Source organism: Paenibacillus amylolyticus (assembly GCF_051136285.1).
Lineage (GTDB): Bacteria > Bacillota > Bacilli > Paenibacillales > Paenibacillaceae > Paenibacillus > Paenibacillus amylolyticus_F.
The window spans coordinates 576,716-634,386 of sequence record NZ_CP194938.1 but is presented as its reverse complement, the minus strand read 5'-3'; the positions used below and the strand labels follow the sequence as shown (position 1 = coordinate 634,386).

40 protein-coding genes and 2 pseudogenes (2 of these 42 running past the window's edge) are annotated in these 57,671 nt (G+C 44.9%); 33 read left to right on the top strand and 9 right to left on the bottom strand.

Translation table 11 applies throughout. From position 1 onward, the window contains the following. Window positions 1–1,075: the 5' portion of a PLP-dependent aminotransferase family protein gene (locus ACR8BL_RS02820; protein ID WP_434752994.1), read on the bottom strand. Its footprint begins 356 nt before the window's first position; the window shows 1,075 of its 1,431 coding nt (coding positions 1–1,075); it begins with the start codon at window positions 1,073–1,075; the stop codon falls past the left edge of the window. 252 nt (window positions 1,076–1,327) lie between these two features. On the opposite strand from ACR8BL_RS02820, the gene ACR8BL_RS02815 reads away from it, so the two are divergent. The 4 genes from ACR8BL_RS02815 to ACR8BL_RS02800 all read left to right on the top strand — a co-directional run bounded on the left by ACR8BL_RS02815 (window position 1,328) and on the right by ACR8BL_RS02800 (window position 6,472). Then, on the top strand, window positions 1,328–3,409 hold the full coding sequence (locus ACR8BL_RS02815; protein ID WP_434751203.1) for a serine hydrolase domain-containing protein: 2,082 nt from the start codon (window positions 1,328–1,330) through the stop codon (window positions 3,407–3,409). 347 nt (window positions 3,410–3,756) lie between these two features. Next, window positions 3,757–5,205 carry an amino acid ABC transporter substrate-binding protein/permease gene (locus ACR8BL_RS02810; protein ID WP_434751202.1) on the top strand — a complete coding sequence of 483 codons (1,449 nt, stop codon included), beginning with the start codon at window positions 3,757–3,759 and terminating at the stop codon, window positions 5,203–5,205. Next, the gene (locus tag ACR8BL_RS02805) at window positions 5,198–5,926 is read left to right on the top strand and encodes an amino acid ABC transporter ATP-binding protein (RefSeq protein WP_434751201.1); all 729 of its coding nucleotides are present in this window, start codon (window positions 5,198–5,200) and stop codon (window positions 5,924–5,926) included. Before ACR8BL_RS02810 ends, ACR8BL_RS02805 begins: the two co-directional genes overlap by 8 nt. Window positions 5,927–6,094: 168 nt before the next feature. Next, complete coding sequence (locus tag ACR8BL_RS02800) at window positions 6,095–6,472, top strand: hypothetical protein (protein ID WP_434752993.1); 378 nt, start codon at window positions 6,095–6,097, stop codon at window positions 6,470–6,472. Window positions 6,473–6,519: 47 nt separating this feature from the next. Here the strand turns inward: ACR8BL_RS02800 and ACR8BL_RS02795 are convergent, their stop codons facing one another. Then, complete coding sequence (locus ACR8BL_RS02795; protein WP_434751200.1) at window positions 6,520–7,809, bottom strand: glycoside hydrolase family 27 protein; 1,290 nt, start codon at window positions 7,807–7,809, stop codon at window positions 6,520–6,522. 117 nt (window positions 7,810–7,926) lie between these two features. Next, window positions 7,927–8,808, bottom strand: coding sequence for a helix-turn-helix domain-containing protein (locus ACR8BL_RS02790; protein ID WP_434751199.1), 882 nt, complete (start codon window positions 8,806–8,808; stop codon window positions 7,927–7,929). 297 nt (window positions 8,809–9,105) lie between these two features. Between ACR8BL_RS02790 and ACR8BL_RS02785 the strand changes: the two genes are divergently transcribed. Then, entirely contained in the window at window positions 9,106–11,418 is a 2,313-nt protein-coding gene (locus ACR8BL_RS02785; protein WP_434751198.1) for a glycoside hydrolase family 95 protein, read from the top strand. Between the two features lie 220 nt (window positions 11,419–11,638). Here ACR8BL_RS02785 and ACR8BL_RS02780 read toward each other — a convergent pair whose 3' ends face one another. After that, entirely contained in the window at window positions 11,639–12,880 is a 1,242-nt protein-coding gene (locus tag ACR8BL_RS02780) for a hypothetical protein (RefSeq protein ID WP_434751197.1), read from the bottom strand. Window positions 12,881–13,081: 201 nt separating this feature from the next. Between ACR8BL_RS02780 and ACR8BL_RS02775 the strand changes: the two genes are divergently transcribed. The 8 genes and pseudogenes from ACR8BL_RS02775 to ACR8BL_RS02740 all read left to right on the top strand — a co-directional run. After that, window positions 13,082–14,641 (top strand): IS1182 family transposase, encoded by a 1,560-nt coding sequence (locus ACR8BL_RS02775; protein ID WP_434751196.1) that lies wholly within the window; start codon window positions 13,082–13,084, stop codon window positions 14,639–14,641. A 574-nt stretch (window positions 14,642–15,215) separates the two neighbouring features. After that, window positions 15,216–16,784, top strand: a complete 1,569-nt coding sequence (locus ACR8BL_RS02770; protein WP_434751195.1) for a response regulator — start codon at window positions 15,216–15,218, stop codon at window positions 16,782–16,784. Next, window positions 16,781–18,520: a sensor histidine kinase gene (locus tag ACR8BL_RS02765; RefSeq protein WP_434751194.1), complete on the top strand. Its 1,740-nt coding sequence runs from the start codon at window positions 16,781–16,783 to the stop codon at window positions 18,518–18,520. Before ACR8BL_RS02770 ends, ACR8BL_RS02765 begins: the two co-directional genes overlap by 4 nt. Window positions 18,521–18,639: 119 nt before the next feature. After that, a complete protein-coding gene (locus tag ACR8BL_RS02760; RefSeq protein WP_434751193.1) occupies window positions 18,640–20,319 on the top strand; it encodes an ABC transporter substrate-binding protein in 1,680 nt (559 codons plus the stop codon). A 118-nt stretch (window positions 20,320–20,437) separates the two neighbouring features. Further along, on the top strand, window positions 20,438–21,409 hold the full coding sequence (locus tag ACR8BL_RS02755; protein ID WP_434751192.1) for an ABC transporter permease: 972 nt from the start codon (window positions 20,438–20,440) through the stop codon (window positions 21,407–21,409). Window positions 21,410–21,424: 15 nt separating this feature from the next. Further along, a complete protein-coding gene (locus tag ACR8BL_RS02750) occupies window positions 21,425–22,345 on the top strand; it encodes a carbohydrate ABC transporter permease (RefSeq protein ID WP_434751191.1) in 921 nt (306 codons plus the stop codon). A 74-nt stretch (window positions 22,346–22,419) separates the two neighbouring features. Further along, window positions 22,420–23,151 (top strand): annotated as a pseudogene (locus tag ACR8BL_RS02745) (carbohydrate-binding protein); the annotation flags it as partial. 30 nt (window positions 23,152–23,181) lie between these two features. Beyond that, window positions 23,182–24,060 (top strand): annotated as a pseudogene (locus ACR8BL_RS02740) (glycoside hydrolase family 30 beta sandwich domain-containing protein); the annotation flags it as partial. 91 nt (window positions 24,061–24,151) lie between these two features. Here ACR8BL_RS02740 and ACR8BL_RS02735 read toward each other — a convergent pair. The 3 genes from ACR8BL_RS02735 to ACR8BL_RS02725 are packed head-to-tail and all read right to left on the bottom strand — an operon-like array spanning window position 24,152 to window position 25,793. Next, the gene (locus ACR8BL_RS02735; protein WP_434751190.1) at window positions 24,152–24,427 is read right to left on the bottom strand and encodes a barstar family protein; all 276 of its coding nucleotides are present in this window, start codon (window positions 24,425–24,427) and stop codon (window positions 24,152–24,154) included. Between the two features lie 11 nt (window positions 24,428–24,438). Then, on the bottom strand, window positions 24,439–24,879 hold the full coding sequence (locus ACR8BL_RS02730) for a ribonuclease domain-containing protein (protein ID WP_434751189.1): 441 nt from the start codon (window positions 24,877–24,879) through the stop codon (window positions 24,439–24,441). 32 nt (window positions 24,880–24,911) lie between these two features. Continuing rightward, window positions 24,912–25,793, bottom strand: a complete 882-nt coding sequence (locus tag ACR8BL_RS02725) for a helix-turn-helix domain-containing protein (RefSeq protein ID WP_434751188.1) — start codon at window positions 25,791–25,793, stop codon at window positions 24,912–24,914. Between the two features lie 208 nt (window positions 25,794–26,001). Between ACR8BL_RS02725 and ACR8BL_RS02720 the strand changes: the two genes are divergently transcribed. The 5 genes from ACR8BL_RS02720 (at window position 26,002) to ACR8BL_RS02700 (ending at window position 34,406) form a co-directional block, all read left to right on the top strand. After that, entirely contained in the window at window positions 26,002–27,531 is a 1,530-nt protein-coding gene (locus ACR8BL_RS02720; protein ID WP_434751187.1) for a glycoside hydrolase family 43 protein, read from the top strand. An 89-nt stretch (window positions 27,532–27,620) separates the two neighbouring features. Next, window positions 27,621–29,156, top strand: a complete 1,536-nt coding sequence (locus tag ACR8BL_RS02715; RefSeq protein ID WP_434751186.1) for a glycoside hydrolase family 43 protein — start codon at window positions 27,621–27,623, stop codon at window positions 29,154–29,156. Window positions 29,157–29,296: 140 nt separating this feature from the next. Further along, window positions 29,297–30,988 carry an extracellular solute-binding protein gene (locus ACR8BL_RS02710; protein WP_434751185.1) on the top strand — a complete coding sequence of 564 codons (1,692 nt, stop codon included), beginning with the start codon at window positions 29,297–29,299 and terminating at the stop codon, window positions 30,986–30,988. 38 nt (window positions 30,989–31,026) lie between these two features. Next, window positions 31,027–32,784: a sensor histidine kinase gene (locus tag ACR8BL_RS02705; RefSeq protein WP_434751184.1), complete on the top strand. Its 1,758-nt coding sequence runs from the start codon at window positions 31,027–31,029 to the stop codon at window positions 32,782–32,784. Next, entirely contained in the window at window positions 32,769–34,406 is a 1,638-nt protein-coding gene (locus ACR8BL_RS02700) for a response regulator transcription factor (RefSeq protein WP_434751183.1), read from the top strand. The genes ACR8BL_RS02705 and ACR8BL_RS02700 overlap by 16 nt, the downstream gene beginning before the upstream one ends. Window positions 34,407–34,831: 425 nt before the next feature. On the opposite strand, the gene ACR8BL_RS02695 is transcribed toward ACR8BL_RS02700, so the two are convergent. Beyond that, complete coding sequence (locus ACR8BL_RS02695) at window positions 34,832–35,596, bottom strand: helix-turn-helix domain-containing protein (protein ID WP_434751182.1); 765 nt, start codon at window positions 35,594–35,596, stop codon at window positions 34,832–34,834. Between the two features lie 274 nt (window positions 35,597–35,870). Between ACR8BL_RS02695 and ACR8BL_RS02690 the strand changes: the two genes are divergently transcribed. From ACR8BL_RS02690 to ACR8BL_RS02620, 15 genes are all read left to right on the top strand, one after another. After that, window positions 35,871–37,226, top strand: coding sequence for an ABC transporter substrate-binding protein (locus ACR8BL_RS02690; protein WP_434751181.1), 1,356 nt, complete (start codon window positions 35,871–35,873; stop codon window positions 37,224–37,226). A 267-nt stretch (window positions 37,227–37,493) separates the two neighbouring features. Beyond that, the gene (locus ACR8BL_RS02685; protein ID WP_434751180.1) at window positions 37,494–40,391 is read left to right on the top strand and encodes an extracellular solute-binding protein; all 2,898 of its coding nucleotides are present in this window, start codon (window positions 37,494–37,496) and stop codon (window positions 40,389–40,391) included. A gap of 58 nt (window positions 40,392–40,449) precedes the next feature. Continuing rightward, window positions 40,450–41,367 carry a carbohydrate ABC transporter permease gene (locus ACR8BL_RS02680; RefSeq protein ID WP_434752992.1) on the top strand — a complete coding sequence of 306 codons (918 nt, stop codon included), beginning with the start codon at window positions 40,450–40,452 and terminating at the stop codon, window positions 41,365–41,367. Continuing rightward, window positions 41,364–42,245, top strand: a complete 882-nt coding sequence (locus tag ACR8BL_RS02675; RefSeq protein WP_397351719.1) for a carbohydrate ABC transporter permease — start codon at window positions 41,364–41,366, stop codon at window positions 42,243–42,245. The genes ACR8BL_RS02680 and ACR8BL_RS02675 overlap by 4 nt, the downstream gene beginning before the upstream one ends. 66 nt (window positions 42,246–42,311) lie before the next feature. Then, entirely contained in the window at window positions 42,312–43,736 is a 1,425-nt protein-coding gene (locus ACR8BL_RS02670; protein ID WP_434752991.1) for a hypothetical protein, read from the top strand. Beyond that, window positions 43,720–44,355 carry a YIP1 family protein gene (locus tag ACR8BL_RS02665; RefSeq protein WP_434751179.1) on the top strand — a complete coding sequence of 212 codons (636 nt, stop codon included), beginning with the start codon at window positions 43,720–43,722 and terminating at the stop codon, window positions 44,353–44,355. Before ACR8BL_RS02670 ends, ACR8BL_RS02665 begins: the two co-directional genes overlap by 17 nt. A gap of 16 nt (window positions 44,356–44,371) precedes the next feature. Then, window positions 44,372–46,942, top strand: a complete 2,571-nt coding sequence (locus tag ACR8BL_RS02660; protein WP_434751178.1) for a DUF5696 domain-containing protein — start codon at window positions 44,372–44,374, stop codon at window positions 46,940–46,942. A 53-nt stretch (window positions 46,943–46,995) separates the two neighbouring features. Beyond that, window positions 46,996–47,841: a carbohydrate ABC transporter permease gene (locus ACR8BL_RS02655; RefSeq protein ID WP_434751177.1), complete on the top strand. Its 846-nt coding sequence runs from the start codon at window positions 46,996–46,998 to the stop codon at window positions 47,839–47,841. 17 nt (window positions 47,842–47,858) lie between these two features. Next, window positions 47,859–48,806 (top strand): carbohydrate ABC transporter permease, encoded by a 948-nt coding sequence (locus ACR8BL_RS02650; RefSeq protein WP_434751176.1) that lies wholly within the window; start codon window positions 47,859–47,861, stop codon window positions 48,804–48,806. 61 nt (window positions 48,807–48,867) lie between these two features. Beyond that, the gene (locus tag ACR8BL_RS02645) at window positions 48,868–49,017 is read left to right on the top strand and encodes a hypothetical protein (protein WP_434751175.1); all 150 of its coding nucleotides are present in this window, start codon (window positions 48,868–48,870) and stop codon (window positions 49,015–49,017) included. A 91-nt stretch (window positions 49,018–49,108) separates the two neighbouring features. Further along, window positions 49,109–50,824 carry an RICIN domain-containing protein gene (locus ACR8BL_RS02640; protein WP_434751174.1) on the top strand — a complete coding sequence of 572 codons (1,716 nt, stop codon included), beginning with the start codon at window positions 49,109–49,111 and terminating at the stop codon, window positions 50,822–50,824. A 319-nt stretch (window positions 50,825–51,143) separates the two neighbouring features. Next, complete coding sequence (locus tag ACR8BL_RS02635) at window positions 51,144–53,468, top strand: helix-turn-helix domain-containing protein (protein WP_434751173.1); 2,325 nt, start codon at window positions 51,144–51,146, stop codon at window positions 53,466–53,468. Window positions 53,469–53,746: 278 nt separating this feature from the next. After that, complete coding sequence (locus ACR8BL_RS02630; protein WP_434752990.1) at window positions 53,747–54,601, top strand: ABC transporter permease; 855 nt, start codon at window positions 53,747–53,749, stop codon at window positions 54,599–54,601. Window positions 54,602–54,627: 26 nt separating this feature from the next. Beyond that, a complete protein-coding gene (locus tag ACR8BL_RS02625; protein WP_434751172.1) occupies window positions 54,628–55,554 on the top strand; it encodes a carbohydrate ABC transporter permease in 927 nt (308 codons plus the stop codon). Between the two features lie 17 nt (window positions 55,555–55,571). Continuing rightward, complete coding sequence (locus ACR8BL_RS02620; protein ID WP_434751171.1) at window positions 55,572–57,230, top strand: ABC transporter substrate-binding protein; 1,659 nt, start codon at window positions 55,572–55,574, stop codon at window positions 57,228–57,230. 122 nt (window positions 57,231–57,352) lie between these two features. Here the strand turns inward: ACR8BL_RS02620 and ACR8BL_RS02615 are convergent, their stop codons facing one another. Further along, window positions 57,353–57,671, bottom strand: partial view of a glycosyl hydrolase family 8 gene (locus ACR8BL_RS02615; protein WP_434751170.1) — the 3' end only. 824 nt of this gene lie beyond the right edge of the window; only the last 319 of its 1,143 coding nucleotides appear in the window; the start codon falls outside the window, past its right edge — the gene reads right to left on this strand; it ends in the stop codon at window positions 57,353–57,355.

Sequence of the window (57,671 nt, the reverse complement as noted above, 5' to 3'; positions counted from 1 at the left end):
GCTCCATTATGGGAAGATGGCGATAAGTCAGTTCATGAATCTGGGTAAGCCGCTCAACCGCTGCTTGAGGTCCTATAATTGCGGATAAACGTATACCGGGCGCGATCATTTTGGAGAAGCTCATCATATATAGCGTATTCTGAGGCAGTTGACTGAACAGGGTTGGAAGCGGATCTCCACGGTATCTGAATTCACTATCGTAATCGTCCTCAATGATCCACATTCCTCGTTGTCCTGCCAAGTGTATTAATTGTTGCCTGCGAGGCTCTGACATAATAACACCAGCGGCACATTGATGCGAAGGTGTGACAAAAACGAGCCTGGATTCTGGATGGATGTGATCTACACATAATCCCTGCTCATCAACAGGCACGGCATCGATCTGCATACTGCGGTATTTCATGGTGGTCCAGGCAGCAGGAAAACCAGGATCCTCTACGGTTACTCTGTCTCCTTCAGTCAAAAGTGCCTGAGCAATCAAATCAATGCTGTGCTGTGCACCAGAAGTTAACAAAATCTGATCAACTTCAATATGAATTCCTCGTTCTAGTGATAAATAACGTTGAATCTGCTCCCGTAATGGCAGATAGCCTCTGGCATCACCATACGACCAGATATCAAGGTTGGGTTCAGCCGACACTTGTAAGAATGATTTTCTCCAGGATTGCGTGAACGTTTCATCTATAAAAGGCTCGTGGGGGTTAAAATCAATGTCCACCTGCGTTGCATCTCGATCCCCAAACCAGCTCTGCAGCTTGGTAATAGATTCGTGTACTACGGGCAGTACGGGAGGTACAGGCCCGGACGGTGGCTCCTCTTCTAAAGAACGGAGCACCTGGATCGAATGGCTGACTCTTGTTCCACCGCGACGTGAGGTTACCGTATAACCCCGGCTGAATAATTCTTCGTAAACGATCTGAATTGTAGACCGTGAAACACCGATCCGCCCGGCTAACTCACGTGACGGAAGCAGCAGTTCACCTGGAGGCCAGTTCCCGGTTGTAATGTTATGAATAGCCTGGTCAAGCAGCTGCTGCCAGATCGGACGGTCATCATTTCGGTTCACTTTTAACATCATAACAACTCCGTTGTTGTTGAAATTATGGATTGCATAATACTTGAAGATGATCAGATTTCAAGCATTCCATTGTAGGAAATATTATCATGATAACGGTTCAAGCTGCAACATGAATCACTATGAATATATTTAATTGACTGTTCATCTTGAGTTCATATTCAGGACGCGGACAGTTCATTTTCATCACTTATACTGCGTTAGGTAACAGCTCAAACACTACGACTACAGGGCAGAGCAGAATAGGAGAAGATGAATTTGACACGAAAAAAGAGAACGTCCCTCGTCGCCATGACCTTGGTACTTGCGATGTTAACTCCCACAGTTGCATATGCAGCCGAGGTTCCAGGTAAACTAGAATATGGGTTGACTCAAAAAGCAGTCACCGCGAAAACCAAAACACTAACCGAAACCTACGGTGTTGCAAGTGTACAGTACGCACTTATGGATGGAGGAGAGATCGTTCTCTCAGGACAAACAGGGATCAACGATCCTGCCAAGAGTATACCACTTACGTCAGAAACGATGTATGGCATAGGATCAACAAGTAAAATGTTCCTCACAACCGCGGTAATGAAGCTGGTGGACGAGGGTAAAGTGAAACTGGATGATCCAGTGGTTAACTATATTCCTGATTTTAAAATGAAGGACAAACGTTATAGTCAAATTACAGTTCGTATGTTGTTAAATCATTCAGCGGGATTGCTAGGCACATCGAGTAACAGTGCTATTCTGTTCGAAGATCCGGATACGCACGCACATGATACATTACTGAATCAGTTAGCCACACAGCATTTGAAGGCAGATCCTGGAGCCTATTCGGTTTATAGTAACGATGGGTTTTCATTAGCTGAGATTCTGGTGGAGCGAGTCAGCGGTTTGAGTTTTACGGAATTCATGCATCGTAATATCACAACACCTCTTGGCATGAATCATACCAAAACACCGCAAGATCCGTTGAATCTGAAACAAATGGCAACGACATACTCTGCCAAAAAAGAACATCAGCCTTTGGAGACAACCAACATGATTGCTTCAGGTGGCATCTATTCCACAGCCGAAGATTTGGTGAAGATGTCACAAGTATTTACAAATGAGAAGAATGGTGTTCTATCCAAAGAATCAGCGAAAGCTACCGGACAGGAAGAGTACAAACGGGGAATGTGGCCAGAGGACGGCGACTCGTCAATTGCTTACGGTTTGGGATGGGATAGTGTGAACTTGTTTCCATTTAATCAATACGGCATCAAGGCATGGACTAAAGGCGGTAATACGATAGCCTATCATGCTTCTCTGATTGTGTTGCCTGAGTATAACATGGCTGCAGCCGTTACATCTTCAGGAGGTTCAAGTTCAACGAATCAATTGATTGCAACAGAGCTGTTGCTAAGTAGCCTGGAAGAAAAGAATCTGATTCCGGAGCGTAAAGCGGAGAAGTCGCATGGAGTACCTGTAAAAGCGGATATGCCGGAGGAAGAAATGAATCATTCGGGAATCTATGGTGGCGGAGCCAACATGTTGATGAAACTGGATGTGCAGAAGAATGGGCAACTCACCATCTCGATGTTAGCGGCACCAAATAGCCCGAAACAGACATACACCTATATTGCTGATGGTTCTTTTGTGAATGAAACAGGTACGGAGAAAGTGAAGTTTGTTAAGGAAGATAACGGAAATACGTATTTTTGGACACGTTCGTACCAATCGGCACCTGGACTCGGCCAGATTGCTTCTTCGGAGTATAAGGCTGAAAAGCTTCAAGCCAATCCATTGCCTTACGAAGCCAAAGCTGCGTGGCAGGCGCGTGTGGGTAAAGCATATGTGCTTGTGAATGAGAAACACACCTCGACCCTGTATAATACAGCAATGCCGCTTATCCCTATTCAGTTGCCCAGTGAGTTACCAGGTTATATTTATACGAATGCCATTACGGATGGGGATCATGCTGTGAATCAATTGCAGATTCCGGGCGTAGCGGGTCGTGATACAATGGAATTCACTTTTTTCAAGCAAGACGGTGTAGAATATGTCTCACAAGGAGGCAATGTATATGCCAGCCAGGATATCGTAAAACCGATCTATGCAGGTCAGCAATCAAAAACGACGATCCAGTCGAATGGTTACGCCAAATGGTTCTCGATTCCGGCTACGGCTGGAGGGAAAGAAATGAAAGTGAACTTACCTTCCGATGGTTCATTTGTTGTGTATGATGCATCTGGTGTCAGCCTGAATCATAGCGTAGTCAGTGGTGAGACGGCAATGGTACTGCCCGAGAAAGGCTACATAGTCTTTGCAGGTGAAGCCGGATCCGTTTTTGAGATTACACTAAAATAAAGCTTGTTACTTGATATATACAAAATGATACTGTTTTTAAAACATAGCTGAGCGATCTTAAGAATTAAAGTTTATCGATTGAGAATTAATGCTTATCCATAAAATAGCTAAAAAGTCGCATTTTGCGGCTTTTTTTTGTGTTTAATGTTTCAAATTTAAAGTTTAGGTTTCGCTAACCTGACCTCCAGGGTAAGAATAAGAGGACTTTTAAAAGTATATTGGAGAAATGCCATGGAAACAAAAATGAAGGTGGGTAGAAAGAGCATTGATTGGTCAAGAGCTGAGAATAATAACCTTAGCATGATTCGGGACATACGTATGGCATGACGTCAAGACGAGGAGGACATATGAAGAATAACAGGATTACATTACTTATACTTACCATGGTGCTGCTTCTGGTGTCCGGCTTTACAGGTTGGACGGGAAGTGTGCAGGCACAGTCGGATTCGGGCAAAACCTATATTATCGGTACCGACATTACCTTTGCACCGTTTGAATTTCAGGAAATTAACGGCGACTTTGTCGGCATCGATATGGATATCATGGCAGCGATCGCCAAAGATCAGAATTTTAAATATGAGATCAAAGCTTTAGGATTTAATGCTGCCGTTCAGGCACTGGAATCGAACCAGGTGGATGGCGTCATTGCAGGTATGAGTATTACGGATGAACGCAAAACCAAATTTGATTTTTCCAATATGTATTTTGAATCAGGCGTTGTTATGGGCGTTAAAGCTAGCAATGATACGATAAAAAGTTATGAAGATCTCCGTGGTAAAAAGGTAGCTGTAAAAACGGGGACGGAAGGATATCGTTTTGCTGAAGCGAACGCATCAAAGTATGGGTTTACCATTGTACCTTTTGATGATTCAGCGCAGATGTATGATGATGTGAAAACGGGGAATTCTGCAGCATGTTTTGATGATTTCCCTGTGTTGAAATATGGGGAGAATCAGAAAAACGGACTGAAAGTTGTTACAGAACCAGAAAAAGGAGCGCCTTACGGCTTTGCTGTAAGTAAAGGTAAAAACCAGGAGCTGCTGCAAAAGTTTAACGCTGGCCTTGCAAACATCAAGGAAAGTGGTGAATACAAGCGTATTGTAGATAAGTATATAGGTGACAATGCGGAGTCAGTTGCACAATTGGGGCGTATGGAACTTATATACAAATCCTTTCCAGCCTTGTTGAAAGGTTTGGGGAATACACTTTTATACACAATCATGTCTCTATTCTTCGCGTTTATTATTGGTTTGATCTTCGCCTTTATGAAAGTAGGGCGTAACAGAGTTTTGCGCGGCATTGCCACCGTCTTCGTTGATATTTTCCGTGGTATTCCGTTGCTTGTACTCGCGTTCTTCATTTACTTCGGTATTCCTCAGGCATTTGGCTTTACGATGCCGCTGTTCCTTGCAGCGATTCTGACGCTGAGCTTAAATGCTGGAGCGTACGTTACTGAGATCATCCGTGGGGGGATTCAATCGATTGATCGTGGACAGATGGAGGCCGCTCGTTCCTTAGGTCTTCCATATCGCAAAGCGATGATGAAAATTGTTATTCCTCAGGCCATTCGTGTGATGATTCCTTCGTTTATTAACCAGATGGTCATTACGCTGAAGGATACGTCCATCTTGTCCGTTATCGGGCTGGTTGAGCTTACACAGTCGGGTAAAATCATTATTGCCAGAACCTTATCCTCGTTTGACATATGGTTAACGGTAGCGGTAATGTACTTGATTGTTATCATTACACTGACTAGACTTGCCGATTATCTGGAGGTGAAGATTCGCCGTGACTAAAATTAAAGTAGAAGGTCTGAAGAAAAGTTTTGGTTCCAATCAGGTGTTGAAAGGAATCGACATTGCTGTAAATGAAGGCGAGGTTGTATGTGTCATCGGCCCATCCGGTTCGGGAAAAAGTACATTTCTTCGCTGTATCAATTGTCTGGAAGACATTACTGCAGGCCGTGTGATCGTTGATGATCAGGACTTGAACAGTCGTGACACCGATCTTAACAAAGCTCGTGAGAACATTGGCATGGTATTCCAGCACTTTAATCTGTTTCCACACTTCAGTGTGCTCAAAAATATTATGTTTGCGCCAATGGAACTTGGAAAATTAAATCAAGCACAGGCTAGGGACACCGCGCTTCGCTTGCTTGACCGTGTCGGGCTGGCAGACAAAGCGGAGAGCTTTCCAAGCCAGCTCTCGGGCGGACAGAAGCAGCGCGTAGCTATTGCTCGTGCATTAGCGATGAACCCGGATGTTATGTTGTTCGATGAACCTACATCGGCACTTGATCCAGAGATGGTTGGAGAAGTGCTTGGTGTCATGAAGGATCTGGCAAGAGAAGGCATGACTATGATGATTGTTACGCATGAGATGGGCTTTGCCCGCGAAGTTGCGGATCGGGTTATTTTTATGGATGGCGGATACATTGTTGAGGAAGGAAATCCTGAACAGATTTTCGGCAAACCTCAGAACGAACGCACAATCAGCTTTTTGGAAAAGGTGCTCTAATCACATTTAATAGTGGATGAACAAAGAAGTCGCATATGCGGCTTTTTTTGTTTTGTACATTTATTCCTTATAGGACTATAATAGGATACCTGAAAACAGTGAATATATTGTATCTAACATCCAGATAGCACCCGTTATAAATCCCCTGTAAAGGAGTATTTGCCTATGATCGAATCCGTGTCTGAGATTGTACAAAGACAATCGATTGAAGCCTTTCAGTCAGTGATTCGCAAGTCGGAGAAGGCTCTGAAGAATATGACGGAGAAAGGGGCTAACACGTCCCTTCTGGAAAAGCGGCTTCAAGGGTTATGTGTTGGTTTGGAAGCTTTGGAACAATTCTGGAATAGCAGCACGGAGCAGCCGAAGATGACTGAAGAGCTCTTGGCTAAAATAGATTTTACGGAAGCACGTCATGTAGTGAATGATCTGTTGATATCCCTGGAGCGAATGAAAGAGAAAGCGGCAGCGGGAACACCTCAGCATACCTTGCTTGAGAGGCGAATTCTTGCCTTTCATTTGGCTGTACAAGCGATGGATCAGGGCTAGAAAAAAGAGGTCTATCATTAATGATAGACCTCTCTTCATGGAATAGCTCAGGAGAAACGGTACAAATGCACACCATGCGAAGGCACATCCGCACGTAAAATATTTCCGTCAACTTGTGCCACATGGCCGCTCCATAGTTCAGTACCTTGGCTTACAGTAGAAGGAGATAAACCAACAGTCTCCATTTTAAGTTCTACAGGGAGTGCCTGCTGCTCTCCGACATTAAACAGTGCTACATAAGTGGACCCATCGTCATGTGCAGCGGTCCATACGATCAGATCTTCCTGGCGTAGCGCTTCTTTAGCATTATAACTCTCACGATGCATACGCAGAACCTCGCGGTTCGTTAGCAAAGACAGCGTCCATTCGTCGTTATCTCGTAGCTCGCCGCCAAAGATTAGAGGAGAGCGGAAAATACTCCACAATGACATCATTGTCAATTGCTCGTCCTTGGTGAATCTTGTCCACCGATCGGCTCCACCTCCATCCACAGAGCGAATACCAATATGCCCCAGAGGCAGCATATCACAATCCGGCCAGCATCCTTCCCTGGGAAGACCCTGCCATGTGCGACAGCGGTTAAACATATCCAGTAAAAGCGGCCATTGGTCCCAGAAATCATCGGTGACACGCCACATGTTGGCATGTTCCGCAAAGAATTCAGCGTATGCTACAGGGGCAGGACCAGGAGACAGACTTAATACCATAGGGCGCCCGGAACGTTTGATTGCTGTAGAAATCATTTCAATTTCAGGCTGATGTGTGTCATATAATCTGGAGGCGGCAATATCATCTACTTTTACCAGATCAACGCCCCATGAAGCGTATAGTTCAAACAATGAATCATAATAGGCTTGCGAGCCTTCTTGGTTGTGATCCACCCCATACATATCCGTATTCCATGGGCAGATAGAGTTGGTGTGAGCGATATCACGGGCAGTAGCTGTTGTGCCCAACAGAGCTGTACCAGCGTGTGCCGCCTGCCGCGGAATACCACGCATAATATGAATGCCGAATTTCAGACCCAGACTGTGTACGTAATCAGCAAGAGGTTTGAATCCCTGACCCTCCGCCGCTGAAGGAAAGCGGTTCTCGGCAGGCATCAGACGAGAGTACTCATCCATGATGAGTGGAACGAAAGGGCGGTATTGTGATGAGTTTGCCAGAGGTTCGTACCACTGAATATCAACGGTGATGTAGCTCCAACCGTACTCTTTCAAGTGTGCAGCCATATATTCCGCATTGCCGCGAATTTCTTTTTCGGTGACGGCAGCGCCGTAGCAGTCCCAGCTATTCCAGCCAAGAGGGGGTGTTGGTGCCGCAAGGGTGTGATCCATTTGAAGGCTCCTTTACATGTACGTAATTTAAATTATTGCTCCAGTCATATTGATCATAATGAAGTAAAATACAATTATCTACAGTAATGTTAAGTCTTCGATAGCAATATATTGCGGTTAATCAAAGAACAATCTGCGATACACGAGGCTCTCGCCGCCGCTACGGAACTCTCCCGGAGTAAGGCCGGTTAAGCTGCGAAAAGCTTTAATAAAATAACTGCCACTGGAGTATCCAACCTGCGCTGCAATCTGTTCAATGCTTCGTGTCGTTCCACGCAGCAATTCCATCGCTTTCTCGATCCGTACTCGAGCAAGATAAGCACCTGGAGTGAGACCCGTACTAGCCGAGAATCTGCGAATGAAGTGATATTTGGACAGAGAGACATGCTCTGCAAGCTGATCCATGCTGATCATATGGGCGTAATTGTTCTCGAGGTATGCTGCCGATTGACGAATAGGTTCAGACCAGTTCTCGCGATTATGCTGTGTTGTCGTCTGTAAACGCACAAGCTCTGTCATGAACTGATACACACTGGAGGCTGCTATTAACGGATCTGCAATTCGTCCAGCAGCAGCATCCGTTACAATCATTCGCAGCAGGCGAACGGGGGCAGCGTCTAAGGGAAGAGAAACAACCTCGCTTGCTTCTCGCACAAACTTTTGCCAATGAGGCAGAATGAGATCGGGCCGGAATAACAGGAAAATGAAGTGCCACGGTTCAGTAGCATCCGGAGGATAATAATATCGATGGAGACTCGGGATCTCTGCCAGAAAAGCCTGTCCAGAGGCAACACGATATGTACGATCCTTACTTTCATATATGCCTTCTCCTGAAAGGGTGTATTGAAATAAAAGGAGAGGGCCATCGGTGCGCTCCAGCCCATCCCAGTAATATGACGAATCATTGATGACGTCGCACCCGGTTGCATACAATTTGCACAGATTCAGTTCACGATCTTCGGCAAATCGAAAACCGTACGTTCCTGTTGCAATATCCATGATGGGGTATCCTCCTGTTCTTTGATAATGCTTGGAATGTCTCATGAGGTAGATTCGGACATAAAATGGTATTATCCTAGCATTTAATGAAGAAGAATGCAAGCGTTCTCGAAGCGGAAGAACAATCTAGCAAATCGCGTTAACATTGTGAAGTTTTAAGTTAGTTTTCTTCATTTAGCCAAACTGGTAAACAGGTTAAACTTAACGTATGGCCCATTCTGTTGGTTATATTCTTTGCTGTTCATCATGTTGCGGTTGTAGCAGCGAACTGAAAGTATTTCTCATTGGAGGTGCAGGATGAATTCAAGATCAATTTGGTTTGATCACGCTGCGGAGCAGTGGGAAGAGGCATTTCCGATTGGAAACGGAACCCTCGGAGGTATGGTTTTTGGAAGAACACATCTGGAGAGAGTGCAGTTAAATGAAGATAGCCTGTGGTACGGCGGACCGATGGAGCGGAACAATTCGCAGGCACTTCAATCGCTGGATAACATAAGGGAACTTCTGTTTCGTGGACAGATTCGGCAGGCAGAGGAGCTTGCACTTACTTCTCTGGTTGGGGTGCCTGATGGGCAACGTCATTACGAGCCGCTTGGTGATTTCTATGTTGCTATGCATCATGCAGATGAAGAGACGGAAGAGTATGAGAGATATCTTGATCTGGAACATGGAACGGTTGGCGTGCGGTATACATCTGGAAGGACAACATACAAGCGAGAATATTTTTCAAGTTATCCTGATCAAATGATGGCTGTTCATCTGTCTAGCAGCGTTCCAGGCGAATTGTCATTCTCGGTGTTGTTTGGCAGAGGTTCCGTGTTACAATGGTCGCCGTTAGCGGGAGCGCTAAGACATCCGGTCGGGTTTCAATCTTTGATCGATCGAATCGAACAGAGCAGCAATGGCGATATGATCATCCGGGGCAGAAGCGGAGGAGAAGGGGGAATCCGCTTTTGCTGTGCAATTCGGGTTATGCATGAAGCAGGTGAGCTTCAGTATTCGAGTGGTCAAATATCACTGTTAAACGCTGATTCGGCCACCGTGCTAATAGCAGCATGCACCGATTTTCGTTATGCTAAGGAAGAGCTGGAAGCGGAATGTTTACGAAGAATAGATGCGGCTTCTGCCAAGTCCTATGAACAGTTGCTTCACGACCATATAACGGACTATCAGGCGCTTTTCAAACGAATGGACTTACATCTGGAGGGTGAACACGCAGATACAAGTTATATGCATCTGCCGATGAATCAGCGGCTCGCGCGACTTAAAGCTGGTCAACATGATCCTGAACTGGTCAGTCTGTATTTCCAGTTTGGACGATATCTGCTGATCTCCAGTAGCCGCCCCGGTTCGTTACCTGCCAATCTCCAGGGCATATGGAACAAAGATATGCTTCCGGTATGGGACAGTAAATACACCATTAATATCAATACAGAGATGAACTATTGGCCTGCGGAGAGCTGTAATCTGCCGGAGTGTCACATCCCGTTATTTGATTTTATTGAGCGATTACAAGTACGAGGGCGGGAAACGGCCAGCAAGATGTATGGGTGTAGAGGATTTGTGGCCCATCATAATTCAGATATATGGGCAGATTCTGCTCCTCAGGATGTCTGTTTGACGTCCACCTTCTGGACGATGGGAGGCGCGTGGTTGTCCCTGCATCTGTGGGATCACTATGAATACGGCAGAGACAAGAACTTTTTGAAAAAAATATACGAAACAATGAAAGAGGCAGCGTTGTTTATTCTGGATTTTCTTGTGGAAGACCCCGAGGGGAACCTCGCCATTTGTCCTTCTTCCTCACCAGAGAATATTTACATATTGGATAACGGGGAGTCCGGTGCGCTCTGTTATGGAGCATCGATGGATAACCAGATTATTCGCGAGTTGTTTACACGGTGTATCAAAAGTGCACACATCCTGCAACAGGATCAGACATTCGCATCACAGCTGCGTGCAGCACTAGCTCGCATTCCAGACATCACTGTGGGAAAATACGGACAGATTCAAGAGTGGAGCAAGGACTATGAGGAGCTTGAGCCAGGTCATAGACACATATCACACTTGTTTGCGCTTCATCCGGGATCACAGATTACCCCGCAAACGACTCCTGATCTGGCAGAGGCAGCTCGTATTACGCTTGATCGCAGACTTCAGCATGGTGGGGGGCATACGGGCTGGAGCCGAGCCTGGATTCTAAATATGTGGGCCAGACTGGAACAAGCCGAACTCGCACATGATAATGTTGTAGAGCTGTTGCGCTCATCAACATTACCGAATATGTTCTGCGATCATCCTCCGTTTCAGATCGATGGCAACTTTGGGGGTACCGCAGGTATTGCCGAAATGTTGCTCCAGAGTCACGGCGGCGAGATTCGTTTGCTTCCCGCATTACCAAAGGCATGGCCGAAAGGTTCCGTTCGCGGGCTGCGGGCGCGCGGCGGATTTGAGGTAGATATGGAATGGTCGGCAGGGCAACTGATTCAGGCCAACATACGTGCAAGTGAAGCAAGTAAAGTCAACGTTTCTTATCTGGATCAACATATGGAACTGGAATTCAAGAGTGAGCATGAGCGAATTATTCTACAAGGAAAGAGTGCATGGTGACATTCAGTTTGGCAAAAGGAACGTTATTAAACAATAAGACAGAGATTTAGCTCAAATCATAAAAAATGAAGCGACTTAATCAGAAAAACTGGCGCTGGTATTCACCAGCGCCAGTCCGTATTCTAGTTGACTCAGGAAGGATTCTCTTGAAGTACACTCTTGATAGTCTAGCTATAAAGCAAGCAAATGAAGTTCTCCTTTTAGTTAGCTCTCTTAAGAATTATCTGTGAAAAAATAATATAATATCTTGAGTAATTTGTTTTATTATCTGTTCATTATCGAATTTGGCTTTAGTGTAATATTCAATTCCTTTATTCAGATCATAAGAAAATGATGTTTCACTAAAAGAACTGAGGGAAACAGAATAAACGATGGATTCAAATTTTCCAATATTTATTTTTAACTCTGTCGGAATAACATTAACAAGATATTTCTGAGTATCATTCATGTTAGTACTGTATTTCCCAATGTAATTGGTGTTTAAGTTTTTAATAGTACTGATTAGATTAGAATTTTTCTGTAATGAACTGAAATCTTGTAGCATATCCATTTCAACTTGTTCTACCGGATTGGAAAGTCCTAACTTTGTGTAAAAGAATTTTCCAATATTCAGTGCCTTGTCAATGTAAAAACTCTGATTAATTGCCTGTTTTCCTCCAGTAAGGGCTAGATTATAGGCATTTATAAGATAGATATCATCATTGTTTAAGTTGTAGATGCCATTCGAAATTAAAATTTGACTAATGTAAGATTGTGGGTCATAACTACCTTCAATATTGAAGGTTGCAAGTCCTTTGCCCAGTTCAGGACTTATCCCCATGCTCTGGTAATAAAATATGCCGTGATTTATAATACTATCTCTATCTTCTCTACCTTCATCATAATAGTTTAAGTGAATTGCATAGTCTTTGAGATTGTTCAGTTGATCGGACGTAAGAGTTTGATTCACAGTTTGATATCCAAGATACTTTTCAATCAGACTAATCGTTGGGGTAACATTGTATTGGAAATCGCTATTGTTTATGAAAGGTTTTTGTAGAGGTTCCAAAGTAGAGAGACCAAGATAACTAAAATTATCTGCAAGGAAATCATTTGGGGTAGTTCTGTAATGTGGTCTTACATAAGTTCCATCTTTGCGATAATATCCTTGAACAAAAACTAAATTACCAGTCGATATACTTCTTTCATATGTAGTACCTTTGTAAAGATTAACTATCAACATTTGATTAAAACTAGTACCTGTAACTGGCTCTGTATTTCTTCCTGGACTTGTAGAGTAACTTGAACTCGAACTCGAAGAACCGCCTCCACGCCAATAACCACTTACATAAGTTCCGTCTTTACGGTAGTATCCTTTTACATATTTCTTTGCATCCACATGGTCTGAGCAATAGAGTAGTGCAGGGGACAAGAGCACTAATACTAATAGCACAGGTAGAATTTTCTTCAAATATTTCAACATGCTAAACCTCCTATTATTTTGTCAGAATCATTCTAACAAATAATATTAAGGTTGAATATTAATTTATTTCAATTTAATGGGGCTGTCCCATAAGTCATAAAAAGACTCGGGATAGCCCCAGTTTTCAAATTTACACAACAAAAAGAAGCCTTTCCTTGGTAAAATGGAAGTGTCGAGCAACCACTTTAAGGAGGGCTTCTTTTGTACATTCAATATACCATGGATCAACTGTTCTTGCCAATGGATTTGGAGACAGATATCCCCGAAAATCATCTTGTGCGTGTCGTGAATGACGCAGTTAACCGCCTGAGCGACTCCATTTTCAACGCCGCATATCCTGGTGGTGGCCGCCACAGCTATCATCCCAAAATGCTCACTAAAATCATCATCTACGCCTACACCCAGCGCATCTATTCTTCCCGGCAAATCGCCAAGGCAGTTCGCGAAAATATCATGTTCATGTGGCTCGCCGCACGCCAAAAACCAGATTTCCGTACCATCAATCGCTTTCGTTCCGAGCGGATGAAAGCAGTGCTCGAAACCGTGTTTGCCCATGTGCTGGAGCTGTTGGTTCAGGAGCAATACGTATCCTTGGATCACTATTTTTTGGACGGAACCAAGCTCGAAGCGAATGCGAATCGCTATACCTTTGTGTGGAAAAAAGCCGTCGTCAAGCACCAGGCCAAGCTGCAAGAAAAAGTACATACCTTGTTTCAAGCCATCGAAGAGGCAGAAAACGAAGAGGATGCCGTCCATACCGGGGCCGACCTGCCTGAACTTGGTGAAACCTCGGCGCTCACGGCGGAAAAGCTGGAGCAAGCCGTGAAGCACTTAGAAGAAAAACTCAGCGAAAAACCCAAGGACAAAACCCTCAAAAAAGCGGTGCGCCAGTTGCGGAAGGACTTGCTGCCCCGGTTGCAAAAATATGAGCATCAGCTTCAAACTGTTGGCGAGCGAAACAGCTACAGCAAAACCGACTCGGATGCGACGTTTATGCGAATGAAAGAAGATCACATGCGAAATGGTCAATTGAAGCCTGGATACAATGTACAGATCGGAACAGAAAATCAGTTTGTTTTAGGCTACAGCGTCCACCAGCGGCCTACGGATACCAAATGTCTGAAGCCCCATCTGGATCATCTGGAAAAAATGCTAGGCCAGAAACCCAAGACCGTCATTGCCGATGCGGGGTATGGTAGTGAGGAAAATTACAGTTATCTGGAGGAAAAAAACATTCAGGGTATCGTGAAGTACGGGACATACCATAAGGAAAAAACAAGGACTTTTCAGCGAGCTATGGGTAAAGTAGACAACTGGAGTTACAACGAAACGTCAGATACGTGGACCTGTGCGGCTGGACAAACATTACATTTTCGCGTGGAACGTCAGACAGTGACAGAGAGCGGCTACCCGATTCGCACCCGTCATTACCTGAGCGAAGATTGTAGCCAGTGCCCCATGAAATCGATATGCACCAGGGCCCAAGGAGATCGGGAAATTGCCATAAGCCTGACCTACCTGCGGCAAAAAAACGAGATGCGAGAACGCCTGCGCAGCGAGGAAGGATATCGTCTTTCCGTTCGGCGCATGATCGAGCCTGAAAGTGTGTTTGGACAAATGAAAAACAATCGGGGATTCCGAAGATTCCTGCTTCGCGGCTTGCAAAAAGTAAGCCTGGAGGTCGGGTGGCTTTGCCTTGCCCATAATCTGCTCAAAAAAGCGACAATGGCGGAAAAACGTAAACGAGACCAATCAGGATGAACCTCTGCTTGGTCTCGTTTGGACGTATCGATGTTCCTTCTCTTCACCGATGTTCTTTTTTAAAGGCTTTTGAGACAGCCCCATTAATAACGGTACAACACGAAGGAATCTACATAAGTTGAACTACTCTTTTACACTTGAACGGAGAGGACAGAAAAAACTGGAAAAGCGAAGTGTTCGCCTTTATCACCGGATTTTTCCTTTTGGGAAAGGGAATCAAAAAATCTGGGGATAACAGTGATTGGAAGGTTATTCTGTTATCGGAGTGCACAGTGTAAAATCTTTAATTCAACTTATATAGTAGAGTTCTCCATTAATTTCTAGAGCGTAACGTCCGGGTTCAGACTCGGTTCGTTTCGCTTTTCTTTTTTTTCTAAACTGCTTGCTATGTTTCGCGCAATAAATTTGACGATTCATGCAATGAATTTGCTAACCGCAAACTATAGAATGAAAACAATTGTTCAAATTGCTGCAGAAATGTAAACGGTTTCTAACTATAATTAGAGCATACCGTTTTTTTTGTTGATTAGCGGTAGGTGATTTATTTTTCGTATGAAGGAAAGGGGAAGTTTAGATGTTAAAAGTATTGCTCGTCGACGATGAGATGTACATCCGTAAAGGAATGCATGAACTGATTGATTGGCACAGTCTCGGCATGGAGATTGCAGGAGAAGCAGAGAATGGACTGGAAGCGCTGGAAAAGGCGGAGTGTCTGCAGCCCGATGTAATTATTACGGATATCCGAATGCCTATTCTGGATGGATTGGAGCTAATCCGTGCTGTAGAAAAGTCACCCACGCTGGAGCCCGTGTTTATCATCATTAGCGGTTACCATGATTTCAAGTATGCACAGCAAGCGATACGATACGGTGTTCAGGATTACATCCTCAAGCCGATTGATGATGAAGAAATGACAGCAACGCTACAGAAGGCGTCTAACCTGATTCGAAGCAGGCGTAAACACGTGTTTTTGGCAGAAGATCAGGCCAGCCGCATTATGCTTAAAGACATGATCAAAGGTCAGATTCGGGAAGAAGATGAAATCCGGTATGCGGAAATGTTAGGTATCACCCGTCAGACGTCATTGATGATTGTGCTGTTTGAACTACAGACAGGCTCGGAGAATAAAAAAGTTACACTTCATCAGGTTAGTAATCTTCTTCATGCTTTGGCAGACGCTGACTTCGATCTATATGTCATTGAGGAGCAACTGGGCAGATTAGCGTTGATTTTTCTATGGAAAGAACCATATGCGCAGCGGCAACCGGAAGATAAAATTCAATCTGCTCAAAAAATATTGAGTGAGCAGCTGGGTGCAGATGTAGGACTTTATGCGGGTACAGTCGTAAAAAACATGCTCGAAGCGCCGCGGTCTTATGCCGAAGCAGAGGAAGCATCCAAACATAAATTTGCAGAAGCTGGAAGTGTCGTGCGTTATACAGAAGTGAAGGACAAACCGTTATACGTATTCAATCTAAATCAAGAAGAGGTTGACCCGTTAATCCTGAGTCTGGAAGAGCGAAATCGCGTGGCATGTCATGCCATTGTGCACGATATGTTCAATATGTTTCATTCCCGGCGGTTTTCTCCTCAGGCCGTTACAGGTTCTCTGTTGCGCTGCATTACGGGCATACTCGCTGTTGTGCATGAAATGGGAGGTACGGATGCAGGATTGCCGAAACTCAGGTTGTTAGCCGAGCATGGTCAGGATGGGTGGAATTTGCGCCTCTTGAAAGAAGCTTTCTTGAATGCACTGGAGGAAGCTGAAGAATATATTGCGCAGCTGCGTACGGAACAGTCCAAAGGAGATATCAACAAGATCAAACGATATATTGATTCCCATTACACGGAGAATATCAGTCTCAAAAGTATTGCGGCCCGGTTTTATATGAATCCGGTCTACCTTGGTAGGCTCTTTCGTAAAAGTTACAATCAGTATTTCAATGAATATCTGCTCAATCTCCGCATTCAGGAGGCACAGAAGTTGCTCCGTCAGACGGATCTGCGGATGTATGAGGTAGCTGCTCGAATCGGATTTCAGAATGCGGATTATTTTGTGACTCAATTTGAGAAAATCGTTAATATGACTCCAACAGCCTACCGTAATCTTCTGAAAGAGGATGGACAGCGGGGTGCCCAATGAAAAGGTGGAACCTGAATTACATGAAGCTTCGGGACAAACTGCTGCTGATGTACGTGTTATCGGTGTTCATTCCGATTGTAGTGACCAATGTCGTGTTTTATCAAGTGACCACCGCTAATATCCGTAGCCAGAAAACTCGTGATGCCGGCGTTGCTTTAAACAATCTGAAAAATGAGCTGCGAGTGACCATTGATCAGGGGGTAGGCTTGTCTTATTCAATGTATGCCGATCCCGTATTTAATGAGACGTTATCCCGTCCGTTCGAAAGTAACGCGGATTACATTCGGGCATATAACTCATATCTCAGAGGAGAGTTTTCCGGTCAACTGAGTCAGGGGATTCGCTGGTACCAGGTGTATACCGATAATCCAACGATTTTGTCCTCAGGTTACATTGAACATTTAACCGAAGCCGTTCGTACCTCCCACTGGTATAAACAGATACAGGATAATGTGGTGCCTTATCCTACTTTGATTGCAGCCGATCAGATGTTGAGCCTCGTTCAACGGTTAAACAATGTGGACACGGGCGGAATCGAACAGTTACTCAAAATAGACTTTAATATGGATCTGCTCAAAGAACAGTTCCGCAACAGCGGTTTTGATGGCAAAGTATATTTGGTTGATCCGGGAGGCCACATCCGTTTTTCGAATGATGCAAAATCTGAGGATACTCCGATCGGAGAGAATTACAGCGAGATCGAGTTTCCCAACAAAACGATTCGGTTTGATCGTGTCTATTCTGGGATTAACTATCTGGAAGGATGGTCTTTGCAAGGCGTGATGGATGAGGAAATCGTGTTGCAGGAGGTCCGTAAATCAAGATCCTTCGTCGTCTGGCTGGCATGTATTAATTTTGTGTTGCCTACGATTATTATCGCGGCGATGTCCCGATCCATTCATGTCAGATTGGTACGCATTCTCAAACACATGAAAAAAGTAAAAACGCAAAATTTTCAGACCATTCCTCCCGAAGACGCAAGGGACGAAATTGGTCAGTTGACAACTGAATTTAACCGGATGACGGAGACGATTCGGAACCTGATTGATGAAGTATACCTTGCAGACATTCAGAAAAAAGACCTGGAGCTGAAACAGCAACAGGCTCAGTTGCATGCATTACATAGTCAGATTAATCCGCATTTCCTGTTTAACACACTTGAATCTGTACGGATGAGAAGCCTGATTAAAGGGGAGAAAGAGACCGCCAAGGTCGTGCATCATATGGCGAAAATGTTCCGAAAGTCCATTAGCTGGAACCAGCATGAAGTGACTGTGAAGGAAGAACTGGAGTTAATCGACAGCTTTTTGCAAATCCAGAAATATCGCTTTGGTGAAAAGTTACAGGTTCACATCGAGGCAGACCCGGCTGCTTTGACGTATCGCATTCCGAAAATGGTCATCTTGCCATTTGTAGAAAACGCCAGTATTCATGGCATTGAATCTACACCAGGTGAGGGGATGATCCGGTTGTTCGTTACATTGGAAGGACAGGAGCTTTGTATTCAGCTGGAGGATAACGGTATTGGCATGTCTGCAGTTCGATTGGAAGAATTGCTAGGGTATCTGGAGCAAAATATGGATATAGGCGAGCATGTTGGCATGAAAAATGCCTATAGCCGGTTGAAACTCAGTTACGGAGATCGATTCTCTTTTTCCATTCAATCCGAAGAAAACAAAGGCACGAACATTCGAATCAGGCTCCCGCTGGATGAAGAGATATCTCAAGGAAAATGATGGCGCGATATACTTTTTGAAGAACAATGTACAGTTTCATGGGTAACTATGAAAGCGTTATCTTGATATATTGAGAATGCTTACAGAAACCGTTCAACTAAAAAGGGGGAACAAAACACATGTTAAAACCGCTTTTGAAAACGACAGGATTAGCTGTAATACTGGCATCTCTTTTGGCTGGATGCTCTTCAGGAAACACCTCTCCAGGGTCTTCATCTACAGCAAAAGAAGATGATAATAGCCCGGTTACGTTCTCGTATTACATGTTTTCTTCAGGTAAGAAAGATACTTTGGCGAGTGAAACCACGATTGGTAAAGAGTTGCAGAAGCAGACGGGCGTAGACTTTAAATTGGAATATCTGGTTGGTGACAGCGCGACCAAAGCCGGCGTTATGATTGCGTCTGGAGACTATCCCGATGTCATCGCCTCAAGCGGAGAGATGTCCAAGTTGTTAGATGCTGGTGCTTACATACCGCTCGATGATCTGATTGAAAAATATGGTCCGAATATTAAAAAAGTGTATGGTCCGTACTTTGACAAAATGAGAAGTCCGGAAGACGGTAAAATTTACGCGTTGCCATATACAGCCAACCAAGGTGAATATTCGGGTAGCCCTAACATTGGTGGAGGAGCTTTCTGGATTCAACGTTCTGTATTGAAGGAATTTAATTATCCTAAAATTACAACGCTGGATGAATATTTTGACCTGATTGAGGATTACAAGGAAAAACATCCAACGGTTGATGGGGCTGAAACCATCGGTTTTGTATCACTTGCTGGCGTAGCTAATAACTTTTTCACCCTGCAGAATCCAGCGATGCACCTTGCAGGATATCCTAATGACGGCGGCGTTATGGTGGATATGAAAACCCATGTAGCAAGGACCGTTTCGGGTACGGAAGAACAGAAAAAGTGGATTAAGAAGTTGAATGAAATTAATGCAAAAGGCCTGCTTGATCCGGAGTCTTTCACGATGAACAAGGATCAGTATCTTGCGAAACTGACTTCGGGTCGTGTACTCGGTTACTTTAACTACGCATGGCAGGTAGGAGATGCAACGAAAAACCTGCTCGCAGCAGGTATCGATGAGAAACGTTATGCACCGCTTCCGATCGTCTTCGACAAAAGCATCAAGGACCAATACATTGATCCTCCTGGCTTTGTAAACAACTATGCAACCGGCATTAGTGTGAAAGCGAAAGACCCGGAACGTATTATCAAGTATTTTGATAATTTGCTAAAAGAAGAGAATCAGATCCTGATCCAGTGGGGGATCAAGGACCAGACATACAGTGTAGATGAAAAGGGACGCTTCTATTATGCTAACGATGAACAGCGGAAAATTCATGACGATGTCGAGCTTGGCCGTAAATTCGGCTTTACTTATTTCAGCAATGACTGGCCGCGTTATGGCGGAGAATCTACCTTGTCTGATGGGAACGCATTCAATCCAGGCAATCAGCCAGAAGTTGTTGCAGGAACATACACCGATGGAGATAAAAAATTCCTCGATGCCTATGGTGTAAAAACATTCAGTGAAATGTTCAACAAGCCGGAAGAGCGTCCATGGTTTCCAGCTTGGTCTATAGCACTCGAACAAGGTTCGCCTGAACAAATTTTCACCACCAAATCGGATGATGTACAGCGCAAATATTTACCTGAGATGATTCTGAGCGCACCGTCCAACTTCGATAATATCTGGAATGCCTACATTGCCGAATTTAGCAAGCTGGATAAAGCAGGTTACGAGAAAAAGATGACCGAAATCATTCAAAATCGAGTGGCAGGTAAATGGTAATTTAAACAAGACTATATAAAATAAACTGTTACGTGCGCTGGAGAGAAGAGAGGACTAGCTTCCGAGTATATACTCTCTTCGCGCACGAATAACAGATAGGGAAAGGAGTATCTACATCGTGGAGGAACCTAATGTAACTCTTCAATCGATCCCGCCGAATTCTCGTCGCAAAGGGAATCGGGAAACCAGTTTTTACAAACGACTGCTGCAACAACGAAGCTTGGCATTTATGTGTATTCCCTTTGTGATATGGGCGTTTGTATTCAAATATTTGCCGTTATGGGGCTGGACGATGGCTTTCCAGAACTTTAAACCGGCAAGAGCCTTCGCAGATCAAAATTGGGTAGGGATGAAACATTTCCAAACTCTGTTTGAAGACAATACGTTCTATCGGGTGTTGCGGAATACGCTGGTGATGAGTTCGATCAAGCTGATTCTTGGATTTGTAACAGCGATTACCCTTGCACTCCTGTTAAATGAACTAAAAAATATCATTTTCAAACGATTTGTACAGACTGTCAGCTATTTGCCTCACTTCATTTCCTGGGTTGTTGCTTCAAGTATTGTGCTCACAATACTCTCTCCTGATGGAATCATTAACCTGATTCTCATGAAGCTTCATCTGATCGACAGTCCGGTGTTGTGGATGGGGAAAGGGGAGTATTTCTGGGGAATACTGGGAGCCACCGAAGTATGGAAGGATGTCGGCTGGAACACAATCATCTATCTGGCAGCGATCACAGCTATCGATCCGGCTCAGTACGAAGCGGCGGAGATCGATGGGGCCAGTCGGTTCAAACGTATGTTATACATTACATTGCCAGGCTTGAAACCGGTTATCGTTATTTTGCTCATCATGAATATGGGTAGCATCCTGGAATCCGGATTTGAACCTCAATATTTGCTGGGCAACGGAATGAATATGGACTATTCAGAGAACCTGGATATCTTTGTCTTGAAGTATGGTTTGGGAATGGGGAACTTCTCCTTGGGTACAGCGGCAGGGATTTTCAAAACTGTGGTCAGCTTCATCTTCCTCTTCACCGCCAATTACATCGCCAAAAAAATGGGAGAGAGCAGACTATTCTAAGAGGAGGCCTAGGCCATGCCAAAAGCAAAATCATCCCGCTTGCGTAACAGCAGCGCCGGGGATCGGGCGTTTGATGCTATTAATATTACTTTTATGCTCTGTTTGATGATCGTTACGATCTATCCATTCATTAATATGATTGCTGTATCTTTGAATGATGCCAATGATGCCATACGCGGAGGTATCTATCTATGGCCTCGGGAGTGGACACTGGATAACTACAAATATATCTTTGGAGAATCCGACATTTATCATGCCACGCTGATCTCGGCACTTCGTACGATTATCGGAACAATTGTCTCCGTTTTCTGTACAGCGATGCTTGCTTATACACTCAGTCGGCAGGAATTTGTACTTCGCAAGTTCGTGACGATGTTTTTTGTCTTCACCATGTATTTCAGCGGAGGATTGATTCCGGGATATCTGTTGATTCGTGATCTTGGTCTGATTGGCTCTTTCTGGGTCTATATCATTCCGGGTGTCATCGGTGTGTTCAATATGATCGTCATTCGTTCCTTCATTGAAGGATTGCCTGAGGGCATTCTGGAGTCGGCTCGTATTGACGGGGCCGGGGAATTCACGACGTTTATTCGAGTGGTGTTGCCGTTAACGATTCCGGCCATGGCAACGGTTTCTCTTTTTGTGGCTGTGGGTCAATGGAACTCCTGGTTTGATGTCTTTCTCTATAACTCATCTAACAAGGAGTTAAGTACACTCCAATATGAACTGATGAAGATTCTTCAAACCTCCACAACGGCGGCGACTTCATCGGCAAGTGATGTGTATCAATCTGCCGAGAATACCGGTGTCGCTGTGACGCCAACTTCCATTCGGGCAACGATGACCATTATAGCCAGTGTTCCAATCTTGATGGTGTACCCGTTCCTGCAGAAATATTTCGTACAAGGTATGACCATTGGAGGCGTGAAGGGTTAAGGATGTGCCTTCGAATTTTAATTGATGGGAGATGAGCAAACGTGAATTCTTTGATCAAAAAATCACTCTGTACAATGCTTGCAGCTATGACAGCTCTGCCCTTGTTTTATGTACCTGCTTCCTCCAAAGTGATGGCGGCAAACGATGCTGTAATTAATGTAACTTCATCTAAACAAGTGATTCGTGGTTTTGGCGGCATGACGCATTCCGGCTGGATTGGTGATCTTACTGCGACTGAGCGGGAGACCGCTTTTGGCAATGGACCTAACCAGCTAGGCTTCTCCGTGCTAAGAATTCCGATTGACGATAATAAGAACAACTGGCAACGGGAAGTGGAAACAGCTAAAAAAGCCATTGAACATGGAGCGATTGTGTTTGCATCTCCTTGGAATCCACCTAGTGATATGACGGAACTCGTCACCCTGGGCACTACTTCGGGCGGTGGTTCAACGTATGAAGCTGAATCCACGACAACGTTGACTGGTGCAGCGACGGGCAGTGCTTTTACAGGTTATACGGGATCGGGTTATGTTGCATTCCAAAATGCGAGTGGCTCGGCTGTTCAGTGGAATACGATCCTAATTGGCAGCACAGGCACTAAAAATATTAAGATTCGATATTCACTTCCATCAGGAACGAGTAATCTGGACGTTTACGTGAACGGCACATTAACACTCAGTAACGTACCATTTGAAGCTACAGGCAGTGGGAACACGTGGAAAGACAAATCAATTCAGGTGCCGATGGTGAATGGAACAAGTACGTTAAAGCTGGTTACTACGGGGACGGGTGGACCGAACATCGACAATATTAATGTAACTGCATATACGCAGATTACACAGGCTAAACGTCTCAAGTACGACAAGTATGCAGCTTACGCTCAATATCTGAATGAATTTGATACATTTATGAAAAATAATGGCGTTAACTTGTACGCTATTTCCGTACAAAACGAGCCGGACTATGCGCATGACTGGACATGGTGGTCTCCGGAAGAGATGCTACGTTTTATGAAGGAAAATGCGGGCTCTATCAACAATCGAGTCATTGCTCCAGAATCCTTCTCTTATGTGAAAAACATGTCGGACCCACTTCTAAATGATCCTCAAGCGCTTGTGAATCTCGATATTCTCGGTGCACATACCTATGGAACACAATACAGCGACTTTCCTTATCCGTTATTTGAACAAAAAGGAGCAGGGAAAGAGCTCTGGATGACAGAAGTGTACTATCCAAACAGTGAAACCAATTCAGCAGATCGCTGGCCTGAAGCTCTCGGGGTAGCAGAGCATATGTACAATGCGATGGTCGAGGGTAATTTTCAGACGTATGTATGGTGGTATATCCGCAGAAATTATGGGCCGATCAAAGAGGATGGAACGATAAGTAAACGAGGCTATAGTATGGCTCATTACTCCAAATTCGTGCGTCCGGGTGATGTCAGAGTAGATGCAACTAAAAATCCGGCAAACGGAGTGTATGTGTCAGCATACAAGGGAGAGAACAACAAGATTGTTATTGTGGCGATTAACAAGAATACATCAGGTGTAAACCAGCGATTCACCGTGCAAAATGGAACAGCCTCTGCTGTATCCTCTTGGATAACGGACAGCACACGTAATCTGACGGCTGGCTCTGCATTGCAGATATCCGGTAACGGCTTCACGGCAAACTTGCCAGCTCAAAGTGTAACAACGTTTGTTGTGCAGCCGTAATGTAAATGTTTATGAAGAGAATAAGGCACGGAGAAGAAGACGAACAGCAAAAGAGAATAATAAAACAGGCAGCCCGTGGGCTGCCTGTTTGTCATGTCCCTAACTCTAATGTGAATCCGTCAATCTCTTGCTCCGCTTCGCGCATCAAATCAAGCACCTGATCTGCATAATCCCCGAGCATTTCTCTGCTGGATTCAAAAAAAATCCAGTGAATAGTCAGCGGCATATGGACTTCACCTGTTAAAGCATCCCATAGGGCATCCAGATTATGTCCGTAGTATTCGCCCAGTTGAAGTTTGTCTTGCAACAACTGATGTAATGTTTCTCGATTAATAAGGTGACGACCATCAATCTGAATGTTATTCATGTGTTCCTCCATTATTTGATCTGTTGAAAGGACTTGTAATGGTCGGTGGTTTGATAGATTAAACCGTCACTCGAATACAATATCCGATCACTTCCGCGTCTTCCGCCCGTGTAATGGATATCCGCTTCATACCAGATTCGGCCTTTTTTATTAGGAAGCAATCCTTCGCGATTTCGGAATATATCACCGCCGATGCTCTTGCCTGGAGCCACCTGTTGCAGATTACCTTCACTTGGTTCCCAGCCCAGCGCCCGAGCCTCTTTCTTGGTAATGTAGTTGGGTGGAAGTTCGTGGTGCTCTTTAATGTAATCGGCGACCTCTTGAAATCCCATTTCCTTCGAGACTTGACCAGCGTTAGAGCTGGAATCGGTAATAATCTGTGAGGTACAACCTGCAAACACCAGTGCGGAAAGCAGGATGAACAGGGGGTACAACCATTTTCTTAAAAACATGTTCTGATCTCCTTTTGATGATGACAATGCTTTTAATGGTAATCTGTTTTTGGCAACAAATCAATTCTAACTTCGGCTTGTCGGTGCTTCATATATTTTCCCGGTGAGATCCCAACGATTTTGGTAAAGCTGCGAATAAAATTCGCATAGTCACTAAATCCTGACTGGTAGCAAACATCGGTGATGCTCATTCCATCTGTCAGAAGTAGTTTAGCTAATTCAATGCGCCGGCCCAGAATATAGGAACGAAGCGTAAGTCCGGTATGTTTTTTGAACAATCGGCTGACGGAAGTACTATTCATATAGAACTCTTCGGCCAGTTTGCCAAGTGTAATATTTTGAGTAATGTGTGTCTCGATATATTCCATCGTTTTGCGTACCAGTTCAGGCATGATGTCGTGAGGTACAAAGGAATTATGCTGAAACCACTGATTGATCAGAACGAGCAGCTGTGCCATAGCTGCATTGGTTTGCACGTCTGCACCGTACAAATTAGAATCAGCGAATTCCTCAATCTGATGGGTCCAATATAGCAGTTGGTTTAACTGATCGTCTTGCAGATGAATAATGTTACCACTTCCGTCAGGGCGGTGGTCAAAACAGGATAGTAGATTAGTCATAACCGTAGATAGTTGGTACACATATGTTTTCTTGAGATTGATCGTGATACGTTCATATTCAGTCTCATCGAGAATGAGTGTCCGATGCATCTCTTCAGGAGAAATGACAAGCAAGTCCCCACGCTGCATGGGATAACAACGATGATTGATATAGAAATGCACATGGCCTTGTAGAAACAGGTAGATTTCATACGCATTATGGCGGTGATAACTGGATTCATATTGGTAGGTTGTTAGAGGGTGGCGGTACAGAAGCTCTGGCTGGATCGGATCATAAAAATATTCAGAAGACATATTGTAGAGGTACCTCCTGTCATTTCGCGCAATAAATCAAGCAAATAACGCAATGAAATTGGACTCAGTTTCACTTAAAATGTAATTATATTATCATGAAAACGTTTGTTTTGCAAACGCTTTCTATTTGCTGTGCCCAAATTGTTCTGATATCCATGTAGATTTGAAGATAACGGAAAGATCAACTCTATTTGCGGGAGGAAATGAGATGAATAACGAAACAATGCCACAGGCTGAGGATCAAAAGGATAACAATGGTTTAAGTGTTCATTTGGAGAATATCCAACAGGAGATTGGCAAGCTTCGTCCTAACGCTAATCCCTTAATGTCTCACAAATTCGGAGCAGACCCTTATGCGCTGGTGTTTAATAACCGGGTCTACCTGTATATGACCAGTGATAAACTGGAGTATGACACAAATGAGGTTCCTCAGAAAAACAGTTATCAGTCGATCAACAAAATTACGGTTATTTCTTCGGATGATTTGATCAATTGGACAGATCACGGGGAGATCAAGGTAGCAGGTCCTGAAGGTGCAGCCACATGGGCTTCTCAAGCCTGGGCTCCAGCAGCTGCGCATCGCAACTTCGACGGAGCGGATCGTTTTTATTTGTATTTTGCCAATAATGCTAGCGGTATTGGTGTCTTGAGCGCTCCAACACCGATAGGGCCTTGGACAGATCCGATCGGAAAAGCGCTGGTGACAAGAGAAACACCGGGTGTAGAAGATGTGACCTGGTTATTTGATCCGGCCGTGCTTGTGGATGACGATGATCAGGCTTATCTCTATTTTGGTGGTGGCGTGCCTGAAGGGAAACCTGAAAGACCGGATACGGCGCGAGTGATGAGACTGGGTGAGGATATGGTCAGTGTTGAGGGCAAGGCCAAAGTCATACCTGCTCCCTTTATGTTTGAAAATTCTGGGATACATAAGTATGACAACATCTACTACTATACTTATTGCTCCAACTTCTTCCAGGTGGAACGCGACGAGAACAGCCCTCCGCCAGGAGAGATTGCATACATGACAAGTGCGCAGCCTATGGGGCCGTGGACGTATCAGGGAACGATCCTTAAAAATCCGGGAAGCTTCTTTGGTATTGGCGGTAACAATCATCATGCCATCTTCCCGTTAGAGAATCAGTGGTATATTGCCTATCATGCGCAGACACTGTGCCAGGCGATGGATATTCCGGAAGGATATCGTTCTACACATTTGAACCGCGTAGAGTATGAGGAGACAAGTGGACGAATTAAAGCGATTCATGCAGACTACGCAGGTGTAGAACAGTTGAAATCTTTTAATCCGTACCAAAGAATTAACGGTTCAACGATGGGCTGGAACGCAGGCGTAAACACACGTCAATTAAGAAGCTCGGGTTCGGAGCAAGTAGAACAAGGTGAGTCTTCAGAACAAAATGAAGTAGTCAGTCTGATGCACGGCGGAAGCTGGATTGCGATCTCACGTGTGGATTTTGGGGAAAAAGGGGCGGCAAGCTTTACTGCATCGTTATGTAGTCAAGGCGCAGGGTGTACACTTGAACTTCGACTAGGTCGTGAAGATGGAGATTTAATCGGAAAGGTGCACATTCCGGCATTAGCGGAAGGTCAGGAATGGATTGAGGCAACAACTTCAGTAACGGGTGCTCGGCTTGAACATGACCTTTACCTTGTACTCAAGCCATCAGCACAAAACTCGTGTATCCTTCTAAGCCACTGGATGTTTGAAGAGGCCTAACATCGTAGAGGGATTCATCCCTTTGATGTAGAAATGGAGCAGGACTGAACAGATATAATGCAGAACTCCCAAAAGAGGTGTTTTAAAAGATGTATTCAAATCCGATTATATGGGCCGATTATCCGGATGTGGACGTCATTCGGGTAGAAGATACGTATTACATGGTGAGTACGACTATGCATATGATGCCTGGATGTGTGATACTGCGTTCGTATGACTTGATCCAATGGGAAACAGCTACGTATGTGTATGATAAATTGGATGATACGCCTGCCCAGCGGCTGGAGAACGGTGAACAGATCTATGGCAAAGGAATGTGGGCTGCTTCACTCCGTTATCATCAAGGAACGTTTTACGTCATTTTTGTAGCCAATGACACGCGCAAGACGTATCTGTATACTTCTGAGACGATAACAGGACCTTGGACTAAACAGATTGTAGAGGGATTCTATCACGACTGCTCTCTATTTTTTGATGATGACGAACGGGTATATTTGGTGCATGGTAATCGAGAGATTCATTTAACCGAATTAAAAAGCGATCTTTCCGGTCCCAAGCCGGAGGGCAGGCATCGGGTTATTGTGACAGACCATCAACCACACTATCTGGGGTATGAAGGTGCACATTTATACAAGATTGAAGGCATCTATTACGTATTCCTGATCCACATGACAAAGACAGCAGGACGTAGAACACAAGCTTGTTACAGGGCAGAAACGCTGGATGGCACATTTGTCGGTGGAGAAGTATTCAATGATGATATGGGATATTTTAATTCTGGAGTGGCTCAGGGCGGCATCGTGGATACACCAGATGGTAGCTGGTACGCGATGTTATTCCAGGATCATGGCGCTGTAGGGCGGATACCGGTTCTTGTACCGATGAGTTTCAAGGAAGGCATACCCGTATTTGCAAAAGAAGCACCTAAACAAATCCATATTGCCAGTACAAAACCGGACTATCGTTATCAACCGCTTGTTGCAAGCGACCGTTTCGAATATAAGCTCGATGCTCAAGGCAAAGTGCAATTACAAGACGTCTGGCAGTGGAATCATACACCCCATGATGACCTGTGGTCCGTGACAGAAAAACCGGGAGTGTACCGAATTCGAACAGGTAAACTTATTTCTAACCTGACATTTGCAGTGAACACTCTCACCCAAAGAGCGATGGGACCGGCTTGTTCAGCTTCGGTAACACTGGACGGCAGCGGCATGAACGATGGTGATTACGCAGGGTTATGTTTCCTGATTGGCACTTATGGCCTAATCGCACTGACCAAGGAAGCTGGCCAATATTACCTTGTCATGCAGGGAAGAGCGAGTCAAGACACTAGCATATTTGGTAATCTGATTGATCAGGAGCCTGCTACCGAGTATGCACGAATACCTGTCACAGGGCCGATAGTGACACTGCAGGCCTCAGCCAATTTTGTAGATAATCAAGATGAATGCCGCTTTGCCTATCGGGATGGCTCTGAATGGAGAAGCCTCGGCGTTCCCCATAGAATGGTCTACAAGCTGGATCATTTCATGGGCTGTAGAATTGGATTGTTTCTGTTCTCTACAAAAGAGATTGGAGGCATGGCTGACTTTTCGAATTTTGAATATCACATCGTTTCATAAATCCATGCTGAGAGTTGTAAATAAAAGTCGCCCACCGGCGGCTTTTTCGTACTCATGACAGGTCAAATGTTGTACAATGATAACAATTCTGGAAAAATAAAAAGGATATGTTCATTCAATCAAACTGGGGGCATGTCACCATGCATAAGAGATGGATGTACAAAACAAGGTGGACCATTATTATCTTCCTAACGGTGTGTATACCCGCTGGACATACACAGGGGGACTATGGACATATCAACAGCTCATCTACAGATCAGCAGGCCTTGTCTTCAGCAGCGTATTCCCCGCCCATTCAGGTTTCTTTTGTCAGGGAAACGGGAGAAGATCTGCAGCGGATGATCGAGCAACTTCCAGGTGAAACACTGGTTGATAATCGCTGGACACGTCTGTATGAACAGGAACTTGGTATTCAGATTAGGTATGACTGGATTGCAATGGGTGACGTTTATAATCAAAAACTTGGAGTCTCTCTTGCTGCTGGGCGCTTCCCGGATGTCGTGAGAGTCAATCCATATCAGCTAAGGCAACTAAGCAATGCCAATTTAATTGAAGATTTGACGGATATATATCGTGATTTTGCCACGCCACTTACGAAAAAAATTTTGGAGGCCGAAGGTAAAGGAGCATTTGATGCAGCTACCATTGACGGCAAACTGATGGCGATCCCGGAATCCTCATCTTCGATTGAAACAGCACAGTACTTGTGGATCAGAACTGATTGGCTGGATAAATTGGGCTTGCAAGCACCTGAAACAATAGAAGACGTATTGAAAATATCGGAAGCGTTTACATTACGCGACCCCGACGGTAATGGGAAACGGGATACTTACGGACTCGCATTAACGAGTTATCTTTGGGACCCGGTTATGGGCGTTTCGGGATTTATGGCCGGTTATGGTGCTTTTCCGAATATTTGGATCAAAGACCAGGAGGGTGGCCTGATCTATGGTGGCATCCAGCCTGAGGTGCGTAAGGCATTGAAAGTGTTACAGACGATGTACCTTGAGGGTCAACTCGATCCAGACTTTGCGTATAAAAATGGAAGCAAGGCACACCGTCTTATTCAACAGGGGAAAATTGGTATGCTTTATGGGGAGCAGTGGACTCCTTTTGTTGTTCAGTCTACCCGTGAAGAAGATCCGGAAGCAGACTGGCAAGCATACCCGATCGTGGCCGAGGCAGGTCGAAACAAGGTTGTGCCGCTTCGTTCCAACACAGGAAATTATTTTGCCGTTAGAAAAGGCTTTGCTCATCCTGAAGTTGTTGTTAAGCTGATGAATCTGCACCTGGACAAAAACTGGGGACAGAATGCGGAATATGAGACGTATTATAATGATGATTCTCGTGCTGTGTGGATGCTGTCACCTGTAACTCCTTTCCCTGGAACCAAAAATTTAGATGCATATAGAGATATTCGGGATGCACGAATGACAGGCGACTTCTCTGTTCTTGAGAACGAAGCGCTTGCAATCCACAAACGAATTGATGCTTATGAATCAGAAGGCTTGAAGAGCGGGTGGGGATGGAAGCAGACCTATGGACCAGAAGGTGCGTTTAGCATCGCAGACGATTACGAGGCGAATGGACAGCTTCTTTATGATCAATTCACTGGTGGGATCACGGAAACGATGGTAGATCGGCAGATCATCCTTCGGGATCTGCAGCTCGAAGTATTTATGAATATTATTTACGGATCCCCTATTGAAGAATTCGATCAATTTGTAGAAGATTGGCTTGAACTGGGCGGTAAAGAAATTACATCGGAGGTGAACGCATGGTATAGAACCGATACCGCGAGGGATCACCAGGCGTTCGCTTTATCTTATTGAGGCAGGTGTCTTTGAGCTGAAATCAGGAGGGGAGTGCGTTGATCAAGATACCGGCACAGTCGTGGTTTAACAGTATATTTGCACGGCTGATTATGACCTACCTGGTTTTTGTTATACCTTTGATTCTTCTGGGCGTGTACCTGTACCACTGGAGCTATGATACAGCAAGCCAGGAAATTTCCTTATCGACTGAGAGGCGGTTAAGTCAATATGCGACAGAACTTAGCCGGGAGATCGAGTGGATGGAGCTGCAGCAGTTTGACATTGCTGAGGATCGCAAGCTGAATCGGCTAGCGATCCTCTGGAACAACATGGATCAAGTTGAGAAACGTGAAATCTTAAATTATTTATCCGAACGGCTCGCTTCCTTCAAGAACAGTAGTGCTTATATCAAGAACGTTCATGTACATATCCCTACAGTCAACAAGAGTATTTCTGCAGTGCAGGGCATTGATGAATACAATAAAGCCTCGTACGATTATTTTAATTCATCGAACCAGGAAGAGAGCATTCGATTTACAGTAAAAGACGATGCTTTAAATCTGAGTGCTGTACGTTTAACCGGTAAGATGGGAGACGCACCGCTGTTTGTTGTTCAGGTGGAATTGGATAATGCCGCATTTCAGAATGAACTATCACAGCTTAATCTCTATCCTGAAAGTGCCTCACTTCTCATTGAAAAAAGCACAGGCTTTGCTATTCTCGATCGGCAAGAACGCGAAATCATTCTTGCCAACTACCGTGAATATAGTCAAAAGAACTCACTTGAGAGCTTTCAGATAAACGTAGAGGATACGGTGTACCATGTGAACCAACATCATATGGAAGCACTTGGTTTGTCGATCGCGACGTACCTGCCTGAAAAAATGGTTACCAAACCTCTGAGCAAGTTTTATAAATGGGCATGGATTTTTGCTATCACATCGTTTATTGCGATTTCAGCATACCTCTACTCTACGTATAAGCTGATTCACATTCCTTTACTGTTGCTGGTCAAAAGGTTTAAAAAGATGGAGGGCGGGGTGCTGGATATCCCGATCGTGCATCATCGCAAAGATGAGTTCGGATTCCTGTATTCCCGCTTTAACCATATGATTGAAAATCTGCAACTGCTGATTGACCGTGATTTCAAAAAAACAATGATGATGCAGCGAGCTGAATTAAAGCAGCTCCAGTCGCAGATTAATCCGCATTTTCTGTACAACAGTTTTTTTATTCTGAACTCGCTTGCGAGAACAGGAGAGACGGATCGGATCGAGCAATTTACAAATATGCTCGGAGAATATTTTCGATTCATTACACGCAATGGAACAGATCATGTGCCGCTGAAGGAAGAAGTGCACCATTCTAGGATCTATACAGATATCCAGCAGCTGCGATTTTCCAGACGGATCAAGGTTGAATTCGCGGAAGTTCCACCAAACATGCAACAGATTCAGGTTCCCCGACTTGTGATCCAGCCCATTATTGAAAATGCATATGAGCATAGTCTTGAAAAAAATACGACCGAAGGCCTGTTACGTATTCAATTCCATATGGAGTCAACTTGTGCAGAGATCACCGTGGAAGATAACGGGCATAATCTTCAGCCAGAAGATATAGAGAATCTTCAACAACTCCTGCACAGCGAGACCACGACGGACGACATAACAGGGTTAATGAATATCCATCGACGATTGGTTCTGACATTTGGCGAAGGAAGCGGACTTTTTCTATCACGAAGTGAGCTGCAAGGGTTAAAGGTTGTCATTCGAATCCAATGGAAAGAAGGGGAAGACAAATGTATCGACTTCTAATTGTTGATGATGAGGAGATCATTACGGATAGTTTGTATGAGACATTTGCCAGGCACATGCCGGATCGACTGGATGTATGCAAAGCATACTCCGCCACAGAGGCGCTCTCCTGGATGCGGCGATCCAGAATTGATATCGTGTTGACAGACATTCGCATGCCGGGGATAAGTGGACTGGAGTTGACTGAAGAGATTCAGAGACGCTGGCCTCAGTGCCGTGTTATTTTCTTGACCGGACATAGTGATTTTGAATATGCATACCAAGCCTTTCAGATGAATAACGTACGATATCTGCTCAAGACGGAAGGGTACGACAAAGTCATGCACATGGTGGAGCAGGTCATGGAAGAGATCAGCGAGAGTCATGATATGCATAATCTCCTGAAACAGCAACGCGAGATTACATCCCGACTCACCGCATTTAGACAGGATGAATATGTCCGAAAGCTTCTTCAGGAAGGTGCTTCTGCTGCTGTATCGGTTCAACTTCAAGCTGAACTACTGGAGAGGGAGATTCATCTGAAAGCTGATTCTCCGGTATATCTGGTGCTCGGACGATTGAACAAGCTACATGATCTGGCAGAAACGGAACAAGGGTGTACTCAAGCATCAATTCGTATTATTGGAACATCATTGATGGGGGAATATACGGAATGCGCCAGTGTTACAGATCACTATGGTGATGTGGTGTGGCTGCTACAGCCAAAAGATGAGCAGGGTGATGCAGATCAACACTTCACCAGATACATGGAAGGTACGTTAGAGCTTGTGCAGGAATCATGTCTTGCTTCACTTGGCGTATCGATAGCATTTACACTTAGTGGACGAGGCTGTGAATGGTTCCAGATTCCACAGCAATACGAGCGTCTGCGCTTGTTGCAGTGGATGAAAGTCGGAGATGGCATGTCGATGGTTCTAACGGACAATTACGAGGAACCTCAAGTGGGTACTCCAAAGGAATCACTACGGATCTCCAGCCGGGTAGAGGCCATGTCTGGATTTCTGGAGACAGGACGTTTTCAATCCTTTTATGATATCTTTGAAGAGCTTGTGGGGGAGCTGCTTCAACAGGACATGACGATGGAGCGGGCAATGGAGACTTATTATCACCTGGCACTGACCTTTTACGCTGCATTTAATCGCTGGGGGTTGAAGCAGAAAACCCCGGATCAGCGAAGTTTGCTTCATTTGGACCATTTTCCAAGTATGAAAGACGCCGTTCAATATCTATATCTGGCAGCGGATGAGCTGGTCCATTTCAAACGTTCAAACGAAGAACAACGTGCCAACCTGGTCGTGCAGAGTTTATGTAATTATATCAAGGGTAATCTGGAAAAAGATCTTACGTTAGTTCGCTTGGCAGAACTGCATCATTTCAATCCTTCTTATCTGTCCAGATTTTTCAAACAGGAAATGGGTATTAATTTGTCCGAATTTATTGATGATAGCCGAATTCGCAAGGCAAAGGAGCTACTCATGAATCAGGAGCTTATGGTACGGGAAGTCGCGCTTCAGGTTGGATATGAATCTGCTCATTCGTTCACCCGGCTGTTCAAAAAACAAATGGGCATGACACCCCAGGAGTATCGAGAAACTCTACTTACCCGTTCGTCTCAGCAGTAAAAATCAATCTTTTAATATCCGAACTTTATAAAATGTTGCTTACGGCATCGCACTACTAGCTGAATTATTTGTAGAAGGGGATAATTGAGTGGATATCGGAAAACTAGTATATACTTTTTTGATTATTTTGGTTTTATATACATTAATTTATTTTATTGCTCGTAATATTGTGAAAAAGAAATCAGTCAGTAGAAAGATTAATTGGATACTATTAGTTCTTTGTATAGCGAGTTTAGTTTCCAGTTATATTGATTATTACATTCCAACCTCTTGAAAAAAATTAAAATCATATGATATGTCTTATTCATTAGACAGAATAAAAAATCAAAAGTGCATGCTAGAATTTACTGGCATGCACTTTTGATTTTTTAACATGTGAAGTTCTGTTTTGTTGTAATACTTACAATTAGCTTTAGAATACCTATTTAAGCCGAATGGGCCTTTTGCCTGCGGTAGGCATTGGGACTTGAGCCGGCGTAAGCTTTGAATTTTTTGTAAAACCAATCGATATCGCGATACCCTACCTCCAGAGCGATTTCGTAAATTCGCAGATCGGTGGACAGGAGAAGCTGTTTGGCTTTTTTCATTCGCTCCTTCAGCATGTAGTCATTAAAGGAAATCTTTTCTTCCGTTTTGAATTTTTGTCCGAGATAGGCACAATTAAAATGGAGCATATCGGCGATTTTTTTTAACGTAATCTCTTCATTCAGATGATCTCTTACATAAGATTTCACAATCCGAATCACATGGCTGGAATCCATCGCTTTGCCATTAAGCTGAATCTTAGGTTTGATGGCAGGACTTTTTGTCAAAGGTACAGGCCCGAGTCTGTTCAGAAGTCCGTGTAAACTATGCAAAAGCGCAGAAGGTTTAACCGGAGAAGGCAAATAATCATTCACTTGATAGGTCAATGCTTTGCGAACCAGTCTGAATTGATCCCTTCCCCCGAGTAGGAGGATCGGGATATCACTTGTTTGGCGAATGTGATGACACAACCATAGCCCGGCGGTATCGTAACGATCTGTATGGACGACGACAACACTGAAGTCCCGATCAGACAATGCAGCGAGAGCGGTACTTGAAGAACAGACCGAATCCGTAATTGTAAATGGAAATTGGTTGTCTTGCAGAAGCTGTCCAAACTCTTTATTCAAACGGTAACTATAATCAACAAGTAAAATACTGTACATGAAGCATGACCTCACCTTCTCCTGATATTCCGATCAACTGTTCAACTGAAATAAGGCTTAGTTTTATTATGGGAAGAAAAGAAAGCGCATACAATGTGCATTATTTTGCAGATAGTGCATTTCTTTACCAATTACAGATGAAATACCGTGAATCATTACTCAAATGACTCTGATCTATAATCTGTCCGGGTAAACACCTGCATTTAAGCAGGTTGTTTGCGCTTACATTTGAAGGCTACACTGTGGTAGCACACGACAATCAGGGGGGAAGACAATGAAGAAAAACAAGTTTATGTTGCTGAGTCTTTTGGTTGCAATCATGTTGATGATCAGCGCTTGTAGTTCTGCACCTGCTGCAGATCCGGCACCTGAAAAACCGGCACCACAGGAAGAGCAAGCACCTGCCGAAACGGAGAAAAAAAATGAAAATTCTACACCCGAAATGGATTTTGATATGGGTGGCAGAACGATCAAAGTTGTAGCTTGGTGGGATATGCAAATTACAGATAACAATCCGGACAACATCAAACGAATCGAAAACCTTGAAGCTCTGAAGAAAAAACATAACTTCAATATCGAATATGTATCCATCGATTTTGGTGAATATCAGGAGAAAGTTGTAGCCTCCTTGATGGCTGGCGAGCCGCTCGGCGACTTTGTCAGACTCGGTAAAAACTACGCAATCCCAGCACTGACCAAACAGGATCTGTTATGGCCGGTAGATGATTATATTAAAAACGACCAAGTATTTAATCAAAAAACAACCAAGGAATATATGCAATATGAAGGTAAGGGTTACGGTTTTACGGAAGATAAGTCTTCGTTTATCAATGGTATTTTCTACAACCGTACTCTGATGCAAGAGCTCGGTCTGAAGCCGCTGCAAGAGTATGTTGATGCGGACGAGTGGAACTGGGATAACTTCCTGGCTGTAGCCAAGCAGGCAAACAAAGACCGGAATAATGACGGCAAATTGGATACGTGGGGACTTGCTCAAACGGGCTTGCTTGAACCGATATTGTATTCCAACGAAGCTTCACTGACCAAAGAGGATAAACAGAACCTCGAAGATCCAAAAACCAAAGAAGCATTGAATTTCTTGAACAAATTGGCTACAGAGAAAGTGGGCAGACCAACAGAAGGCGGCGACTGGACTGAACCGGCTACCTTCTTCCGTCAAGGGAACACACTCATGTACTCTGGCGCAATGTACGAGATTGAAGGTATCAAAACAGATATGCCAGACTATGATATTGGCTTCCTGCCTTATCCTAAAGGCCCGAGCGCTTCGGCCTACCACTCCGGTGAATCTCGTTATCAAGCGATCACCATTCCTAAAGCGGTAGAAAATCCGGAGCAGTTGATGTACATCTGGGAAAAAATCAATGAGATTGATTCCATCTATGATTATCCGGAACAATCCACGCTGGAGAGACATCTCACGGATGAAGCAGATATCAACAACGCCAGAGAGGTGGCAGCTGGCATGCTTGTTCTCGACCATAACACCTTCCCGTCCCTTCCTTATTGGGATTTTGATGGTGAATTGAAAGAGGGCGTGTCCGTATCTACATTGATCGAGAAATACAAGGCTCCTTTCCAGGCCGCAATTGATGAGGTATACAAATAAGCACTGCTAAATACGGGCAGAACGCGCGAGTAACAAGTGCGGTCTGTCCGGGTAGGGCGTGTCTGAAAAATCCGAAGGAAGCAGGTTTTGCCGGATTTTCGTTCCAAGCAAGGAAGTTTTCCGCAGGCGTGCCGGGGCACGTCAAGGGAAAGTGACGTAGCAGGGGGCGAAAAGACGGTAAAAGATGCACTTCAGCGAGTTTTAAGACACGCCCTAGTCAATCGTTCAATTGTTGATACGCTCTCAGGAAAGGGGATACATGCAAACATGCGGTCACGTAAGAAAAAGGTACTGATTCTGGCACTTGTTCTGGCTTTGGTGTTCTCGATCATCGTGATCTATCCATCCAAGAATCAGAGCCCTGGGACAGTACATGCACTTGAGGATTTTGAAGCTGTAGCGGGTAACAGGGATTCACGAAGTTATGAACATTATCAGGAAACGTATGCGAGCACAGCCAAACCGGACACAACCGTGAGGATTGAAGGCGAAGCTTACACGGAGACAGATAACGGGGAGTTCAAGGTAGTACAAAGATATGAAGGACTGGATGGCAGTGCTGTCATTACACCCGAATCTGGAACTATTCGCTGGGATGTTCCCGTTCAAGTGAGTGGTTTATATCACGTTCGCATTCATTATTATCCTGTCGAAGGCAAGAGCTCCGGAATCGAGCGCAAGCTGGAGTTAAACGGGGAAGTTCCGTTCCGGGAAGCAGATGTACTTCTGTTCGACAGGGTATGGGGCAATCGTGAAGATCATATTAGGCAGGATGATCGTGGCAACGATCTCAGACCAAGACAGGTGGAGAAACCTGAATGGCAACTCGCTTCCTTTAGAGACAGCGGCGGGTATTTTGAGGAACCATTCCAGTTTTATTTTGAAAAAGGTACCCAGCAATTATCTCTGACCTCTCTAAGAGAGAGTATGGCGATTGATTACATTGAGTTATATCAGGAAGAGGCTGTTCCTGCGTATGCAGAACTTCAAAAGACTTTTGATTCATTAGGGTTAAAGGCAGCCAGCCCCGTCATGCTAAAGCTTCAAGGCGAAGAAGCGATCACCAAATCCTCACCTACACTTGCGCCAATCTCGGATCGATCTAGTCCATCATTGGAACCCTACGACGTATCCAAAATTCGGATCAATGCCATTGGGGGCGTGAACTGGAAGCTTCCGGGGGAGTGGGTCGAATGGGAGATAGATGTACCTGAGGACGGACTCTATCAGATCGCGTTAAAAGTGAAGCAGGATCAGCTTCGGGGTATTTATGCCACACGCAGTCTTACCATTAATGGCAAAGCTCCGTTTGAAGAAATGAAGCGAATTCGCTTTAATTACAGTCCATCCTGGCAGATACAAGTGCTTGGAAATGGTGCAGAAGAACCTTATCAATTCCACCTGGAGAAGGGTAAACACCGCTTGCGCATGACCGTCACGCTTGGTGATATTGCCCCGTTACTTCGAACCGTGGAATCAAGCGTACTTGAATTGAATGAGTTGTATCGCAAAATATTGATGATTACCTCCAACAAACCTGATCCACTTCGGGATTATCAACTGGAGAAACGTATTCCAGAAATGACGGAGGTTTTTGAAAAGCAAGCGGTGATCCTCACTTCCGTAGCTGAGTATCTCGAAAAGGCAACCGGAGAACAAAGCGACAAGGTAGCCATTCTGAACGCGATGGTTGTACAGCTCAAGGATATGGCGGCAAGACCGGAAACGGTTCCGAAACGACTGGATACGTTCAAAATTAATGTCGGCGGTCTGGGTACGTGGATTCTGACCGTACGTGAGCAGCCGATTACGATGGATTATCTGATCGTAGCTCCGGCTGGACAAGAGATGCCAAAGGCGGAAGCGTCTGCGGTGCAGCAGGTGAAGCACGAACTGGGCGCTTATGTCGCGTCATACACCGAAGACTATGACAGCATTGGTAATGTAGAGAAAAAGAAAGACTCGATCACCGTATGGATCACCACCGGACGAGATCAGGCTCAGGTCCTTAAGGGCATGATCGACGATACGTTCACGCCGGATACGGATGTATCTGTGCAGCTGCGGCTTGTGCCGCCGAATATATTGCTGCCTGCAACTTTGGCCGGGGAAGGACCGGATGTCGCTATGCAAATGGGCGAAGATATCCCCGTGAACTATGCGATGAGAAATGCAGCAGCGGATCTAAGCAAATTCCCGGATTACAAAGAGGTGGCTAGCAGATTCCGGGCAAGCGGAATAACGCCTTATGAGTATGACGGTGGAGTATACGCGCTCCCGGAGCAACAGCATTTTCCAATGCTCTTTTACCGGAAGGACATCCTGAATGAATTAGGTCTGGAACCCCCAAAAACATGGCAGGATGTGTACAATGCGATCGCTGTATTGCAAAAGCACAATATGGAGTTCTATCTCCCGATTGAGGATACGCTGAACAATGCCAACATGGTTCCTAATGCAACCTTTGCGATGCTTTTATATCAGAATGATGGAAATTTCTATGCCGAAGATGGAAAAAAAAGTGCACTCGATTCGGAAATCTCGATGGAGGCATTCAAACGTTGGACGCAATTTTATACCAATTATAAATTCCCGCTGAAAGCCGATTTCCCGAACCGTTTCCGTACAGGGGAAATGCCGATCGGAATCGCCGATTACACTACCTATAATATGCTGACGGTATTGGCGCCGGAAATCCGTAATCTATGGGATTTCACCATTGTACCAGGCACGCAACTTCCTGACGGTTCGATCAGACATGAGGTTGCTAGCGCAACCAGTGCGGTTATGATGCTCGAAAATGCCAGCAACAAAGAAGCGGCATGGAAGTTCATGAAATGGTGGACGGATGAATCAACTCAAATCGAGTATGGAAGAGAGATGGAAGGTCTGATGGGAGCGGCTGCTCGTTATCCAACAGCTAATATTGAAGCGTTAGAGCAATTACCTTGGCCGGTAAAAGATTATAAGAACCTGGAGAAGCAGTGGGAATGGGTGCAGGGAATTCCGCAGATGCCAGGGGGTTATTTTACTGGTCGACATCTGGATAACGCCTTCCGTAAGGTGGTTAACGCCAATGAAAATCCGCGTGAAGCCTTATCTGACTATGTACTCTATATTGACGATGAGATTGAACTGAAACGTAAAGAATTTAATCTGAAATAAAGGAAAGGGAGGGTAACGGTTGCAAGCAAAAACATCCAAGACAGCCGCCGCTCCTGTCATGCATACACGCGAGGTCGGCTGGTGGTCCCTATTGAAAAGGAATCTGTATCTCAGCAGGCACTATTACGTATTAATGGCACCATTTATGCTGATCTTTTTCATGTTTACAGTCATTCCGGTCGGCATATCACTCGGTCTCAGCTTTTTTCACTTTAATATGCTGGAATTGCCTCGTTTTGTCGGTTGGCAGAACTATTCACGGTTATTTCTGAACGATGATGTATTTTTAATTGCACTCAAAAACACGTTGCTGTTCGCGGTTATTACGGGTCCGCTCAGTTATGTCGCCTGTTTTTTGTTTGCGTGGATCATTAATGAGCTGTCTCCTAAAGTCAGGGCAGTCATGACACTGGTGTTCTATGCACCATCGATTTCAGGCAATGTGTTTTTTATTTGGCTGATCATCTTCTCCGGGGACAGCTATGGTTATATGAATGGGTTTCTTATGCGCCTTGGCGTTATTCTGGAGCCGATCCAATGGCTTGCCAACGAGAAGTATGTACTGGGCATCGTCATTTTGGTACAGCTATGGCTTAGTCTCGGAACCAGCTTCCTGGCCTTTATTGCGGGTCTGCAGACGATTGATCGCTCGCTCGTGGAAGCCGGAACGGTGGACGGGATCAAAAATCGCTGGCAGGAGCTCTGGTACATTACGTTGCCATCGATGAGACCTCAGTTGATGTTTGGTGCAGTGATGCAGATTACAGCATCGTTCGCTGTAGCCGAAATCTCGATTGCGCTAGCCGGTTTCCCAAGTGTTAACTATGCTGCGCATACGGTAGTCACGCATTTGATGGACTTTGGTACGATTCGCTTTGAGATGGGATATGCTTCAGCGATCGCAACCGTCCTGTTTGCACTGATGCTTGGAACGAACATTTTCACGCAAAAAATGCTGAGAAAGATAGGTGAATGACGATGACCAGCAAAGTACGTGCGATCTTCGGCATGCCGAAGAGACTCAATCGGTCATTTACCGTCAGTTTCATGTTGTTTGCGCTGCTGGCCGTGTTCGGATCATTTATGGTACTTCCTTTGATTTATGCCGTCAACAATGCCTTTAAGCCGCTAGATGAGTTGTTTATTTTCCCGCCACGCTTCTGGGTGAACAATCCGACGACAGAAAATTTCGCAGATTTGATTAATCTGATGGGTAATTCCTGGGTACCGCTGTCCCGTTATATTGCCAATACACTTCTGATTACATTGGTGGGCACGGCTGGACATATTCTTCTTGCATCTGCGGCAGCCTACCCACTCGCAAAGTACCGTTTTCCGGGATCCAAAATATTATTCACCATTGTCATTCTGTCCTTGATGTTCTCGCCGCATGTTACGGCGATTCCGAACTACATGGTCATGTCTTGGCTTGGTTGGATCAACACACACGCATCCATCATTGTACCTTCTCTGGCGTTCTCACTGGGACTGTTCCTGATGAAACAGTTCATGGAACAGATTCCTGATGCATTGCTGGAGGCAGCCAAAATCGATGGAGCGAACGAATATCGCATTTTCTGGAGCATCGTCATGCCGAACGTGAAGCCCGCGTGGCTTACACTTATGATCCTGCAGTTCCCGGCTCTGTGGGGAACAGACGGTGGAAGTTTTATCTACAGTGAAAATCTCAAAACGCTCCATTATGCACTTAGTCAGATCGTACAGGGCGGGATTGCAAGAGCAGGTGTTGGTGCTGCGGTAGCGCTACTACTGATGATTGTTCCGATTACCCTGTTTGTTATCTCTCAGAGCAGTGTCATGCAGACGATGGCTACTTCAGGTATGAAAGAATAGAAAGGAGGCAGCAAAGTGCAGGATAGCACGCGAAAAAGCACATGGAAACAACCGAAATGGATCATCATGGGCCTGGTCTGCCTCCTGTTGTTCAGTTCAACAGCACTGCCTGCAAGTGCAGACGGTGAACCAAATGCCTACCATTATTCCTTCTATGGTGATACCGTTCCAGCTCCGGCTGCTTATGAAGCAACGATGATTATTACAGGCAAGAAGCTGAATATAACAGCTTTCAAGGAACCGAGTGATATGCACGTTACCGCAGATGAGCGTGTTTACGTACTTGATTCGGGCAATGGACGAATTGTCGAGATGGATCGTAATTTCAAGCTTGTGCGAACCATTGAATCGTTCAAGAACGGAAGCAAAGAAGATCAATTTAAAAATCCGCAAGGACTGTTTGTAACAGAAAAAGGGGATTTACTGGTGGCTGATTCGGATAATCATCGGGTGGTGCACTTGGATGACAAGGGACAGCTGGTCAAGATTGTCTCTGAACCGAAGTCAGACTTGTTAAAAGACGACTTTCAATTCAAGCCTATTCGCATTGTGATGGACAAAGGCGAACGCATCTATGTCATGGCTGCAGGCGTATTTGACGGGTTCATGGAGTTCAGCGCCGATGGCGAATTCTCCTCCTTCATTGGTGCGAACCGGGTTCAGGTTGATCCTGTCGAATATCTCTGGAAACGATTCGCCACCAGAGAACAACGCAGTCAGATGGTCATGTTCACCCCAACCGAGTTCACTAATCTCGACATGGACGAAGAAGGATTCATCTATGCGACCAGTGGAGATCGCGGCAAAGATCCAATCAAGAAGTTGAATGCTCAGGGAACAGACATTTTGCGGAGAGAAGGCTATTCAGCACCTCAAGGTGATCTGCGGTATACCATGGAAGCTGGACCATCCCGGCTGATTGATGTTGATGTAGGTGACAGCGATATGTATTCTGTACTGGATTCCAGCAGGGGGCGCATCTTCACCTACAATGGCGACGGTTATCTGCTCCATATTTTTGGCGGCATCGGGAACCGGATGGGCATGTTTAATACACCTGTCGCGCTGGAGCGGGCAGGAGACCGGATGCTTGTACTGGACAAAGCGCTTGGTGAGATTACCGTGTTCCAAACGACAGAGTATGGTCGCACACTACATGATGCTGTACGCAGTTATTATAACGGAGAAGAAGATCAGTCTTCGGAACTGTTTGCCAAGGCTGCCGAGATGAATGCGAATCTGGAATATGCCTATGCGGGCATTGGCAAAGCATTGCTTCGTCAGAAAGAGTATGCCGAGTCTGCGCAATACTTCAAACAGAGTATGGAGCGCAAAGGATATTCCAAAGCTTTTCTTCTCTACCGAAAAGAACTGATGCGTGAGCATTTTTCATGGGTGATGTCCGGTATATTCCTGGCTGTAGCTGCGTTCGTCACCGTCATCATCGTTCGCAGACAGAAAAGGAGGGCAACGAATGCAGGCATCAAGTAAACAATTTTACCAGTACCCGCTGCATCTGATTTTTCACCCCTTTGACGGGTATTGGGAATTGAAATATGAACGTAATCAAAAAACGACACTGCTGATCTCATTAATGATTATGGTGTTGCTGGTATTCACTAAAATTTTGCAAGCGCAGTACAGTGGTTTTCTGATTAACTTTAACAATCCCAAGTACCTGAACAGCCTGCTTGAGATGGTGTACGTTGTCATTCCCGTGTTGTTCTGGTGTGTGGCTAATTGGTCATTAACCACATTGATGGATGGGGAAGGAAAGTTTTCTGAAATTTTTATGTCGACATGTTTTGCGCTGGTTCCGATGTTTCTGGTACATTTCCCGTGGATCTGGCTGAGTCTTGCTATTTCTCAACAGGAAACGGCATTTTATTATTTCTCCAACGCCATTGCGGTCTGCTGGACAGTATACCTGCTATTTGTGGGCAACATGACTGTGCATCAATATACACCTGCCAAAACCATTCTAACGATGCTGCTTACGCTTGTAGCTATGGCCTTTATGGCCTTTCTGTGCTTGTTATTCTTTAGTCTTGTACAGCAGATCGTATCATTTGTTTACACTATCTATCAGGAATTAGTGCTTCGGGGCTAGGAAGGAGAAAATCACAATGAAATATGCCGCAGCCAAAAAAATAACCGGAATACTGCTGGTGAGCAGTTTGCTCCTAAGCGGTTTCCAGTTCTCATCATCGTCGGCAGCCCGCGAGACGGCAGCAGATGTTAGTCAAGTGCAGACTCCTTCCCTGCCTGCCGGAGAAAAGCTGAAATCTGCATTTAGCGATGCCCGTATTCCCGGCATGATCGGTATCGCTCGAAACAATGCTTTGCAGCTGTTGATCAACGAAGAGACCGCCGAGATTGCCGTTGTTCATAGTAAGAGCGGCGAAATCTGGCGCAGTAACCCGGAAGAACGCGAGAAGGATGGCATTGCAGCCGGGATTAACAAGGACCTTCTGTCCTCCCAATCCAGACTCAGCTTTTTCAACAGTTCAGGACAGAGCAGTATGGTTAATTCGTACACGGACAGTGTTCGGCATAAACAAGTAAGTTATGAAGCATTGCCAAACGGAGTACGAGTGCACTATCAATTTGGCAGCACCGAGAGATCTATTGAAGATCTGCCAGTGAAGATAAGTAAAGAACGTTTTGAACAAAACGTGCTGGCAAAGCTTGATAAATCCGGAGAACGGGCGTTGAAAGTCGGATATGCGGAAGATAAAGATGAAGGCGTATACAATCGAATTGACAAGGCCATGCAGGGTCTTCAGTTGACCCGTGCATTGAAAGCCTTTGAAGACGCCGGATACACAGAGGAAGACCTTGTCAAAGATCACGCCGAGCATGGCATTGAGCAAGAACGAAGCGGGCCACGCTTATTCATGCTCACGATGGAATATGAACTGGACGGAGAGCAGTTGAAGGTGCGAGTGCCAGCTTCAGGTATTCATTTTCCAGAAGAGTATCCAATCAACACCCTGTCTGTGTTGGAGTATTTCGGAGCTGGAGGTTCCAAAGAGGATGGATCAATTCTTGTCCCAGACGGTTCGGGAGCGCTGATTCATTTTAACAATGGGAAATTACAATACCCATCCTACCAGCAAGATATTTACGGCCCGGACTTAACGATGAAGCTGCGTGAAGCCAGTTCCAACGAAAGCAAAGCGAGATTGCCTGTCTTTGGCGTGATTCGTCCAGAAGGCGCGTTTCTGGGCATCATCGAAGAAGGGGATGCGGTGGCAGTGGTGAATGCGGATATCAGCGGTAAACTGAACAGTTACAATAACGTATATCCCAGTTTTTATGTCGTGAACAAAAGTGATATTACACTCCAGTCCAGTGACATGGTTCGTACATTGCCGAAGTTCCAGAATAAACCAACATCATCTGACTTCGTGGTTCGTTACGCTTTTGTAGGTGCAGAGCAGGCTTCATATTCCGGTCTGGCCTCACTGTACCGGGAATACCTGGTACAAAATGGAGGACTTCCCGAACTGAAAACGTCTGAGGAGCAATCCACAATCCCGTTTTACCTCAAGCTTTTTGGCGGGATGACAACCAGGCAGCATATGCTCGGCATACCGTATAATTCCACGGAGGCTCTGACAACTTTTGATGAGGGTAAAGCGATTCTTTCGAAATTGATGGAGAAAAAGGTGTCCAACATTCAGGTGCGTTATGCAGGATGGTTCAATGATGGATTGCACCACCGCTTGCCCAATTCCATTAAGGTGGATGGAGTGATCGGCGGGAAAAAGGGAATGAAAGACTTTAGCGCTTTTACGAGTAAAGCAGGAATCGGATTTTATCCGGATGTATCGGTACTGAACGTGCAATCGAAGAAAGGATTCAGTCCATCAAGTGAGGCGTCCCGATCTTTAACACAGGAACCGGCGATCTTGTATCCAATGGATCTGGCTTTGGAGCGACGGGCGAAGGATTTATCTGCTTCCTATGTGCTCTCACCTAATGAGATTGAAGATGTGACAACAGATATGATCAAGGACATGAAACCGCTTGAGGCGGGAGGCATTTCCCTGAAGGATATGGCAGAGCAGTTAAACAGCGATATGAATCCAAAAAAAATGCTGGATCGTACGCAGGCACTGGATACGGTTCGAAGAGCTTTTGATCAGATTAAGCAACAAGCGGGCTCCATCGTGGCTGAAGGCGGGAACGCATACGCGCTGCCTTATGTTACAGGGCTTACGGATGCACCGATGAGCAGCAGCCGCTTCAAACTGGAAGATGAGGAAGTTCCGTTTTTCCAGTTGGTCGTTCATGGCAGTATTCCGTATACCGGTTCGCCGTACAATCTGTCTACGTATACCGATGCAAGGCAGTATGTGCTGAAGCTGATTGAATACGGAGCCAGCCCTTATTTTGCCTGGTTTAATGCTCCGGGCCATGTGGTGAAAGAAACGGATTATAACGATCTATATGCTGCGAATTATGAGCAGTGGATTGATCTGGCAGCGGAGATCTATACCGAAGTTAGTGAAGTAAACCAGTCGTTCACTGGACGTCCAATGATTACTCATGAATCTTTGAGTGAAGGTGTATACCGAACAACCTATGAAGGCGGAGGATATGTGATTGTCAATTACAATGACTCCCCTGTTGAAGTGGAGAACCATACTCTAGAAGCTTTAAGTTATGTGACTGGTGGTGAGCAGCTCTGAAGACAATCCTGAAATTCAAATGGGGAAGTCGTACGTATGCTCAGCAGAAAGCCATGTGGGGTGTCATCTACGTACTTCCGTGGCTGATCGGATTTGTATTGTTTTTCTTCGTTCCGCTGCTCGCATCTCTGCGATACAGCATGAGCGCGATTCAAGCCAATGCAGAGGGAATTGCCATTCAATTTACGGGTTTTGCCAATTATATTCAGGCACTTACCGTCAATACAAGCTTTAACCGGGCACTGATTGAGTCGATTACAGACGTACTTGTTAATGTACCGCTTATTGTCATTTTCAGCTTGTTCCTTGCCGTAATTCTGAATCAAAAATTCAGAGGTCGTGCCATAGCAAGATCCATCTTTTTCCTGCCCGTCATTCTGGCATCCGGCGTCATTATGTCGCTGGAAAGCACAAGTTTGATTGAAGCTGTGAACCAGAACAGCACAGGCGGCAGTTCTTTTGGCACATTGGAACTGGAAGGTCTGATGCTCAATGCGGGCGTAAGTGAATGGATCGTTACGTATTTAAGCGGAGCAGTGGATCGAATCTACCAGATTGTCAGTCAATCGGGTGTACAAATTCTGATCTTCCTGGCCGGTATTCAGACCATCTCCCCACAGCTGTATGAAGCGTCCAAGATGGAAGGGGCGACAGGATACGAGGCATTCTGGAAAATTACGTTTCCGATGGTCAGCCCGCTTATTTTTGTTAACGCGATCTATACGATCATTGACTCTTTTGCCAATAATGCGATGACCAAATTGATCCGTGATACGGGATTCGTCAAATTTGACTTTGGTCTTAGCTCCGCTATGGCATGGGTATATTTCGTAGCGATAGCTATTATTCTTGTGATTGTATCTATCATTTTCTCTAAACGAGTCTTCTATCAAGATTAGAAAGGAGGGCATTCCGCGTGACGACATCACGATTATTATCGCTTGAGCAATGGAAGAGCTGGCTATGGTCTGTCATCCGATTTGTTCTGATCACTGGACTTTCCTTTGTTATTTTATTTCCCATATTCCAGAAGATTTCTACATCGATCAAGGCCAAGGGAGACCTCTATTCGGCAGTGGTTGTATGGATTCCTCAGAACTTCTCGATTGACAATTTCAAGCAGGCGATTCGTGTAATGGATTATTGGGCTACGCTGTTCAATACGTTTGCGCTGTCCGCAACAACAACACTGCTGACTACAGCCTCATGCGCGCTTGCAGGTTATGGATTCGCCAGACTGAAGTTCAAGGGAAGCAACTGGTTGTTTGCCGGTGTCATTCTGACGATTCTTGTGCCGCCAACAACCATTCTCATTCCGGTATATTTGAATCTGAAAAGCTTTGATCTGATGGGGCTTATGACACTGTTTTCCGGGAAACCTGTCAACTTGCTCAATACGTACTGGCCGTTTATTCTGACAGCCGTTACCGCAAATTCACTAAAGGCAGGCTTGTATATCTTTATATTCCGCCAATTCTTCAGAGGCATTCCGAAAGAAGTAGAGGAGGCGGCATACGTGGACGGCGCAGGGATCAGTCGCACATTCACTCGTATCATGCTGCCGAATGCCATTCCATCCATGGTCACCGTCATGCTGTTTTCCTTCGTATGGCAATGGAACGACAGCTTCTACACAACAACGTATCTGACTTCGAGTAAAGTCATGTCAACACAGTTATCTTCGTTGCCGTACAATCTCGCTCAACAGGTTACAGACGGTGCAGCTTCTCAGGCCGATCCGTTCTATCTGAGCATGATTCAGGATACAGGTATTCTGCTTGCGATCCTCCCGTTAATTATCATTTATTTGTTCGTGCAGCGCTATTTCGTGGAGAGCGTGGAGCGTACAGGTATCGTAGGGTAGAACGATTAGAGCGAAGAGGTGTACAGCTATAACATGTTCAAGCAGAAAGGAGGCAGATCTCATGAGCGATTCCAAGAAGTATACCAAGGAAGCTTACATCGATAAGGTGAATGGCAGAGAGTGGCTTACGGCTGATCGTATGTGTTACAACCAGCGTAATCATTGGATATGGAATGGCTTAAGGGAGCGCGCGCCGACAGAGTCTGGATGAGGCTACATCTTGATCTTGCTATAAATCAGGTTCGACGGCAGCTTCCTATCGCAGTAATGTAAGCCAATTTAATCAAACAGGAGGAATAGCAGTGAAAAAATTTATGATGTCTTGCAAGCTTTTACTCGTTCTGGCATTACTGATTACGATTGCTCCATGGGGAGGCAGCCAAGCTGACGCTTGGGTAGGTATGCCTATGGGGAAATTAAAAGTGAGTGGCAAAAACTTGGTGAACAGCAACAATCAACCTGTACTCCTTAATGGTTGGCATCAACCTTCCGGCGCATACTGGACGTATCAGGACAGTAATTATTATCTCAACCTTCATGGTAACAATCGTCACGCTGCAACATTGGCCTATTTGAAAGACATCACAGACACATTTGCGGATACCAGTCCGAAATATGGCAGCAATCATGGCTGGAAAATGAATCAGGTACGTCTGTTCATCGATCGTCAGGATATGGGAGATGTGGCGGCAGGTACATACAACTTTGCTGGTGTACAGACTGTGACACAGAACGTCATCATTCCTTATATCCAGTATGCCAAAACAAAAGGCGTATATGTTGTTCTGGGATTGGACTTCACGCTGAAGGATGATCAGGCTACGACAGCTGCCAACTTGCAAAAGTTCAATCAAATCTGGGGTTACCTTGCCTCCCGTCCAGAGATTAAAAGTGCAGACAACGTTCACTTCGAATTGATTAATGAACCGGTGAAATCGTTTGCCAACGGACACTGGGGTGGATACAACGGGGAAAATGATTTCGTGGATCATTGGAATGACCTGCGTAACTTCCAAAATTCCATGATCTCCACCATCCGTAATCAGGGCGCAGATAACGTCATCTGGGCTGCAGGTCTGGGTTACAATCAGTTCTACAGCCTGACAGCGAGTCATCCGCTGACTGACCCTCTGAACAACTACGGTTATGCTGTTCACTGGTATCCAGGTTACGGAGCCTATGACAACTTCAACATTCTGCAAGATCAATGGAACACCAACGTGAAGGCAGCTGCGGATAAATATCCAATCAACATCACGGAAGTGACTTGGTTCAAGAACAAACCAGGTGATTCAGCTTATTGGAACTTGTTCAACGGTAGTAACGAAGGTTTCGGTACAAATACCAAAAGAATTTTTAATGCGGCAGGTAATGTCAGCATCGCTGCACATATGAATGGATTTATTCTGGAACCCGGTGCACGTAGTTCGTTCGCAGATCCTACAGCAGGACTGAAGTGGGATGGAGATGCTTCACGCAGTGCGATGGGACGATTCTTGTTCACTTGGTACAATGAACGCTCCCAGAATTATGGCAGCGGTGGTAATCCAACCAACCCAACCAATCCGTCTACGGGTCTGGTCTCGGGGGCAACCTACAAAATTGTAGCCCGGCACTCTAACAAAGTCGTTGATGTTCCTGGGGGACAAGATCAGAACAATCTCCAGCTGCAACAGTGGAGTGATCTGGGTGGTAATCCTCAGAAGTGGGTACTGACTTCCATTGGGAGCGGTAACTATACACTGACAAGTGTGAATTCACCTGACAAAGTGATCGACATTCGTAACGGTACACAGACCAATGGCGAAGCAGTTCAGCTTATGAGCAATTTAAATACGACCGCCCAGCATTTCAAAGTCAATGATCTTGGCAATGGATACTGGAGCATCATCAATGTAAACAGTAACAAAGCGATTGAAGTGGAGAACGCTTCCACAACCGATGGAGCCAAACTGCAACAGAACACCTACACGGGTGCAACGAACCAACAGTGGAAATTTGTAGCCGTTAGTAATTAACTAACATCAACATTTCCATCACGAAATTAGTGGCAAAAAATAACCTTTTCAGGTCATCTGATGACTTGAGAAGGTTATTTTTATTGTATTTAGGTATGGTTGCAACAAAATTGGATAAGCAGAAAGGTTGTTATTCATTGCCTTTGTCTCGTGAAGTTGCACATTAAACTATAGAAATCAAGTATTGTATAGCTATAGGTGTAAATGTACCATAGGGAAGAAGTTGTACCTTCACTGTTCGGAAATGCCCGTTGTATCATGAAATGATGATCATAAACCGATAAATGTAAGCGCTTGATTAGAAAAAGGGGGGAGTACAATGAAGCTCCTATGGTCCAAATTTTCACCGATGTTCCGCCGTTTTTTGATTTCGTATGTCATCATTCTGATGATTCCGCAGATTGCCGGATATGCCTCTTACAGGGCATCCATTGAGGCGGCTCGGGCGAGCTCCATTGAAAATAGCCTGAAGTCCCTGAATCTGGGCAAAGAAATTATTGAGCGAAATCTGCTTCAGGTGGAAGCCTTCACAAGACAGCTTGCAATTAATCAGGAACTGTACCGTTTGATTGCCGATCCGAAACCACTGGACGTTTACAATGTATATGGTATAGGCAAAATGCAGCGTAGTTTATCAATGTACAGCAGTACCAACGAATACTTATCTCATTTTTTTATTTACATTCCGAATTATAACGTCATTATTACGCCGACAACGGTCTATTACAGGCCAGAACATTATTATGCAGCCAATGCGATGGATGGGATGACATTCGAGCAGTGGAGCGAAAATATTTTGAAAAAACCACATTTTAATGAAATTATTCCACTTCAAAACTACAAACGTGAAATCAGCAGTAACGTACTTGCAAATGTGCCAGCAATCACCTTTTTGCAATCCTTGCCGCTGAATAGTTTTAATAAACCGCAGGCTACGATTGGTGTTTTAATCGATGAGGATGAGATGGCAAACCTGACGCAGAATATTGTGGATCAGTATGGTGGCTGGACATTGGTTAGAGATGCTAACGGCGAAATTATCTTTTCACGCGGTATTGAAGAGGGGGAAGCGCAGCGTTTGGCGCAAAATTATGGGGACGATTTGAACGAGGTTCGGCCCATAGAAGGTGAGCGACTGCTAATATCCATTCATTCGGAGCGAAACGGTTGGAGTTATATGGCGGGCATTCCCGAGAAATCACTGATGACAAATGCGGATCAGATTAAACAGGTGACACTGGCATTCACACTGGCAACATTGACGCTTGGCTTGGGTTTTGGACTGATCCTGGCTTATCGAAACAGTGCACCCATCTATAAACTGTTGTCTGCCTTCCGAGAACAAGTTAGTGAGCCTTCTGGCAAAAGGCGTAATGAGTATGATTTTCTGGCTAGCCATATTCATCTTTTAATTGCCAATAATCAGTCGCTGGAGAACGCACTGAATGAACAAATTCCTCTCTTGCGAGATGGATTCATCAAACGTTTGCTTACAGGTGAGTTCTATACTACTCGTGAGCTGGAAGCCATTTCTTCTCAGACACAACTATCCATTGAGAACAGCCAGGGAATCACTGGTCTGCTCAAGGTGAACGGTTATGCCAGTCTGGATAGCGAAGAAATGATTCAGGAGCTTGGTGTGGCGAAATTGATTATCAGACAGACGATGACAGAATGGAACGCCGATGTGCTGATGACGGACTGGGGCACAGATCAGATTGCTTTTATGTGTCCCGTATCCGATATGCCCCTGGATACAGCGATCCTTCATTGTGAGTCTGAACTCAGCAGATTAACCGAACTCATTTATACGGAATACCGGATATCAACAACAATCGGTACCGGAGCTGCGTACGAAGTTTGGAATGACGTAGGCCGTTCATTTGATGAAGCCAAACAAGCCATGGAATATGCGATTCATATGGGAGCAGATGAGCTTATTCGATTTGAAGATACATTGAAGGAAAATGAAATGTACTATTATCCCATTGAGTCAGAACAGCGTTTGCTGAATACGATCAAGGCAGGAGAACTGGAAGAGGGTCTTCGTATTTTGGATCAGCTGTTTGTACGCAATTTCGAAGAGCGCGAACTTTCCTATGAGATGGCACAGCAATTTATTATGGAGTTAAAGGGAACATACCTCAAGCTGGATGAGCCCAAAATCAAACACGATGATTCCTTTGCAGAAGAATACAAAAACGGTGTCGCAAGTATTCAGATCACCGATTCCATTATGGTATTACGAGGCAAATTCAAACGGCTAACAGAAGAGATGTGCAAGGAAGTCCTGCGAAAAAGATCATCAACACATGCGGATACCGTACAAGAAATTACGTGTTACATTGAAAATAATTATGGGGACGCGACTCTGACGATATGTCGGATCTCTGAACATATGGGTAAATCGGAAAAATTCATCTCCCAACTATTCAAAGAGCATACCGGAGAGAATCTTTCGGATTACGTGGAGCGGGTGAGAATAAATGCAGCATCTGGTCTGCTGTTAGAAAGCGGGCAAACCATAGATGAGATCGCTCTTTCTACGGGATATAACAGCGCGCATTCCTTCCGCAGAGCATTCAAGCGTGTACGAGGCATTTCACCAAGTGTATTTCGGAAGATGGATAATCTGAGCGGTTAATGTACGCTCCGGAATTAGTATTCATGCGTATAATGTACGTTCGTTTCCGAGATGTACCTTTACGCTTCCCTCAAGTCAAACTTATGATATGGGCACAAAGAAAGCGCTACCAAACGAGGTGACGCTAACTTCAACCATAGGTATTTTTGACTGGGGGGATGATTCTGAGATCAACAATTACAAGTGAACACAAGTCGGGTGTGAAGGAGCGCAAGCGATCAACGTTACAGCATGCGCTAACCAGAAGTTTCAGAAGGCATTGGCAGTTATATCTGCTTATTTTGCCTCCGGTGTTGTACTTTATCATTTTCAAATATGTACCGATGGTGAATACAGTCCTCGCATTTAAGGATTATAACGTCATCAAAGGAATCTGGGGCAGCCCATGGGCTGGAACCAAGTATTTCGACCTGCTTTTTCAGAATCCCGCTTTTATGACGTTAATCAAAAATACGCTGCTTATCTCGTTCTACAGCCTAATTGTCGGATTTCCAATCCCGATTCTGCTGGCCCTGGCTTTGAATGAAATTAAAAACATGAGGTTCAAGAAAACCGTACAGATGGTGACCTATGCACCTTATTTCATATCCACCGTTGTTATGGTATCTATAATCATGCTTTTCCTCTCCCCTAGGCTGGGGATTGTGAACACGATTGCAGGCGCACTTGGATTCGAGTCAGTGAATTTCCTTGGAAATCCAGATATGTTCCGATCCATCTATGTATTTTCCGATGTGTGGCAGAGTATGGGATATTCAGCAGTCATCTATCTGGCTGCACTCGCCGGCATTGACCCTTCATTGTATGAGGCCGCCAAAGTAGATGGAGCCAATCGACTGCAGAAGATTATTAACGTGGATTTGCCGGGTTTGTTGCCGGCAGCCGTCATTATTTTAATTCTAAGCGTTGGCAATATTATGGCGGTCGGATTCGAGAAAATATATCTGATGCAAAACCCGTTAAACTTATCCGCGTCGGAGATTATCTCAACATATGTGTACAAAATGGGACTATTAAACGCCAATTACAGCTTTGCTACAGCGGTTGGTTTGTTCAACTCTGTCATTAATCTCATCTTGTTGTTAGTCGTTAACGCCGCTGCAAAACGGCTGTCCAATACAAGCCTATGGTAACCACACGGAGGGAGGAGACTTGAAGGATGTCTAATTTACACTCACAGACAGGTCGTTCACGAGCGAACAGAAACCCTGTCATCAGAGAATCGCTTGGAGATCGTTTGTTTATTACGGCACTCTACATCATTCTGTCACTCGTGCTGGTTGCTGTGTTGTATCCTTTGATCTACATCGTAAGTTCGTCACTCAGTAGTCCGTCAGCTGTTTCTTCGGGCAAAGTCTGGCTGTGGCCTGTTGATCTGTCATTCGAAGGATACAAAGCCGTATTACGCAATGAACAAGTACTGATGGGATACGCGAACTCATTATTTTATACGGTGTGCGGCACGTTTATCAGCGTGGCATTGACCATAATGATTGCCTATCCACTATCCAAAAAGACCTTTGTCGGACGCAGCACACTGATGATTTTCATTACGTTCACGATGCTCTTTGCAGGTGGTTTGATTCCAACGTATCTGGTTGTTAAATCTCTGGGGCTCATCGATACACGTTGGGCGCTTCTGATTCCAAATGCGATCTGGGTGTGGCAAGTCATTATTGCACGAACCTTCTTTCAAAATTCTATACCGGAAGAGCTGTCAGAGGCGGCTGATATCGATGGCTGCAGTGACATTCGGTTTATCTTCAGCGTTATACTGCCGCTTGCCAAGCCCATTGTGGCGGTGCTGTCATTGATGTATGCGGTTGGTCAATGGAACGCCTATTTCGACGCACTGATTTATCTGAAATCGCAGTCGCTCTACCCGCTACAGCTGATATTGCGAAGTATTCTTATTCTAGGCAGCTCAGGCAATATGGACGCTTCCGAAATGATCAAGCAACAGCAAATGGCTGAACTGATGAAGTACTCCTTGATTGTCATGGCCAGCTTACCGGTTCTGATCATCTATCCTTTTGTACAACGTTATTTCGTGCAAGGGATGCTGGTCGGTTCGGTTAAAGGATAAGTCGATTACAAACTTTCATGAGGGAGAGGATTTTATTGAAGAAAATAAGTGCGCTCGGATTAACATGTGTGCTGGTGCTTACGTTGGTACTTGCAGGCTGCTCATCCTCCGATAAGGGTAACGGGGAAGTGGATGCGAACGGGAAAGTCCCGATGAATGTATTTGTGCACCAAGGATCGGATATGAACCTTGCTACCAATAAATTCACCAAGAAAATGGAGGAGAAGTTTAATATCAAGTTCAACTGGACGACAGTTCCTTTTGATGGAGCAGCTGAAAAAAGACAGATATCCCTGGCTTCCGGAGACTATCCGGATCTGTACATGCTTATCCCTTGGGTAGATCGTTTCTCACAGACTGACTTGTTGAAGTTTGGGCAACAGGGCGTGATTTTGCCACTTAATGATCTGATTGATCAGCATGCGCCTAACATCAAGAAGGTACTTGAGAGCAATGAGTACTATATGGCAATGAATACCGCACCCGACGGTAAAATCTATGGACTGACCGGGCTGAATGAATGTTTCCACTGTTCGTATCCAAACAAGATGTGGGTAAATACGAAGTGGCTCAAGAAGTTGAACATGAAAGAGCCAACAACGACAGAAGAGTTCCGGGAAATGCTGAAAGCGTTCAAAACGAAAGACCCGAACGGAAACGGCAAGGCAGATGAAGTACCACTCAGTGGTTCAACGGAGAACTTTGGTGTACACATTATTCCATATCTGATGAACGGTTTCATCTATAATGATGACCGGAATTACCTCATCCTGAATCAAGGCAAAGTTGATACGGTAGCGAATAAACCGGAGTGGAAAGAAGGACTGATGTACATCAAATCCTTATATGATGAAGGACTGATTGATCCGGGTGCTTTTACACAAAATGTCGGTGCCTTCAAGAAAATTGGAGATAATGCCGATGCACAGCTTCTGGGTGCAGGAGCGGCTATGCATCCGTCTTTGTTCGTAACTACGGCTGAAGGCTCACCATACGGCAATGATTACAACCCGATTCCACCATTAAAAGGGCCAAATGCTGAATATGCATCCTACAACTACCCGGTTGATCCAGGTGCGACCTTTGTTCTAACTAATAAAGCGAGTGAGCAAACGCAGATTACAGCAATAAAAATGCTGGATTACTTCTATACCCAAGAAGGAGCTATGGCTTCATATCTGGGAGAAGAGGGCACAAGCTGGAGCAAACCTGAAGAGGGAGAAGTGGCCTTAAATGATCAGGTAAAGCCGCTCTATAAAGCGATTCCACTTCCATCCGGAGAAGAACCTCGTAATGACAGCTGGGCTGCATTAAGCCAGTACAATCATCACCGGGCGTATCGCGATGCAGAAGTACAGGGAACAGACATCTATGCTAACGACGGGTATGAACGTCGCCTGTACGAAGCTACATTGTTGATGGAAGGTAAAGAACCTAAAGAAGTCTTCCCGCATTGGGCATTATGGGTTGATCCGTCCCTTGCAGATGAAACCAGCATGATGCAAACCAATATTAAGGATTATATCGACCAAAACGCGTTACAATTTGTCACAGGAGCAAAGAGTTTGGATAAAGACTGGGATGCGTATGTGAAAGGACTGGAAGGGCTGAATATGAATCGTTATCTGGAAATTATGCAGTCCGCTTATGATGCATCATCCGTGTCATCCAAGTAAAGGTAAACGAATAAAAGACGGGCGAGACCATAAAAATGCGGTCTGCTCGTCTTTTTTTATCGTCATAAATCAAAAACCAATGCAGGGTTAGAGCTCCAACAATAGCGCCTAAATTTCATATTTTAGTACATCCGATATCTTCCGCTTAAGGCAAGCATCGTGAAGAAATAAAGACAGTTATCATAATAACGATGTTTTCCCTGGCGGAGCGGTGTGTTCCAGAATAGCCGAACAAAAGCATCTGCATGAGGGCCATCTGCTGCGAGCGATGCCATCGCATTGGTTGCCAGCAAACCAACAGGGTGCAGAGCAGGTTCGTCAAAAGCCTCACCCTCAATCGTATACCGGCGATAATCCGCTACATCGATATCACTGAAAAAGGCCTGAATTCGATTGGATTGTTCAACTTGCCAAGGATCTTTGCGAAACCATTCCCAGTCC

Coding starts and splice junctions, on each gene's coding strand:
- ACR8BL_RS02715 (WP_434751186.1), top strand. CDS start 27,621: ATGTATTCAAATCCGATTATATGGGCCGATTATCCGGATGTGGACGTC.
- ACR8BL_RS02815 (WP_434751203.1), top strand. CDS start 1,328: ATGAATTTGACACGAAAAAAGAGAACGTCCCTCGTCGCCATGACCTTG.
- ACR8BL_RS02620 (WP_434751171.1), top strand. CDS start 55,572: ATGAGGGAGAGGATTTTATTGAAGAAAATAAGTGCGCTCGGATTAACA.
- ACR8BL_RS02810 (WP_434751202.1), top strand. CDS start 3,757: ATGAAGAATAACAGGATTACATTACTTATACTTACCATGGTGCTGCTT.
- ACR8BL_RS02795 (WP_434751200.1), bottom strand. CDS start 7,809: ATGGATCACACCCTTGCGGCACCAACACCCCCTCTTGGCTGGAATAGC.
- ACR8BL_RS02685 (WP_434751180.1), top strand. CDS start 37,494: ATGCGGTCACGTAAGAAAAAGGTACTGATTCTGGCACTTGTTCTGGCT.
- ACR8BL_RS02690 (WP_434751181.1), top strand. CDS start 35,871: ATGAAGAAAAACAAGTTTATGTTGCTGAGTCTTTTGGTTGCAATCATG.
- ACR8BL_RS02680 (WP_434752992.1), top strand. CDS start 40,450: ATGCATACACGCGAGGTCGGCTGGTGGTCCCTATTGAAAAGGAATCTG.
- ACR8BL_RS02765 (WP_434751194.1), top strand. CDS start 16,781: ATGAAAAGGTGGAACCTGAATTACATGAAGCTTCGGGACAAACTGCTG.
- ACR8BL_RS02790 (WP_434751199.1), bottom strand. CDS start 8,808: ATGGATATTGCAACAGGAACGTACGGTTTTCGATTTGCCGAAGATCGT.
- ACR8BL_RS02780 (WP_434751197.1), bottom strand. CDS start 12,880: ATGTTGAAATATTTGAAGAAAATTCTACCTGTGCTATTAGTATTAGTG.
- ACR8BL_RS02625 (WP_434751172.1), top strand. CDS start 54,628: ATGTCTAATTTACACTCACAGACAGGTCGTTCACGAGCGAACAGAAAC.
- ACR8BL_RS02760 (WP_434751193.1), top strand. CDS start 18,640: ATGTTAAAACCGCTTTTGAAAACGACAGGATTAGCTGTAATACTGGCA.
- ACR8BL_RS02750 (WP_434751191.1), top strand. CDS start 21,425: ATGCCAAAAGCAAAATCATCCCGCTTGCGTAACAGCAGCGCCGGGGAT.
- ACR8BL_RS02785 (WP_434751198.1), top strand. CDS start 9,106: ATGAATTCAAGATCAATTTGGTTTGATCACGCTGCGGAGCAGTGGGAA.
- ACR8BL_RS02670 (WP_434752991.1), top strand. CDS start 42,312: ATGGGCCTGGTCTGCCTCCTGTTGTTCAGTTCAACAGCACTGCCTGCA.
- ACR8BL_RS02655 (WP_434751177.1), top strand. CDS start 46,996: ATGTGGGGTGTCATCTACGTACTTCCGTGGCTGATCGGATTTGTATTG.
- ACR8BL_RS02660 (WP_434751178.1), top strand. CDS start 44,372: ATGAAATATGCCGCAGCCAAAAAAATAACCGGAATACTGCTGGTGAGC.
- ACR8BL_RS02635 (WP_434751173.1), top strand. CDS start 51,144: ATGAAGCTCCTATGGTCCAAATTTTCACCGATGTTCCGCCGTTTTTTG.
- ACR8BL_RS02725 (WP_434751188.1), bottom strand. CDS start 25,793: ATGTCTTCTGAATATTTTTATGATCCGATCCAGCCAGAGCTTCTGTAC.
- ACR8BL_RS02730 (WP_434751189.1), bottom strand. CDS start 24,879: ATGTTTTTAAGAAAATGGTTGTACCCCCTGTTCATCCTGCTTTCCGCA.
- ACR8BL_RS02665 (WP_434751179.1), top strand. CDS start 43,720: ATGCAGGCATCAAGTAAACAATTTTACCAGTACCCGCTGCATCTGATT.
- ACR8BL_RS02720 (WP_434751187.1), top strand. CDS start 26,002: ATGAATAACGAAACAATGCCACAGGCTGAGGATCAAAAGGATAACAAT.
- ACR8BL_RS02695 (WP_434751182.1), bottom strand. CDS start 35,596: ATGTACAGTATTTTACTTGTTGATTATAGTTACCGTTTGAATAAAGAG.
- ACR8BL_RS02735 (WP_434751190.1), bottom strand. CDS start 24,427: ATGAATAACATTCAGATTGATGGTCGTCACCTTATTAATCGAGAAACA.
- ACR8BL_RS02710 (WP_434751185.1), top strand. CDS start 29,297: ATGCATAAGAGATGGATGTACAAAACAAGGTGGACCATTATTATCTTC.
- ACR8BL_RS02675 (WP_397351719.1), top strand. CDS start 41,364: ATGACGATGACCAGCAAAGTACGTGCGATCTTCGGCATGCCGAAGAGA.
- ACR8BL_RS02645 (WP_434751175.1), top strand. CDS start 48,868: ATGAGCGATTCCAAGAAGTATACCAAGGAAGCTTACATCGATAAGGTG.
- ACR8BL_RS02770 (WP_434751195.1), top strand. CDS start 15,216: ATGTTAAAAGTATTGCTCGTCGACGATGAGATGTACATCCGTAAAGGA.
- ACR8BL_RS02700 (WP_434751183.1), top strand. CDS start 32,769: ATGTATCGACTTCTAATTGTTGATGATGAGGAGATCATTACGGATAGT.